General features: G+C 71.1%; 54 protein-coding genes and 1 pseudogene. 16 read left to right on the top strand and 39 right to left on the bottom strand.

Features of this window, described 5'->3' with window-relative positions:
- From RT323_RS07110 to RT323_RS07095, 4 genes are all read right to left on the bottom strand, one after another.
- Positions 1 to 427, bottom strand: a 427-nt coding sequence (locus RT323_RS07110) for an ATP-binding cassette domain-containing protein (protein WP_313406377.1), incomplete at its 3' end; no start/stop codon positions are given.
- The gene (locus tag RT323_RS07105; RefSeq protein WP_313406374.1) at positions 424 to 1209 is read right to left on the bottom strand and encodes an ABC transporter permease; all 786 of its coding nucleotides are present in this window, start codon (positions 1207 to 1209) and stop codon (positions 424 to 426) included. The genes RT323_RS07110 and RT323_RS07105, both read right to left, overlap by 4 nt.
- Positions 1206 to 1958 (bottom strand): molybdate ABC transporter substrate-binding protein, encoded by a 753-nt coding sequence (gene modA / locus RT323_RS07100; RefSeq protein ID WP_313406372.1) that lies wholly within the window; start codon positions 1956 to 1958, stop codon positions 1206 to 1208. Before modA ends, RT323_RS07105 begins: the two co-directional genes overlap by 4 nt.
- On the bottom strand, positions 1955 to 2359 hold the full coding sequence (locus RT323_RS07095) for a TOBE domain-containing protein (RefSeq protein ID WP_313406370.1): 405 nt from the start codon (positions 2357 to 2359) through the stop codon (positions 1955 to 1957). The genes modA and RT323_RS07095 overlap by 4 nt, the downstream gene beginning before the upstream one ends.
- A 46-nt stretch (positions 2360 to 2405) precedes the next feature.
- On the opposite strand from RT323_RS07095, the gene glp reads away from it, so the two are divergent.
- From glp to RT323_RS07080, 3 genes are read left to right on the top strand one after another with little or no spacing between them, the layout of a single operon-like run.
- Entirely contained in the window at positions 2406 to 3629 is a 1224-nt protein-coding gene (gene glp, locus RT323_RS07090) for a gephyrin-like molybdotransferase Glp (RefSeq protein ID WP_313406367.1), read from the top strand.
- On the top strand, positions 3614 to 4114 hold the full coding sequence (moaC, locus tag RT323_RS07085; RefSeq protein ID WP_313406364.1) for a cyclic pyranopterin monophosphate synthase MoaC: 501 nt from the start codon (positions 3614 to 3616) through the stop codon (positions 4112 to 4114). The genes glp and moaC overlap by 16 nt, the downstream gene beginning before the upstream one ends.
- Positions 4107 to 4616 carry a MogA/MoaB family molybdenum cofactor biosynthesis protein gene (locus RT323_RS07080; protein ID WP_313406363.1) on the top strand — a complete coding sequence of 170 codons (510 nt, stop codon included), beginning with the start codon at positions 4107 to 4109 and terminating at the stop codon, positions 4614 to 4616. Before moaC ends, RT323_RS07080 begins: the two co-directional genes overlap by 8 nt.
- 4 nt (positions 4617 to 4620) lie before the next feature.
- Here the strand turns inward: RT323_RS07080 and RT323_RS07075 are convergent, their stop codons facing one another.
- The 6 genes from RT323_RS07075 to RT323_RS07050 form a co-directional block, all read right to left on the bottom strand.
- Positions 4621 to 5265 (bottom strand): class I SAM-dependent methyltransferase, encoded by a 645-nt coding sequence (locus RT323_RS07075; RefSeq protein WP_313406360.1) that lies wholly within the window; start codon positions 5263 to 5265, stop codon positions 4621 to 4623.
- Between the two features lie 4 nt (positions 5266 to 5269).
- The gene (dprA, locus tag RT323_RS07070) at positions 5270 to 6385 is read right to left on the bottom strand and encodes a DNA-processing protein DprA (protein WP_313406357.1); all 1116 of its coding nucleotides are present in this window, start codon (positions 6383 to 6385) and stop codon (positions 5270 to 5272) included.
- The gene (locus tag RT323_RS07065) at positions 6385 to 7959 is read right to left on the bottom strand and encodes a YifB family Mg chelatase-like AAA ATPase (protein ID WP_313406354.1); all 1575 of its coding nucleotides are present in this window, start codon (positions 7957 to 7959) and stop codon (positions 6385 to 6387) included. Before RT323_RS07065 ends, dprA begins: the two co-directional genes overlap by 1 nt.
- A complete protein-coding gene (locus RT323_RS07060) occupies positions 7959 to 8321 on the bottom strand; it encodes a YraN family protein (RefSeq protein WP_313406351.1) in 363 nt (120 codons plus the stop codon). Before RT323_RS07060 ends, RT323_RS07065 begins: the two co-directional genes overlap by 1 nt.
- A 132-nt stretch (positions 8322 to 8453) precedes the next feature.
- Positions 8454 to 9551: a branched-chain amino acid aminotransferase gene (locus RT323_RS07055; RefSeq protein WP_313406349.1), complete on the bottom strand. Its 1098-nt coding sequence runs from the start codon at positions 9549 to 9551 to the stop codon at positions 8454 to 8456.
- Between the two features lie 41 nt (positions 9552 to 9592).
- On the bottom strand, positions 9593 to 10651 hold the full coding sequence (locus RT323_RS07050) for a 3-isopropylmalate dehydrogenase (RefSeq protein WP_313406347.1): 1059 nt from the start codon (positions 10649 to 10651) through the stop codon (positions 9593 to 9595).
- Between the two features lie 485 nt (positions 10652 to 11136).
- Between RT323_RS07050 and RT323_RS07045 the strand changes: the two genes are divergently transcribed.
- Together RT323_RS07045 and RT323_RS07040 are read left to right on the top strand one after the other, a co-directional pair.
- Positions 11137 to 11700, top strand: a complete 564-nt coding sequence (locus RT323_RS07045; RefSeq protein WP_313406345.1) for a class I SAM-dependent methyltransferase — start codon at positions 11137 to 11139, stop codon at positions 11698 to 11700.
- Between the two features lie 82 nt (positions 11701 to 11782).
- On the top strand, positions 11783 to 12211 hold the full coding sequence (locus tag RT323_RS07040; RefSeq protein WP_313406343.1) for an aromatic ring-opening dioxygenase LigA: 429 nt from the start codon (positions 11783 to 11785) through the stop codon (positions 12209 to 12211).
- A gap of 10 nt (positions 12212 to 12221) precedes the next feature.
- Here RT323_RS07040 and RT323_RS07035 read toward each other — a convergent pair whose 3' ends face one another.
- Complete coding sequence (locus RT323_RS07035; protein ID WP_313406341.1) at positions 12222 to 12824, bottom strand: hypothetical protein; 603 nt, start codon at positions 12822 to 12824, stop codon at positions 12222 to 12224.
- The gene (locus RT323_RS07030) at positions 12821 to 12949 is read right to left on the bottom strand and encodes a hypothetical protein (RefSeq protein WP_313406339.1); all 129 of its coding nucleotides are present in this window, start codon (positions 12947 to 12949) and stop codon (positions 12821 to 12823) included. Before RT323_RS07030 ends, RT323_RS07035 begins: the two co-directional genes overlap by 4 nt.
- A 61-nt stretch (positions 12950 to 13010) precedes the next feature.
- On the opposite strand from RT323_RS07030, the gene RT323_RS07025 reads away from it, so the two are divergent.
- The 3 genes from RT323_RS07025 (at position 13011) to RT323_RS07015 (ending at position 16967) form a co-directional block, all read left to right on the top strand.
- Positions 13011 to 14456: a PLP-dependent aminotransferase family protein gene (locus RT323_RS07025; RefSeq protein ID WP_313406337.1), complete on the top strand. Its 1446-nt coding sequence runs from the start codon at positions 13011 to 13013 to the stop codon at positions 14454 to 14456.
- A gap of 112 nt (positions 14457 to 14568) precedes the next feature.
- Complete coding sequence (locus RT323_RS07020; protein WP_313406335.1) at positions 14569 to 16053, top strand: amino acid permease; 1485 nt, start codon at positions 14569 to 14571, stop codon at positions 16051 to 16053.
- On the top strand, positions 16050 to 16967 hold the full coding sequence (locus RT323_RS07015) for a universal stress protein (protein ID WP_313406332.1): 918 nt from the start codon (positions 16050 to 16052) through the stop codon (positions 16965 to 16967). Before RT323_RS07020 ends, RT323_RS07015 begins: the two co-directional genes overlap by 4 nt.
- 66 nt (positions 16968 to 17033) lie before the next feature.
- On the opposite strand, the gene ilvC is transcribed toward RT323_RS07015, so the two are convergent.
- The 5 genes from ilvC to RT323_RS06990 all read right to left on the bottom strand — a co-directional run bounded on the left by ilvC (position 17034) and on the right by RT323_RS06990 (position 22664).
- The gene (ilvC, locus tag RT323_RS07010) at positions 17034 to 18059 is read right to left on the bottom strand and encodes a ketol-acid reductoisomerase (protein ID WP_313406329.1); all 1026 of its coding nucleotides are present in this window, start codon (positions 18057 to 18059) and stop codon (positions 17034 to 17036) included.
- A gap of 71 nt (positions 18060 to 18130) precedes the next feature.
- Positions 18131 to 18661, bottom strand: coding sequence for an acetolactate synthase small subunit (gene ilvN / locus RT323_RS07005; RefSeq protein WP_313406327.1), 531 nt, complete (start codon positions 18659 to 18661; stop codon positions 18131 to 18133).
- Positions 18661 to 20472 (bottom strand): acetolactate synthase large subunit, encoded by a 1812-nt coding sequence (locus tag RT323_RS07000; protein ID WP_313406324.1) that lies wholly within the window; start codon positions 20470 to 20472, stop codon positions 18661 to 18663. Before RT323_RS07000 ends, ilvN begins: the two co-directional genes overlap by 1 nt.
- A gap of 219 nt (positions 20473 to 20691) precedes the next feature.
- On the bottom strand, positions 20692 to 21234 hold the full coding sequence (locus RT323_RS06995) for a GNAT family protein (protein WP_313406380.1): 543 nt from the start codon (positions 21232 to 21234) through the stop codon (positions 20692 to 20694).
- 2 nt (positions 21235 to 21236) lie between these two features.
- On the bottom strand, positions 21237 to 22664 hold the full coding sequence (locus tag RT323_RS06990; protein WP_313406322.1) for an SDR family NAD(P)-dependent oxidoreductase: 1428 nt from the start codon (positions 22662 to 22664) through the stop codon (positions 21237 to 21239).
- A 58-nt stretch (positions 22665 to 22722) separates the two neighbouring features.
- Here RT323_RS06990 and RT323_RS06985 point away from each other — a divergent pair, with 58 nt between their 5' ends.
- Positions 22723 to 24804 carry an acyltransferase family protein gene (locus RT323_RS06985; protein ID WP_313406321.1) on the top strand — a complete coding sequence of 694 codons (2082 nt, stop codon included), beginning with the start codon at positions 22723 to 22725 and terminating at the stop codon, positions 24802 to 24804.
- A gap of 102 nt (positions 24805 to 24906) precedes the next feature.
- Here RT323_RS06985 and ilvD read toward each other — a convergent pair whose 3' ends face one another.
- From ilvD to RT323_RS06950, 7 genes and pseudogenes are all read right to left on the bottom strand, one after another.
- The gene (ilvD, locus tag RT323_RS06980; RefSeq protein WP_313406319.1) at positions 24907 to 26601 is read right to left on the bottom strand and encodes a dihydroxy-acid dehydratase; all 1695 of its coding nucleotides are present in this window, start codon (positions 26599 to 26601) and stop codon (positions 24907 to 24909) included.
- A gap of 42 nt (positions 26602 to 26643) precedes the next feature.
- Positions 26644 to 27327, bottom strand: a complete 684-nt coding sequence (locus tag RT323_RS06975; RefSeq protein ID WP_313406318.1) for a hypothetical protein — start codon at positions 27325 to 27327, stop codon at positions 26644 to 26646.
- On the bottom strand, positions 27327 to 27953 hold the full coding sequence (locus RT323_RS06970; protein WP_313406316.1) for a SatD family protein: 627 nt from the start codon (positions 27951 to 27953) through the stop codon (positions 27327 to 27329). The genes RT323_RS06975 and RT323_RS06970 overlap by 1 nt, the downstream gene beginning before the upstream one ends.
- Before the next feature lie 46 nt (positions 27954 to 27999).
- Positions 28000 to 28995 (bottom strand): patatin-like phospholipase family protein, encoded by a 996-nt coding sequence (locus RT323_RS06965; protein ID WP_313406313.1) that lies wholly within the window; start codon positions 28993 to 28995, stop codon positions 28000 to 28002.
- Positions 28996 to 29057: 62 nt separating this feature from the next.
- Positions 29058 to 29660, bottom strand: a complete 603-nt coding sequence (locus RT323_RS06960) for a hypothetical protein (RefSeq protein ID WP_313406310.1) — start codon at positions 29658 to 29660, stop codon at positions 29058 to 29060.
- A gap of 86 nt (positions 29661 to 29746) precedes the next feature.
- A complete protein-coding gene (locus RT323_RS06955; RefSeq protein WP_313406308.1) occupies positions 29747 to 31207 on the bottom strand; it encodes a protein adenylyltransferase SelO family protein in 1461 nt (486 codons plus the stop codon).
- 114 nt (positions 31208 to 31321) lie between these two features.
- Positions 31322 to 31465: pseudogene (locus RT323_RS06950) on the bottom strand (DapH/DapD/GlmU-related protein); the annotation flags it as partial.
- A gap of 78 nt (positions 31466 to 31543) precedes the next feature.
- Between RT323_RS06950 and RT323_RS06945 the strand changes: the two are divergent.
- Entirely contained in the window at positions 31544 to 31900 is a 357-nt protein-coding gene (locus RT323_RS06945) for a hypothetical protein (RefSeq protein WP_313406302.1), read from the top strand.
- Between the two features lie 121 nt (positions 31901 to 32021).
- On the opposite strand, the gene RT323_RS06935 is transcribed toward RT323_RS06945, so the two are convergent.
- Both RT323_RS06935 and RT323_RS06930 read right to left on the bottom strand, forming a co-directional pair.
- Positions 32022 to 32501, bottom strand: a complete 480-nt coding sequence (locus RT323_RS06935) for a pyridoxamine 5'-phosphate oxidase family protein (RefSeq protein ID WP_313406299.1) — start codon at positions 32499 to 32501, stop codon at positions 32022 to 32024.
- Between the two features lie 59 nt (positions 32502 to 32560).
- Positions 32561 to 33085, bottom strand: coding sequence for a DUF6281 family protein (locus RT323_RS06930; protein WP_313406296.1), 525 nt, complete (start codon positions 33083 to 33085; stop codon positions 32561 to 32563).
- Positions 33086 to 33216: 131 nt separating this feature from the next.
- Here RT323_RS06930 and RT323_RS06925 point away from each other — a divergent pair, with 131 nt between their 5' ends.
- Positions 33217 to 34419 (top strand): DUF222 domain-containing protein, encoded by a 1203-nt coding sequence (locus tag RT323_RS06925; protein ID WP_313406294.1) that lies wholly within the window; start codon positions 33217 to 33219, stop codon positions 34417 to 34419.
- A 3-nt stretch (positions 34420 to 34422) separates the two neighbouring features.
- Here the strand turns inward: RT323_RS06925 and gatB are convergent, their stop codons facing one another.
- Genes gatB through ligA form a run of 6 tightly spaced genes read right to left on the bottom strand, consistent with a single transcriptional unit; the run spans position 34423 to position 41448 of the window.
- Positions 34423 to 35925, bottom strand: a complete 1503-nt coding sequence (gene gatB, locus RT323_RS06920) for an Asp-tRNA(Asn)/Glu-tRNA(Gln) amidotransferase subunit GatB (RefSeq protein WP_313406291.1) — start codon at positions 35923 to 35925, stop codon at positions 34423 to 34425.
- A complete protein-coding gene (gene gatA / locus RT323_RS06915; RefSeq protein WP_313406290.1) occupies positions 35922 to 37427 on the bottom strand; it encodes an Asp-tRNA(Asn)/Glu-tRNA(Gln) amidotransferase subunit GatA in 1506 nt (501 codons plus the stop codon). Before gatA ends, gatB begins: the two co-directional genes overlap by 4 nt.
- Positions 37424 to 37726 (bottom strand): Asp-tRNA(Asn)/Glu-tRNA(Gln) amidotransferase subunit GatC, encoded by a 303-nt coding sequence (gene gatC / locus RT323_RS06910; protein WP_313406288.1) that lies wholly within the window; start codon positions 37724 to 37726, stop codon positions 37424 to 37426. Before gatC ends, gatA begins: the two co-directional genes overlap by 4 nt.
- Positions 37727 to 37764: 38 nt before the next feature.
- Positions 37765 to 38319 (bottom strand): DUF6318 family protein, encoded by a 555-nt coding sequence (locus RT323_RS06905; RefSeq protein ID WP_313406286.1) that lies wholly within the window; start codon positions 38317 to 38319, stop codon positions 37765 to 37767.
- A complete protein-coding gene (locus RT323_RS06900; protein ID WP_313406283.1) occupies positions 38316 to 39122 on the bottom strand; it encodes a hypothetical protein in 807 nt (268 codons plus the stop codon). The genes RT323_RS06905 and RT323_RS06900 overlap by 4 nt, the downstream gene beginning before the upstream one ends.
- Before the next feature lie 49 nt (positions 39123 to 39171).
- Positions 39172 to 41448, bottom strand: coding sequence for an NAD-dependent DNA ligase LigA (gene ligA, locus RT323_RS06895; RefSeq protein WP_313406280.1), 2277 nt, complete (start codon positions 41446 to 41448; stop codon positions 39172 to 39174).
- A gap of 94 nt (positions 41449 to 41542) precedes the next feature.
- On the opposite strand from ligA, the gene RT323_RS06890 reads away from it, so the two are divergent.
- Positions 41543 to 42547 (top strand): DNA topoisomerase IB, encoded by a 1005-nt coding sequence (locus tag RT323_RS06890; RefSeq protein ID WP_313406277.1) that lies wholly within the window; start codon positions 41543 to 41545, stop codon positions 42545 to 42547.
- 6 nt (positions 42548 to 42553) lie between these two features.
- Here the strand turns inward: RT323_RS06890 and RT323_RS06885 are convergent, their stop codons facing one another.
- A complete protein-coding gene (locus tag RT323_RS06885) occupies positions 42554 to 43486 on the bottom strand; it encodes a methionine synthase (protein ID WP_313406274.1) in 933 nt (310 codons plus the stop codon).
- A gap of 41 nt (positions 43487 to 43527) precedes the next feature.
- Between RT323_RS06885 and RT323_RS06880 the strand changes: the two genes are divergently transcribed.
- The gene (locus tag RT323_RS06880) at positions 43528 to 44055 is read left to right on the top strand and encodes a GNAT family N-acetyltransferase (RefSeq protein ID WP_313406271.1); all 528 of its coding nucleotides are present in this window, start codon (positions 43528 to 43530) and stop codon (positions 44053 to 44055) included.
- Here RT323_RS06880 and RT323_RS06875 read toward each other — a convergent pair whose 3' ends face one another.
- Genes RT323_RS06875 through RT323_RS06855 form a run of 5 tightly spaced genes read right to left on the bottom strand, consistent with a single transcriptional unit; the run spans position 44056 to position 48427 of the window.
- Entirely contained in the window at positions 44056 to 44448 is a 393-nt protein-coding gene (locus tag RT323_RS06875; RefSeq protein ID WP_313406268.1) for a hypothetical protein, read from the bottom strand.
- Positions 44442 to 44978 carry a hypothetical protein gene (locus RT323_RS06870; protein ID WP_313406265.1) on the bottom strand — a complete coding sequence of 179 codons (537 nt, stop codon included), beginning with the start codon at positions 44976 to 44978 and terminating at the stop codon, positions 44442 to 44444. Before RT323_RS06870 ends, RT323_RS06875 begins: the two co-directional genes overlap by 7 nt.
- A 38-nt stretch (positions 44979 to 45016) precedes the next feature.
- Positions 45017 to 46102, bottom strand: a complete 1086-nt coding sequence (locus RT323_RS06865; protein WP_313406262.1) for an NAD(P)-binding domain-containing protein — start codon at positions 46100 to 46102, stop codon at positions 45017 to 45019.
- A 7-nt stretch (positions 46103 to 46109) separates the two neighbouring features.
- Positions 46110 to 47222: a tRNA 2-thiouridine(34) synthase MnmA gene (mnmA, locus tag RT323_RS06860; RefSeq protein WP_313406259.1), complete on the bottom strand. Its 1113-nt coding sequence runs from the start codon at positions 47220 to 47222 to the stop codon at positions 46110 to 46112.
- The gene (locus RT323_RS06855; RefSeq protein WP_313406256.1) at positions 47219 to 48427 is read right to left on the bottom strand and encodes a cysteine desulfurase family protein; all 1209 of its coding nucleotides are present in this window, start codon (positions 48425 to 48427) and stop codon (positions 47219 to 47221) included. Before RT323_RS06855 ends, mnmA begins: the two co-directional genes overlap by 4 nt.
- A gap of 109 nt (positions 48428 to 48536) precedes the next feature.
- Between RT323_RS06855 and RT323_RS06850 the strand changes: the two genes are divergently transcribed.
- The 3 genes from RT323_RS06850 to RT323_RS06840 all read left to right on the top strand — a co-directional run bounded on the left by RT323_RS06850 (position 48537) and on the right by RT323_RS06840 (position 52129).
- The gene (locus tag RT323_RS06850; protein ID WP_313406253.1) at positions 48537 to 50246 is read left to right on the top strand and encodes an alpha/beta hydrolase; all 1710 of its coding nucleotides are present in this window, start codon (positions 48537 to 48539) and stop codon (positions 50244 to 50246) included.
- A complete protein-coding gene (locus tag RT323_RS06845) occupies positions 50243 to 50692 on the top strand; it encodes a hypothetical protein (RefSeq protein ID WP_313406250.1) in 450 nt (149 codons plus the stop codon). The genes RT323_RS06850 and RT323_RS06845 overlap by 4 nt, the downstream gene beginning before the upstream one ends.
- Before the next feature lie 198 nt (positions 50693 to 50890).
- Positions 50891 to 52129, top strand: a complete 1239-nt coding sequence (locus RT323_RS06840) for a DUF222 domain-containing protein (RefSeq protein ID WP_313406247.1) — start codon at positions 50891 to 50893, stop codon at positions 52127 to 52129.
- 34 nt (positions 52130 to 52163) lie between these two features.
- On the opposite strand, the gene RT323_RS06835 is transcribed toward RT323_RS06840, so the two are convergent.
- The coding region (locus tag RT323_RS06835; RefSeq protein WP_313406245.1) for a BTAD domain-containing putative transcriptional regulator at positions 52164 to 53886 on the bottom strand (1723 nt) is incomplete at its 5' end.

Here is a 53886-nt window from a genome sequence, read left to right as displayed (position 1 = left end):
CCCGGGCGATCGCCACGCGCTGCGCCTGGCCGCCCGAGAGCGACCGCGGTCGCCGATCAGCCAAGTCGCCCATTCCGACGCGGTGCAGCCAGTCAACCGCCACGCGGTCCGCGTCCGCGAGCCCGAGGCTGCGTGGGCCGAAGGCGACGTTGTCAAGGACGCTCAGGTGCGGGAACAGCCGCGGCTCCTGGGCGAGCAGGGCGACCGACCGCCGGTGCGGCGGGACCCACGTCCGCTCCCCGGAAAGCACGCGCTCACCCACCCGCACCTCGGTCCGCGCCGGCCGCAGCAGACCGGCGATCGCGCCCAGCAGGGTGGACTTGCCCGCCCCGTTGGGACCGAGCACCGCCAGCACCTCCCCCGCGGCGAGGTCGACGGACACGTCGACACCGCGGCCGGGGTCGACGACCCGGGCGCTGAGCGTCACCACGGCGACCTCCCCGGCCGGTGGACCAGCGCGATCACGACGACCGCGACGGCGATCAGCAGGAAGGCGAGCGCCACCGCGACATCCGGGTCGACCTCGCGCTGCAGGTAGATCTCGGTCGGCAGCGCACGGGTGACACCCTGCAGGCTCCCGGCGAACGTCACCGTCGCCCCGAACTCGCCCAGCGCACGGGCGAAGCACAGCACCGTCCCCGCCACGAGTCCCGGTCCGACCATCGGCAGGGTGACCCGACGCAGCACGCGCCCCGGGGCGGCCCCCAGGGTCGCGGCCACGTCCGCGTATCCCGCGTCGGCGGCGCGCAGCGAACCCTCGAGGCTGATCACGAGGAACGGCAGGGACACGAAGCTCTGCGCCAGCACGACCGCGATGGTCGTGAAGGCGATCTCGACGCCGACGGCCTCGAGGTGCTCACCGAGCAGGCCGCGACGCCCGAACGTCGCCAGCAGGGCGATACCGCCCACGACGGGCGGCAGGACCAGCGGCACGAGGACCACCGCGCGCACCGCCGAGGCCCACCGCGCGCGGGACCGCGCCAGCACCAGCGCGAGCGGCACCCCCAGCACGAGGCACAGCACCGTGCTGGCGGCCGCCGTGCGCAGGCTCAGCCACAGGGCCGCACGCGACGCGTCGGTCGTCACCAGCGAGACGAAGTCGGTCCAGTCGACCCGCGCGACCAGGCCGAGGATCGGCAGCGCAACGAGACCGAGGCCGACGACGGCCGGGATCGCGACCCACCGCGGCACGTCCGCGCGTGTGCTCATGGGGTCCCGAATCCTGCAGCCGCCAGCGCCTCGCGTCCGGCGCTGCCCTTCACGAAGTCGATGAACTCGCCGGCCAGTGCGGACTGCTCGGCGTCGCGCAGCGCCACGATCGGGTAGCGGTTGACGACCGTCGAGGCATCGGGGACCTCCACGCCCGTGACCGCGTCCCCCGCTCCCTCCACATCCGTCACGTAGACGAGGCCCGCGTCGGCCTCGCCGCTGGCGACCTTGCCCAGCACGTCGGCGACCGACTGCTCCTCGCTCCTCGGTGAGACCTCGACGCCGGCCTCGCCCAGCAGGATCGTCGTCGCGGACCCGCACGGCACCTGGGGCGCGCAGAGGACGACCTTCACGTCGGGATCAGCCAGGTCGGCGAGCGACTCGACCCGCGCCGGGTTTCCCGGCGGGGTGACGATCTGCAGCGTGTTCGTGGCGAACACGACCGGGTCACCCTGCGCCGCGTCGGCCTCGGTGACGGTGCCCATCGTCCGTTCGTCAGCGGCCGCGAACACGTCGGCCGGCGCCCCCTCGAGGATCTGGGCGGCCAGGTCGGACGAGCCGCCGAACGACAGCGTGACCTCGACTCCTTCGTGCTGCTGCTCGAACTGCTCGGCGAGGTCGGTGAACGTGCTCGTGAGCGAGGCGGCCGCGAAGACGGTGAGCCGGCGACCGTCCTCATCGCTCCCGGACGAGCATCCAGCCAGTGCGAGGGCCAACGCCAGGGACGCGGCCCCCAGGGAGCGCCTCACGAGTCCGTCCCGGGCGTCTCGAGCACGACGTTCGTGGCCTTCACGACCGCGACGGCCACGACTCCCGGCTCGAGGCCGAGCTCGCGGACCGACTCCGTGCTGATCAGGGAGACGATCCGGTGCGGCCCGGCCTGCATCTCGACCTGGGACATGACGCGGTCGCTGGTCACCTCGGTCACGATCCCGACGAACCGGTTGCGGGCGGACCGCGACACGCCGGTCGGGTCGGCGACCGACCGACCCTCGATCCGCACGTACTCGGCCAGGCTTCGACCGTCGACCGCGGTACGACCCGACGCGTCGGGTCCCGCGGCGAGCCGTCCCGACGCGACGAGGCGTCGTACGGTGTCGGTACTGACACCGAGGAAGTCGGCCGCGTCAGAGATTCGCACTTGCGCCATGAACAGCATGGTATCGACGCACCTGCGTCACCAAACAGGAGGGCTGATGGGCAGATCCGTCAACGAGCATGCCGAAGCGGTCGCCGCGGCGATCCACCGCGCCCACGAACGGCGTGCGGCGGATGCGTCCGTCCCCCGGTCCGTGGCACCGGGCCTCTCGGGGAGACTGGCCCGTCCAGCGCTGTCGAGCCGTGACATTCCCGGATTCGACAACAGCCAGATGGACGGGTTCGCGGTCCACTCGGCCGATCTCGTGACCGCAGGCGCCGACCCGGTCGCGCTTCCCACGGTGGCGCACATCGTCGCGGGCGGTGGCACTCCGCCGCCGCTGCGACCAGGCACGGTGGCGCCGATCATGACCGGCGCTCCGATTCCGGACGGCGCCGATGCCGTGGTTCCCGTCGAGCGAACGCGACCAGGGGGCTTCGGGCCGGTCGACGGGGGCGAGTCGATCGAGTTCCGTCAGCCGGTCCCGCCGGGGACCTTCATCCGCGAGCTCGGCTCCGACATCCGCGCGGGCGAGCCCCTGCTCGATGCCGGGGCACCCCTGAACGCCGCGGCCGTCGGCGCACTGTTCGCGGCGGGTGTCGAGACCGTGGACGTGGTGGCCCCGCTGCGAGTCGCGATCGTGGGCACCGGCACCGAGCTGGTCACCGGCGACGTCCCCGACTCGAACTCGCAAGCCCTGCTGGCGCACGCTCTCGAACTGGGCCTGCCGGCCACGGGCCATGTCGTGGCCGACGATCCGGAGGCGCTCCGCCGGGAGCTCTCCGCGCTGGCTGCGGAGCACGACGTCGTCATCACGACGGGAGGGGTCAGTGCCGGCACCCGCGAGGTCGTCCGCCAGGTTCTCTCCGGGACGCCCGGCGCCTGGTTCGACCACGTCGACGTCCAACCCGGTGGACCGCAGGGCCTGGCCTGCGTGCACAGCGAAGGACGCGAGGTCCCGGTCGTGTGCCTGCCCGGCAACCCGGTCAGCGTCATGGTGTCCTTCGAGCTCTTCCTGAGGCGGCCGCTCGCCCGGGCCGCCGGTCGGATCCCGTCGCGTCCGGCGGGCACCGCAGCGCTGGCCGAGCCGCTCGAGTCTCCCGCGGGTCGCCTGCAGGTGCGCCGCGGGCGGTTCGACGACGCAGGGCGGATCCGTCTCGTCGGCGAGGCTGGATCGCACCTGGTCGCGTCCTACGCCCGGGCCGAGCTGCTGGTGTTCATCCCCGAACAGGTCACCGCGCTCTCCCCCGGCGATAGCGTGGAGTGGTGGACGATCGCATGACCGGCCAGACCGGTGACCAGGACCTCTCGCACTACCGCTCGGACGGGAGCGCCCACATGGTCGACGTGACGGCGAAGTCGCCGACGCGCCGGCGTGCGACCGCCTCGGGGCGACTGCGCACGCGGGCCGACGTCGTCGAGCGGATCATGTCCGGCGACCTGCCCAAGGGCGAGGCGCTCGCAACGGCCCGGATCGCGGGCATCCTCGCGGCGAAGCAGACCCCGACTTTGGTCCCGCTGTGCCATCCCCTGCCACTGAGCTCGATCACGGTGGACTTCCGCGCGCTCGAGGACGCGGTCGCCATCGAGGCCACCGTCTCGACCACCGCGCCGACCGGGGTGGAGATGGAGGCGCTGACGGCCGTGAGCGTGGCGGCCCTGACCCTGTTCGACATGGTGAAGGCGGTCGACGCCACCGCCGTCATCGACGCCGTCCGCGTCGAGGCGAAGTCCGGCGGCACCCACGACTGGAGTCGCGATGACTGAGCCGGCAGCACCACGTCGGCTCGGGGTCGTCGTCTCGTCGACCCGCGCGGCCCAGGGTCGCCGTGAGGACCTGACCGGACCGCGGATCGCCGAGTGGGGCCGAGACCACGGCTTCGACGTCTCAGGACCGCACGTGGTGAGCGACGGTCCCGAGGTCGGCGTGATCCTGCGCCGCCTGGTCGACGGCGGCTGCGCGCTGGTCATCACGACCGGGGGCACGGGGTTCACCGAGGACGACCACACTCCCGAGCAGACCTCCGCCCTGATCGACCGGCCCGCCCCCGGCATCGCGGAGGCGATCCGGGCCAAGGGACTCTCGTCGACTCCGCACGCCGCCCTGTCCCGGGGTGTCGCCGGCGTCAGCGGGCAGACGCTGCTGGTGAACCTCGCGGGATCCACCGGGGCCGTGCGCGAGGGCTTGGAGGTCCTGGCCGGGATCGTCGACCACGCCCTCGAGCAGCTGGGTCACCCGACGTATCCGGAGCGCCCGTTGCACACCTGAGCCGTCAGGCGACGCGGCGCACGAGCAGCAGCCCGTCGCGCAGGACGACCTCGGACCCGTCGGGTGCGAAGGCCTGACGGTCGCGCAGCTCGCAGGTCTCGACCTGCCACCCTTCCTCGGGCAGCGCGAGCGACGCCAGATCGTCCTCGGGCTTGGGGAACTCCATCGTCCGGCGCCGGTCGTCCTCGTGGTCGTGCGTCCACGGCGGCGGCTCCGCATGGGCGACGACCAGCAGGTGCCCGCCCTGGGTGACCCGTTCGGCCGCCGCGCGCAGGATCCGCTCGCGGTCGAGCGCCACGGGCGAGTGCAGGAACGAGGCCGTGACGAGGTCGAACTGCTCGTCGGACGTCCACGTGTCGAGGTCGGCCGCCACCCAGGTGACCCGCCCGGTCAGGCCCGCGCGGTCCGCCGCGACCTCGGCCCGCGCCAGTGCGGTCGGCGAGACGTCGACGCCGGTCACCGTCCATCCACGCTCGGCGAGCCAGAGGGCGTCCCCGCCCTCGCCGGACCCCAGGTCGAGCGCCGTGCCCGCCTCGAGTCCTTCGGCGACCTCGGCCAGCGCCGCGTTCACGCGTCCCGACCAGACACCGTCACGCGTGCCGTACTTGGTCTCCCAGTACTCGAACACCTCGCCCGTCACGTCGCTCACGCGGTCAACCTACCTCGTCCTGCCCAGCGGCAGCCGGGGTCCGCCGGCGCCACCGGGACTCCTCCTGGACCACGACGCCGTGGCGCTCGAGCTCGCGCAGAGCACGATGGACCGCGACCGTCCCGAGGCGCAGGACCGCGGCGATCCGCTCGACCGGCTCGGGGTCCGCGCCGAGCCGGACCCAGACCCGCCGGGCGGCCGGCCCGACTGGAGGGGCGTCATCATCGACGAACCCGAACGTGTCCGCGAGGACGTCTCGTCCGCAGGTCACCAGCACCGCCTTGCCGTCGCGCACGGCCCGATGCGTGCCGCCGGACGCCTGCGACGTGACCGGACCGGGAACGACCATCGTCGTGCGACCGAGCTGGTCGGCCCAGTTCAGGGTGTTGAGCGATCCGCTGCGCTCGGCCGCCTCGACCACGACGACCCCCACGCTGAGCGCGGCGATGATCCGATTGCGCACGAGGAAGCGGTGCTTCTGCGGCTCGGAGCCCGGGGGGAACTCACTGATCACCAGCCCTTCCTCGGCGATCCGGCGCAGCAGGGCCGCGTGCGGCTTGGGGTAGTCGACGTCGACCCCGCACGCCATCACCGCCACAGTGGGTCCGCCACCCATCAGCGCACCGCGGTGGGCGCAGGCATCGATGCCGAACGCCGCGCCGCTGACGACGGCGTGACCCTGGTCGGCGCAGTCGGCGGCGATGTCACTCGCGCACTCGGCCCCATACGTCGTGTTGGTCCGAGCCCCGACCACGGCGACGGGCGCGGCGGCGATCGTCGTGAGGTCCCCTCCCCCACGCACCCACAACCCGAGCGGCGATCCAGCCATCTGGCCCACCCCGTCGAGATGGTCGAGGTCGTCGAGCGCCACGGGCCACGCCGGCGTCCCCGGCACGATCCAGCGAGCGCCCACGGACTCGGCCCGTCGCACCAACGCGTCGATGCTGCGCTCGGCGTCCGCCGCGCAGGCGTGCCAACGGTCGGGCACCTCGGCGCCACCGCGGACGACCGCGCGCCACAGCTCCTGCGGATCGCACCGCTCACGCCACGTGACGAGACGCGGGTCGCCCGCCTCGGCGACGAGGGACAGTGCCAGGAGCGCCCTGGCGCGCCGGGTCATCACCCCGCCTCCAGCAGCCGGACCACGTCGCCACCGATGGGACTGCCGCGACGCAGGTCGAGGGCGGTCTGGACGTCGTCGATCGTCGGGCGGTCGCGCTCGCACAGGTCGGCCACGCTCCACGCCAGGCGCAGCACGCGGTCGGCGGACCGTGGCGTGATCTTGTGTCCGCGGACCTGACGCTCGAGCAGGCGGGTCCCGGCCTCGTGCGCGGGCCACGCCTTGCGCAGCTCGACCCCCGGCACCGAGGCATTGACCCGCCAGGGCGTGCCCGCGAGACGAGCCCGCTGGCGGGCGCGGGCACCAGCGACCCTCGCCACCAGGTCCGTCATCGACGGCCGCGACTCGAGTCCCTCGGCCACGTCGCGCCGCGATGGCTCGACGAGGGTGCGGTGGATGTCGATGCGATCACGGATCGGCCCGGACAGCCGGTCGGCGTAGCGGCGACGCATCGGCGCCGAGCACTCACACCGCTGCATGACCGAGCCGGAGTGCCCGCACGGGCACGGGTTGGTGGCGAGGACCAGCTGGAACCGAGCCGGGAACGTCGCGGTCTGCATGGCTCGCGAGACGACGACCTGGCCGCTCTCGAGCGGCTGGCGCAACGCCTCGAGCACGTTGATCGCGAACTCGGGCGCCTCGTCGAGGAAGAGGACGCCGTGGTGGGCCAGCGACATCGCTCCCGGCCGGACGATCCGGCTGCCGCCGCCGACGACCGCGACCGCACTCGCGGTGTGGTGCGGTTCGAGGAACGGCGGCCGGACGAGCATCGGCAGGTCGGAGGGCAGCACGCCCGCGAGCGAGTGCAGGGCGCTGACCTCGAGGGAGTCCTGCGGATCGAGGTCGGGCAGGAGCGCCGGCAGGCGTTGGGCCAGCATCGTCTTTCCCACGCCCGGTGGGCCGGTCAGCAGCAGGTGGTGCCCGCCGCTGGCCGCGATGAGCGTGGCGAGGCTGGCGTCCTCCTGGCCCACCACGTCGGCCAGGTCCAGGTCCGACGGCCCCAGTGCCGTCCACCCGCTGTCCGCGCCCTCGTTCAACGGCGGCACCGGAGGGTCGTCGGGCTCCTCCTCGCCGCGCAGCATCGCGACGACCTGGCGCAGCGAGCGCACGCCCACCACGTCGACGGCGGGGACGAGCGCGGCCTCGGCGACGTTGGACTCGGGCACGAAGACCCGCTCGAAGCCGGCCTCGGACGCCGCGAGCGTGGCAGGCAGCACCCCGCGCACGGCGCGCAACCGCCCGTCGAGGGCGAGCTCGCCGAGGAACACCGACTTCGCCAGGAGGTCGGCAGGGACCACGGCCTTCGCGGCGAAGACCCCCAGCCCCATCGCGAGGTCGTAGTGCGAGCCGCTCTTGGGCAGGCTGGAGGGTGCCAGGCTGATCGTCACGCGGGTGTCCGGCCACGAGGTGCCGGAGTTCACCACGGCCGACCGCACCCGGTTGCGCGCCTCGCTCACGGTCGTGTCCGCCAGGCCGACGACGACGGTCGCCGACAGGCCGGACGCGATGTCGACCTCGACCTCGACCGGACGCCCGGCCAGGCCGTCCAGGGCGATCGAGTGGACGGCCGCCATCACGCCACTCCGGCGATGCGCTCGACGCGGGGACCGCCCGTACGAGGGACGAAAACCGTCACGACGTCGATCCGCACACCGGCCGGCGACACCTCGTTGACCTCGAGCCACGCGGCCAGTGCGCGCCGGAGTCGCTGCACCTTGAGCCCCGAGACCGCCTCGAGCGCCGTCCCGTGCGTCGCGCTGGTGCGGGTCTTGACCTCGCACACGACGAGCGTGTCCCCGTCGCGCGCCACGATGTCGATCTCGCCGAACCGGCAGGTCCAGTTGCGAGCCAGGATCGCCATCCCCAGCGACCGGAGGTGGTCGGCGGCCAGGCGTTCGCCGTAGTCGCCGATGGCTTGGTTGCGCGCGTAGGTCATGCCCCGAGCCTCGCGGCTGTGACTGCCCGCGAGAAGGCCCCGGCGGGCCCCTGTGGACGGACGCACGAACGCCGCCGGACCTGTGGACGAGCCACGGTCCGACGGCGTCGGCGCAGTGAAGGAGGACCCCGGTCAGACGGCCTTCGTCATCCAGCCGTGACGGTCGTCGGCGCGGCCGTACTGGATGTCGACGAGCGCCGCGCGGATGTCCGTGGTGACCTTGCCGGACTCGCCGTCTGCGGCGCTGTCCACCTCGCCACCGTCCCACTTGAGCTTGCCGACCGGCGTCACGACCGCGGCGGTGCCACACGCGAAGACCTCGGTGATGGTGCCGTTCGCGACACCCTCGCGCCATTCGTCGATGGACACCCTGCGCTCGATGACGTCGTGACCGAGGTCGCGAGCGAGCGTGAGGATCGAGTCCCGCGTGATCCCCTCGAGGATCGACCCGGTCAGCTCGGGCGTGACGATCGAGCCGTCGGCGTGCACGAAGTACAGATTCATCCCGCCGAGCTCCTCGATCCAGCGGTGCTCGACCGAGTCCAGGAACGCGACCTGCGCACAGCCGTGGGCGAACGCCTCCTGCTGCGGCAGCAGGCTGGCGGCGTAGTTGCCGCCGCACTTGGCGGCACCGGTGCCACCGGTGCCGGCGCGGCTGAACTCCGACGAGAGCCAGATGTCGACCGGCTTCACGCCCTCGGCGAAGTACGCGCCCGCGGGCGACGCGATGACCGAATACGTGACGTGCTGGCTGGGCCGCACCCCCAGGAAGACCTCGGAGGCGAACATGAAGGGGCGCAGGTACAGGCTGCGCTCCTCGCCCGTGGGGACCCAGTCGCGGTCTGCCTCGATGAGCGCGCGGACCGAGCCGAGGAACCACTCGACGGGCAGCTCGGGCAGGGCCAGGCGATGGGCCGAGCGCTGCAGGCGCGCGGCGTTGGCCTCGGGGCGGAACAGCCACACCGAGCCGTCGGCGTGGGCGTAGGCCTTGAGGCCCTCGAAGATCTCCTGCGCGTAGTGCAGCACCGCCGTCGCCGGATCGAGGGACAGCGGCCCGTACGGCACGACACGTGCGTTGTGCCAGCCGGCCTCCGGGGTCCACTCGGTGAGGAACATGTGGTCGGTGAAGTGATTGCCGAAGCCGGGATCGACAAGGATCCCCGCCCGGTCGTCAGCACTGCGCGCGTTCGGATTGCGCTCGGTGCGCGGGGTGAACGCGGGGGTGGTCATGGCGGACACGATAGTCCTTTCGGCCGTGGGGGTGGTGGTCGTCAGACGACCGGTACCGCCCCGGCCACGCGCGTCGCGATGGCCTCCCCCACCTCCTGCGTCGAGCGCGGCTGACCCGCCCGCGCGGCGATGTCGGCCTCGACGGCCTCGGTGATGCGCGCCGCCTCTGCGGCGTGGCCGAGGTGCTCGAGCAGCAGCCCCGCCGAGAGGATAGCCGCGGTCGGGTCCGCCTTGGACTGGCCCGCGATGTCAGGAGCCGACCCGTGCACGGGCTCGAACATGCTCGGCGCCGTGCGATCGGGGTTGACGTTGCCGCTGGCGGCCAGGCCGATGCCGCCGGTGATGGCGGCGGCCAGGTCGGTCAGGATGTCGCCGAACAGGTTGTCGGTGACGATGACGTCGAAACGGCCCGGATCGGTCGCGAGGAAGATCGTCGCGGCGTCGACGTGCAGGTAGTCGACCGTGACCTCGGGGAACTCGGCGGCGACGGCATCGACCGTGCGGCTCCACAGGTGTCCGGCGTGGACGAGCACGTTGTTCTTGTGCACGAGCGTCAGCTTGCGGCGCGGACGCGCCTGGGCGCGGGCGAACGCGTCGCGGACGACCCGCTCGACACCGAACGCGGTGTTGAGGCTGACCTCGGTGGCGACCTCCTGGGGCGTGCCCACGCGGATCGCGCCGCCGTTGCCGACGTACGGGCCCTCGGTGCCCTCACGCACGACCACGAAGTCGATCTCACCGGGGTCGGCCAGCGGCGTCGGAACGCCGGCGAACAGCTTGCTCGGACGCAGGTTGACGTAGTGGTCCAGCTCGAAGCGCAGGCGCAGCAGCAGTCCGCGCTCGAGCACTCCTGACGGCACCGACGGGTCGCCGACGGCACCGAGCAGGATCGCGTCGTGCCCACGGATCTCCTCGAGGACCGAGTCGGGCAGCGTCTCGCCGGTGGCGTGCCAGCGGCGCGCCCCCAGGTCGTAGGCCGTCCGTTCGAACGTCAACCCCGCGTCGGCGGCGACGACGTCGAGAACCTTCAGGGCCTGGTCGGTGACCTCGGGGCCGATGCCGTCACCGGCAACGACCGCGAGCGAGTAAGAGCTGGTCATGCGTCCATCCTAGAACTGGTCATCTCAGATGCTGAAACTCGGGTCTCGCACTCTGGTCAGTTGTCCTCGGGAACGACGTCCAGCTCGTCGTGGTCCTCGCGCAGGTGCGCCGGTCCCCATTCGATGGTGAGAGTCGGTTCGTACATGAGTGCTCCTCTGGGTGGCGGTGAAAGGGGTGTGCGGGATCCGACGGGTCCGGCGACACTGCGGGGCCACGCGCTGCGACGGGTGAGTCGATCAGCGATTCAGAGGAGGAGAACCAGGTCCTGGTCCAGAACATCTGCTGCAGAGTCGTCGAGCCAACGCCGAAACTCCGCGGCAGGTGTGGCCCTAGGAGGTCCTGCCGCGGCAAGCGATGATTACGAGCTGCTTCCGCATGGACGTGAGCGTACACGAGGCCCGGGTCCATCTGCGGGCACCCGCGCCACACGTCTCATCCCATGAGCCACGCGACCCCCGGGCACCCGTCGTGAAACACTGGCGTGATGAGCGCACCGGCCGAGGTTCCCGAACTGGTCGCCCGCGCGCTGGACCTGTCCCGGCGCCGCGGGTTCATCACGTCGACCCGCAGCGAGACCGGCCGCCTCCTGGCCACCCTCGCCGCGTCGCGCACCGGCACGCTCGCCGAGCTGGGCACCGGTTGCGGTGTCGGCTCGGCCTGGCTCTCCAGCGGTGCCCCCAAGGGCGCGCACATCGTCACCGCCGAGCTCGATCCGGGCCTGACCAAGGACGTGCAGGAGATCTTCCACGACGCCGAGAACGTCGAGGTGACGTGCGGCGACTGGACCGTGCTCGAGCAGTACGCGCCGTTCTCGCTGCTGTTCGTGGACGTCCGCGACGTGATGGCCAGCATCGACGTGCTGGCCGACCTCCTCGAACCGGGCGGCATCGCGGTGCTCGACGACTTCAGCCCCTCGCAGTTCTGGCCGCCCATCGTCGACGGCCAGGTCGACTCGATCCGCGAGCAGTGGCTCACCGACGAGCGCTTCGTCGCGGTCGAGATGCTGATCGACCCGGACGCCAGCCTGATCATCGCCACGCGGCGCTGATCGTCGGCCCGGCGATCGACCCACTTCCTCACCTACTGTCGGATCACGGGGATCAATCCCGTGTCGACGGAAGGAAGCTGTCATGTCCGATCCGAGCGTCACCCACTCACCCAAGGGAGTCCGCACCGTCGGGCTCCTGTCGATCATCGCCGGCATCGTGCTCGTCGTCGCCGGCGCCGCGACCTGGTACGTCGTCACCGACCAGCTCACCGCCCAGAACATCACCGTCTCCGACGACGCCGACATGTTCGCCGGCAAGAAGGTCAACGGACCCTTGGACGCGTACGCCCAGGCCCAGGTGATCGACAAGCATGCGCTGGAGGCCACCGGCGGCAAGACCTACGCCGAGCTCGAGCAGGACGACCCGTTGCGCGAGGTGGCCATGAACGCGTCGTTCCTGCGCGCGTCGCTGTTCACGTCGGTCGTCGCCTACGGCGTCGCACTGTTCGCGATGGGCATGGGCCTGTTGTGGATCATGCTCGGCTGGTCGCTGCGCCGACTGGCGCCCTGAGCGACCGGAATCAGCGGGCGACCGACTCGGCGGTCGCTCGCGGCCTGACCTCGAACCACGGCAGGGAGAACTGCACGATCGGCCCGATCATCAGGGCGTAGAGCACGGTCCCGAGGCCGACCGTGCCGCCGAGCGCGAACCCGGCCACCACGACCGTGACCTCGAGCGCCGTGCGCACGAGGCGCACGCTGGCGCCGGTGCGGGCGACGATCCCGGTCCACAACCCGTCGCGAGGACCGGGCCCCAGCCCCGCCCCGACGTACATCGCACCCGCGACGCCGTTGCCGACGATGCCGCCGACCAGCAGCAGCACCGCGACGGCCAGGTGTCCGGCGTCGGGAAGCACGTCGAGCGTGGCGTCCGCGGCCAGGCCGATGACGATGACGTTGGCGATCGTCCCGAAGCCCGGACGCTGACGCAGGGGGATCCACAGCAGCAGCACGGCCGCGCCGACCGCGATGACCACCTGGCCGAAGGTCAGCGGGACGTGGAGCGCGAGACCCTCGTGGAAGACGTCCCAGGGGTCCAGGCCCAGTCCGGAGCGGACCAGCATCGCCATCGTGGCGCCGTAGAGCCACAGCCCGACGAAGAGCTGGACGAGCCGGCGCGTCATCCGCGACCCTGCTGGCGGACGATGGGGGCGTTCGGCACGCGTCGCAGGCCGTCGACGCGGACGGCCCGCACCGTGGCGATCATGCCCCAGACGGCGAGGGCGGCGAGAAGGATCCACCAGAACATGATGCCAGCATGCGCTCAAGTGGACTTGGTTTCCATAGCCAGTCGTGCCACAGTGGCCCCCATGGAGCGTCCCTCTCCCCTGTCAGCGCGTCGACTGGCCTCGATCATCGATGCGTGGGACGCCGGCGCCGGGCCCGCCTACCAGCGCCTTTCCGACCGGATCCGCACCGCGGTGATGGACGGCCGGATCCCCACCGGCACCCGACTGCCCAGCGAGCGGGCCCTGGCCGACGCCACCGGCCTCAGCCGCACGACCACCACCCGCGCCTACGAGGCGCTGCGGTCGACGGGTCTCGCCCGCACCCGCCACGGGTCGGGAACGGTCATCGAGGTCCCCCTGGGCGCGGCAGGCTCGACCAGCATGCTGGGGCGACCCTCGCGACCGGACGGGGTCGCACTCACCGCGGCCGCGACCGAGGCGCCCGACGGGTTCACGTCGCTCGTGGAGCAGGCCATGCGCAGCCTGCCGGCCGTCCTGGCGACCGACGGCTACCTGCCGGACGGACTGCCCGTCCTGCGCGAGCGACTGGCCCGGCGCTTCACCTCGCAGGGACTCCCGACCGATCCGGAGCAGATCGTCGTCACCACGGGCGCCCAGAGCGCCCTCTCGCTGCTGATCTCGGTGCTCGTGCGGCCGGGCGACCGGGTGATGGTCGAGGGATGCGGCTACCCGCACGCGTTCGACATGCTCGGCCGCGCCGGAGCGCGTCTGGTGCCGCTCCCCGTCGGGCCGACGCCGTGGTCCCTCGACGACGCGGCGCGGATCGCGCCAGCCGTCCAGACCGCTCTACTGGTGGCCGACTTCCACAACCCGACCGGCGCGCTGATGTCGTCGGACGACCGCCGCACGATCGCGGGGATGCTCACGTCCGCGGGGGTCACCACCATCGTGGACGAGACACTGCGCGACCTGAACGTGAGCGGCGTGCCGATGCCCGAGCCCTACGCCGTGCACGATGCACGTGCCATCATCGTGGGCTCGGCCGCGAAGTCGCTGTGGGGTGGCCTGCGGATCGGCTGGATCCGGGCGCCGCGGTCGCTCGTGCCCAAGCTCGTGCAGGAGCGCATGGTCCGCGACCTGGGCACGGCCGCCCTCGACCAGCTCGTCGTCGCGACGGCCCTCGAGGACGGCGAGATCATGCCCGCGGGACGAGCCGCCGAGCTGCGCCTGCGGCGGGATGCGCTCATCGACGCGGTCGGCCGGCAGCTGCCGGACTGGCGCCTGAACCGTCCGGACGGAGGACTGTCCGTCTGGGCCACCCTGCCCGACCCCGTCAGCTCGGCCCTGACCCTCGCGGCCGAGGACGAGGGACTGACGCTCACCCCCGGCCCACGATTCTTCCCGACGCACCCCGCACTGGGCGAGCGCCACCTGCGACTGCCCTTCGTGCTGCCGCTCCCCCGCCTCGAGGACGCCGTCTCGCGCCTCGCCCGGGCGTGGCACCGGGTCGGTGCCGGACAGGCCTCCGCTCCCCGCGACCCGGACACGGTCGACCTGATCGCCTGAATGGCGTCCGTCACCCTCGCGGTGCTCGTGTTGCGGTGAGTCCAGCGACGCCTCAAAGTCCTGTACAGGCCGCCCGACCGGGGTCCCGGCCGCCGGACGGTCGAGGAGCGTCATGGACCTGCTGCGCAAGAAGAACGTGGACGACGTCATCCACCAGAACGACGACACCGAGGAGGCGTCGGGGCACGGCAAGCTCAGGCAGCACCTGTCGGCACTGGATCTTGTGGGCTTCGGGATCGGCATCGTCATCGGCACCGGCATCTTCACGCTGACGGGCCTGCAGGCGCGTGACAACGCCGGTCCGAGCGTGACGATCTCGTTCCTCATCGCCGGAGCCGTCGCCCTGCTCGCGGCCCTGTGCTACGCCGAGCTCGCGTCCGCCGTGCCCACCGCCGGCAGCTCGTACACGTACAGCTACACGACGATCGGCGAGATCTTCGCGTGGATCATCGCGTGGGACCTGATCCTCGAGTTCGCCCTCGGCTCCGCCGTGGTCGCCCGAGGGTGGTCGGGCTACCTGGCCGGTGTCTTCGACCTGCCGGAGAAGTGGTTCGCCGAGGACGGCTCCGTCGTGAACGTCGGCGCCATCGCCATCGTGCTGGTGCTGGGCCTGGTCGCGATGCGCGGTATCCGCGAGTCCGCCTGGGTCACCAACGGACTCGTCGTCGTCAAGGTGGTGGTGTGCGTCTTCGTCATCGCGGTCGGCGCCTTCTACGTCAAGACCGGCAACCTGGTGCCGTTCATCCCGGACTCGAGGCCGCCGGAGGGCGCCGGCTCCGAAGGTGGGCTGCACGCTCCGCTGTGGCAGTTCGTGACCGGGATCGAACCGGCGACGTTCGGCATCACGGGCATCTTCGTCGCAGCCGCCGTCGTGTTCTTCGCCTACTCCGGGTTCGAGGCCGTCGCCAACCTGGGCGAGGAGACACGCAAGCCCGAGCGGGACATGCCCCTCGGACTGCTGGGCACGCTCGGCGTCTGCACCGCGCTCTACGTCGGCGTGTGCCTCGTGATCACCGGCATGGTGCACTACTCGGAGCTGTCGAGGGGCGACGCCGTGGCGGACGTGTTCGACCAGGTCGGGCTGGAGTGGGCGGGCATCCTCATCGGCATCGCGGCCGTCGCGGGCCTGACCTCGGTCATCCTGGTCGACCTCGTGGCGATGCCGCGCATCGGCTTCGCACTCGCCCGGGACGGCTTGTTGCCCGACGCGTTCCGCCGCATCCACCCCACGTGGGGCACGCCCGTGCTGATGACCGGCCTGACGGTCGTCGCCGTCGCGTTGCTCGCCGGGTTCATCCCGATCTCGGTCCTGGCCGAGATGGTCAGCATCGGCACCCTGTTCGCCTTCGTCGTGGTCGCGATCGCCGTCATCGTGCTGCGCAGGACCCAGCCGGACATGAACCGTCCCTTCCGCACCCCGTGGGTCCCGTTCCTGCCGATCGTCACGGTCTTCGCGTGCGTCGGCCTGATGGCGAGCCTCAAGGTCGACACGTGGCTGCGCTTCATCGTGTGGCTGGTGCTGGGCTTCATCGTGTACTTCGCCTACGGCTACCGGCATTCGCACCTGAACAAGGCCGCGAGGAAGGAGGCGGCGTGAGCATCGTCGTCGGGTTCGGCAGCGACACCCGCAGCACCGCACCGCTGGACCTGGCCGCCGACATCGCGCGCACGACCGGCGAGCAGATCGTCCTGGTCAGCGTGGTCCAGGACAGCTGGGGAACCCTGCACGACCACGCCGGTGTCGACGACGACTGGCACCGCCAGGTGCGTGCGCAGGCCACCGAGGCGCTGGCCGGAGCACGCGACCACCTCGGCGAGCACGACGTGACGACGCGAGCCCGAACGGCCCGGTCGGTCCCGCAGTCGCTGCTCGAGGAGACGCGCGAGGCCGGGGCACGGTTGCTCGTCACCGGCTCGGCGACCCACGGAGCGCTGGGACGGATCGCCTTCGGCAGCACCAACGACCGGCTGGCACACAGCGCCGAGACGCCCGTCGCCATCGCTCCGCGCGGCTACGTGGCGCATCCAGGCGGGATCGAGCGGCTCGTCGTCGCCGTCGACCCGACGGTGTCCGACGAGGCCCTCGCCAAGCCTGTCGCCGACCTGGCGGGTTGGCTGGGCGTCCCGGTCGAGATCGTCACGTTCGCGGTGCGCAGCGGCTCGCGCAGCGCCTTCGCCACGTTCGCCAGCCTCGAGATCGCGCGGGCCTGGTCCGACATGGTCCGCGACCACCAGCTGCGCTTGGCCGGCCGGATCCGCGAGCTGGCACCCGGCACGACCGTCAGCACCGTGCAGGTCAGCACGGGCGAGCGCTGGTCGCTGGCGCTGGAGTCCTACGGCTGGCGAGCGGGCGACCTCCTCGCCGTGGGGTCGAGCCAGCACGGGCCGGTGGCGCGCGTCTTCGTCGGCTCGACCGCGACGCGCATCGTCAACCACAGTCCCGTGCCGGTCGTGCTGCTCCCCCGCCCCGCTCCCGCACGGTCCGCCGTCGGGCGGCCCCGCAAGCACTGAGCGCGGCGCCCCACGTCGACCCGGAGGTCGACGGGGACGCCGCGCTCGGCGTGAGGATGCGCCGCGTCAGCGAGCGGCAGTGCCCTCGGTGTAGTCGTCGTCGGCCTGCTTCCACGAGAAGTGGGCGCGCAGCGTCTTGCCGGTGGCCTCGATCGGGTGACCGGCCTCCTTCTCGCGCAGCTCGAGGAACTCCTTGCCACCGTTGTCCTGGTCGGAGATGAAGCGCTCGGCGAAGGCACCGGACTGGATGTCCGACAGGACCTCCTGCATGCGCTGCTTCACGCCGGCGTCGATGACGCGCGGGCCCGAGACGTAGTCGCCGTACTCGGCCGTGTCCGAGACGCTCCAGCGCTGCTTCGCGATGCCGCCCTCGAACATGAGGTCGACGATGAGCTTCAGCTCGTGCAGCACCTCGAAGTAGGCGATCTCGGGCTGGTAGCCAGCCTCGGTCAGCACCTCGAAACCGGCCTGGACGAGGTGGGAGACGCCACCGCACAGGACGGCCTGCTCGCCGAACAGGTCGGTCTCGGTCTCCTCGGTGAACGTCGTCTTGATCACGCCGGCACGCGTGCCGCCGATGCCCTTGGCGTACGAGAGGGCAAGCTGCCACGCCTGACCGGAGGCGTCCTGCTCGACTCCGATGATGTCCGGGATGCCGCGACCCGCGACGAACTCGCGGCGCACCGTGTGGCCGGGCGCCTTGGGCGCGACCATGATCACGTCGATGCCCTCGGCCGGCTTGATGTAGCCGAAGCGGATGTTGAAGCCGTGACCGAACACGAGGGTGTCACCGGTCGTCAGGTTCGGCTCGATCGACTCGGCGTAGATGTGACGCTGGACCTGGTCGGGCGCGAGGATGACGATGACGTCGGACTCCTCGACCGCCTCGGCGACGGACAGGACGCGCAGGCCCTCGGCCTCGGCCTTGGCCTTGCTCTTGCTTCCCTCCGCCAGGCCGACGCGGACGTCGACGCCGGAGTCCCGCAGGTTGAGCGCGTGGGCGTGACCCTGGCTGCCGTAGCCGATCACGGCCACGTTCTTGCCCTGGATCAGTGCCAGGTCGGCGTCGTCGTCATAGAACAGTTCAGCCACGGTTATCGGTTCTCCTTGGTTGGGGTGGAGGGCGCAGTGCGTGCGCCCGCGCAGGGTTGGGAGTCGGTGGATCAGCCCGCTGCCGTGCCGGGCACGGAACGCATCGTGCGGTCGGTGATCGACCGCGAGCCGCGACCGATCGCGACGCGCCCGGACTGCGCGATCTCGCGGATGCCGAAGGGCTCGAGCACGTTGAGCATCGCAGTGAGCTTGCCGGCATCGCCGGTGGCCTCGATCGTGACCGAGTCCTGCGCGACGTCGACGACCTTCGCGCGGAACAGCTGGACGGTCTCGAGGACCTGGCCACGCGAGTGCTGGTCGGTGCGGACCTTGATCAGCATGAGCTCGCGCTCGACGGCGCTGCCCGAGTCGAGCTCGACGATCTTGAGCACGTTCACCAGCTTGTTGAGCTGCTTGGTGACCTGCTCCAGCGGGAGCTCCTCGACGTTGACGACGATCGTCATGCGCGAGATCTCGGGGATCTCGGTGGGACCGACGGCCAGCGAGTCGATGTTGAAGCCGCGGCGCATGAACAGGCTCGAGACACGGGCCAGGACGCCCGGCGTGTTCTCGACCAGGACGCTCAGGGTGTGTTGGGGCATCAGAGGTCCTCGTCTTCCCACTCGGGAGCCAGATCGCGGGCGATCTTGATGTCGTCGTTGCTGGTGCCGGCGGCGACCATCGGCCAGACCATCGCGTCGCGCTCGACGACGAAGTCGATGACGACCGGGACGTCGTTGATGCTCATGGCCTTGGCGATGACGTCGTCCAGCTCGTCCTCGCTCTCGCAGCGCAGGCCGACGCAGCCGTAGGCCTCGGCGAGCTTGACGAAGTCGGGAATGCGGCGCGCGCCGATGGACTCGGGACCCGTGTTGAGGTCGGTGTTGGAGTAGCGGCCCTCGTAGAACAGGGTCTGCCACTGGCGCACCATGCCCAGGGACGAGTTGTTGATGACCGCGACCTTGATCGGGATGCCCTCGATCGCGCAGGTGGCCAGCTCCTGGTTGGTCATCTGGAAGCAGCCGTCGCCGTCGATGGCCCACACGACCCGGTCGGGCTGGCCGACCTTGGCACCCATGGCGGCGGGGACGCCGTAGCCCATCGTGCCGGCGCCACCGGAGTTGAGCCACTGGCGCGGGCGCTCGTACTGGACGAAGTGCGCGGCCCACATCTGGTGCTGGCCCACGCCCGACGTGTAGACGGCCTCCGGCCCGGCGGCCGCGTTGATGCGCTCGATCACCGTCTGGGGCGCGAGGCCCTCGGCCGGCTTGTCGTAGGCGACCGGGAACTTCGCCTTGACGCCCAGGATGTACTGGCGCCATTCGCCGTACTCGCCGGTGAGCTGGTCCTCGTCGGACTGCTTCTGCAGCGCGCGGACCAGGTCGGCGATGACCTCGCGGGCGTCGCCCACGATCGGCACGTCGGCCGTGCGGTTCTTGCTGATCTCGGCCGGGTCGATGTCGGCGTGGATGACCTTCGCCCCGGGTGCGAACGTGGGCAGGTCGCCCGTGACGCGGTCGTCGAAGCGCGCGCCCAGGGTGATGAGCAGGTCGGACTTCTGCAGGCCCGCGACCGCCGCGACCGAGCCGTGCATGCCGGGCATGCCCAGGTGCAGCTCGTGCGAGTCGGGGAACGCGCCGCGCGCCATCAGCGTGGTCACGACGGGGATCTGGGTGAGCTCGGCGAGGATCTTGAGCTCGGCGGCCGCATCGGCCTTGATGACGCCGCCACCGACGTACAGCACCGGGCGCTCGGCCTCGGCGATCAGGCGGGCGGCCTCGCGGACCTGCTTGTTGTGCGGACGCGTGGTGGGGCGGTAGCCCGGCAGCGCCAGCTCGTGCGGCCACTGGAACGTGGTCATCGCCTGGAGGGCGTCCTTGGCCACGTCGACCAGGACGGGACCCGGGCGGCCGGTGATGGCGATGTGGAACGCCTCGGCCACGACGCGCGGGATCTCCTCGGGGTCGGTGACCAGGAAGCTGTGCTTGGTGATCGGCATCGTGATGCCGCGGATGTCCGCCTCCTGGAAGGCGTCCGAGCCGATGACGGTGCTGGCGACCTGGCCGGTCACCGCGACGATCGGCACCGAGTCGAGATAGGCGTCGGCGATCGCGGTGACGAGGTTGGTGGCGCCGGGACCGGAGGTGGCCATGCAGACGCCGACCTTGCCGGTGACCATCGCGTAGCCCTGCGCCGCGTGGCCGGCTCCCTGCTCGTGGCGGACCAGCACGTGGCGGATCGAGGAGTCGAACAGCGGGTCGTACGCCGGCAGGATCGCTCCGCCGGGGATGCCGAAGATGACTTCCACCCCGGCCTGTTCCAGTGATCGGACGAGGCTCTGGGCCCCGGTCATCGGCTCTGGTGCCGTCTCGGTCATCTCCGTACCCGTCTCGTAGGCCGGCCTCGCCGTCATGGCCGGTGCTCGGTTCCCCATCGTATTCCCTGCCTCTCGTCGTGGATTCATCGCATGAAAAAACCCCCGGCCCTGAGGCGACGAGGGTTTGACGCGCGGCGCGAGCCGGCGCGTCAGCGAAGTACGAGAAGCAGTCGGTGCATGTGACCAGTGTGCTTCGCCGGTGCGATGTGGTCAAGTTGTGAGATTCCGTGTCCACGATGCGGACGGGATGGTTCGTCAGGTCGCTGCCAGGAGCTGCTCGGCCGCGAGGGGACGGTCCGCCATCACGACCCTCGTGCCGCCGGGGACGAGACGGTCGGGTCCGCGCCAGACCTCGCTCAGCCCACACCGCTCGGCCGTCCGCCGGGACGCCGAGTTGTGGTCGAGCAGGTAGGCCACCACGGGCGCCTCGGGCCGGACCTCGGCGGCCGCCGCGATGGCCGCTCGCGCGATCTCGGTCGCGTAGCCGTGCCCGTGGTGCTCGGCCGCGACCCGGTAGTAGAGGTTCCACAGTCCGCCCGGCCGCAGCCGCACGCCGCCGATGCCGACGAAGCCGCCGTCCGCACGCCGTCGGACGGCCCAGTAGCCGAGCCCGTCCCGAGCCCACTCCTGCACGTACTGCGTGAGGTCGTCGACGGTGCGCTGCTCGTCCGTGGACACGCCCTCGGGCCAATGCGTCCACAGTCGCGGATCGGCGTTCACCGCATGGACCTCGCGCAGGTCGTCGAGGGACGCCGCGCGCAGGTCCAGCCGCTCGGTCACCACGTGCGCAAGGTCCATGCTCACCAAGGGAACGGTTCGTAGTCCTTGAGGAAGACGCCGTGCAGGTCGACGCCGGCCTCGCCCTGGACGATCGGGTCGTAGACGCGGGCCGCGCCGTCGACGAGGTCGAGCGGGGCCTTGAAGCCCTCCTCGGCGAGACGCTTCTTCGTGACGTGGGGGCGCTCATCGGTGATCCAGCCGGTGTCGACGGCGGTCATCAGGATGCCGTCGCTCTCGAGCATCTCGCGGGCGCTGGTGCGGGTGAGCATGTTGAGCGCGGCCTTGGCCATGTTCGTGTGCGGGTGGCCGGGGCCCTTGTACCCGCGCGAGAACTGGCCCTCCATCGCCGAGACGTTGACGACGTACTTGCGGCGCGCGGGCGACGCGGCCATGGCGGGTCGCAGGCGGCTGACCAGGATGAACGGCGCGACGCTGTTGCACAGCTGGACCTCGAGCAGCTCGAGCGCATCGACCTGCCCGACGTGCTGGACCCAGCTGTTGGTGTCGACGAGGTCGGGCAGCAGTCCCCCGGCGTCGATCCGCTCGAGGTCGGCGGACCCGGCCTCGAGCGCGATGGACGTGAGCTCCTCGGCCGTGACGGCGTCACCGGCGAGCGCCGGGTGCGAGGCGACGGAGCCGACGAGAGCCGCGGGGTGGGCGTCGCTGGTGTGGCCGAACGTGACCAGCTCGGGAGTGAAGCCCTCGGGCAGCGGCTGGGCCTCGGCATCCGCGATCGCCTGGTAGGCGCCGGGCTGGCGCTTGACGGTCTGGGCGGCGTTGTTGACCAGGATGTCGAGCGGGCCCGCGGCGGCGACGTTGTCCGCGAGTCCGATCACCTGGGCCGGGTCGCGCAGGTCGATGCCGACGACCTTGAGCCGGTCGAGCCACTGGTCGCTGTCGGGCTGGGCGCTGAAGCGGCGGACCGCGTCGCGCGGGAAGCGGGTGGTGATCGTGAGGTGGGCGCCGTCGCGCAGCAGGCGCAGCGCGATGTACATGCCGATCTTGGCGCGGCCGCCCGTGAGCAGGGCGCGCTTGCCCGTGAGGTCGGTGCGGGCGTCGCGCTTGGCGTGGCTCATCGCGGCGCACTCGGGGCACAGCTGGTGGTAGAACGCGTCGACGACGGTGTACTTGGTCTTGCAGATGTAGCAGGCGCGCGCGACGGACAGGACCCCCGCCGAGGCGCCCTTCGTGCTGGAGACCAGCGTGATCCCGGCCGTCTCGTCGTCGATGCGGCGCGGCGAGCCGGTGGCGGTCAGGGCCACGACCTGCTGGTCGGCCTCGTTGACGGCGTCGCGCTTGGCCTTGCGGCGCTGCTTCTTGACGTCCTTGTAGAACTTCCCGCACGCCCGCCGCAGCGCCACGTACGCCTCGTCCTCGTCGCCGAGGTGCTGGGCCTCACCCAGGACCTTGAGGGCGGTCGCGAGTTCGTCGTCGGTGAAGTTCGGCACCCCGGAATCCTAACGACCGGAGCCGAGACGAGGTTGGCCCGCATGGGAGAATCGGCCAGTGACCACGCGCCTCGCCACCGCTGCGCCCGGCGCCGTCGTCCCCTCCCGCGACCATCGCCTCGAGATCCAGGGGCTGCGCGCGCTCGCGGCGCTGCTCGTCGTGGTCTACCACCTGTGGCCGGGGCGCGTGCCCGGCGGCTATGTCGGCGTGGACATCTTCTTCGTCATCTCGGGCTTCCTGATCACCAGCCACCTGTTGCGCGAGATCGACCGCGACGGACGCATCTCGTTCGCGCAGTTCTGGGCCCGGCGCGCGCGACGCCTGCTGCCCGCCGCGCTCTCGGTGATCGCGGTGTCCGGCGTGGCGACGTGGCTGTGGGTTCCGCAGCAGTACTGGTCGCAGTTCTACCGCGAGATGATCGCCTCGGCGGCGTACGTCGAGAACTGGCTGCTGGCCGGCGACTCGGTGGACTACCTCGCCCAGGAGAACATCGCGTCGCCCGTCCAGCACTACTGGACCTTGTCGGTGGAGGAGCAGTTCTACGTCTTCTGGCCGCTGCTGGTGGCGCTGGGCCTGTGGCTCGCGGTCCGGCTGGGTCGCGATCGCCGCCACATGATCGCCGCGGTGCTCGGCGTGGTCGTCGCCGCGAGTCTCGTGCACAGCCTGTATCTCGTGGCGCAGGGCGTCCCCCAGGCGTACTTCGCGACCACGACCCGCGCGTGGGAGTTCGGCGCGGGAGCCCTGTTGGCCTTCGCCCCCGGCGTCCTCAACCGCCTGTCGGACGTGGCGCGCTCGGTCGTCTCCTGGGGCGCGCTCGCCTTCATGGTCGGCGCGGGACTGTTCTTCGACCACGCCACCCCCGTCCCGGGACTGCCGATCGTGGCGCTCGTCCTGGCCGTCGTGCTGTTCATCGCGGCGGGCTCGCCGGGTTCGGTCCTCTCCCCCATGCCGCTGCTGCGCCGGCGATCCGTGCAGTGGACCGGCGACGTCTCCTACGCCCTGTACCTGTGGCACTGGCCTCTCATCGTGCTGATGCCGTTCGTGCGCGGTCGCGAGAACGGGCCGTACGCGCTGGTGGGGATCCTGGTCCTGACCTTCGTGCTGTCCGGGCTGTCCACCCGGCTCATCGAGGACCCGGTGCGCACCTCCACGTTCCTGAGGCGACGCCGGCCGCGGCTGACGTACGGGCTCACGGTCGCTGCGATGGCGGCCGTGATCGTTCCCTCCCTGATGGCGATCAGCTCCAGCGAGCAAGCACTGGAGCGCGACCAGCAGATCGCCGAGACGATCGCCAGCGAGGCTCCGAAGTGCTTCGGCGCAGCCTCGCACGATCCCGAGAAGCCGTGCGAGAACCCCGAGCTGGACCGGCTGCAGATCCCCGAGCCGAGGTCCGCCAACGGTGACCGTCCGCCCGAGGGCTGGTGCTCACAGCGTCCCGTCGGCGAGCCGATCAAGCCGTGCACCGGGGGCGACTGGACCGACCCCGACACCCTCAAGGTCGCCATCGTCGGTGACTCGCACGCCCGCATGATGAGCTCGGTGCTGCGCGAGTGGGCCGACGAGGGCAAGGTCGCGTGGGACGGCTACTTCCAGAGCGGCTGCGTGTGGACCACGGCCGAACCGTGGCGCGTGAGGTACGTCGACGAATGCGTCGACTTCAAGCAGCAGATGGCCACGATCATGGCCGACGACGCCGACCGCTACGACCTCGTCATCACGACGGCGCGGGCCGACCGGATCCCCGGCGACGCGCAGGAGCGCACCGACGGACTGCTGGAGGCGTGGTCCTCGGCGACCGACCGCGGCGTCCCGGTCGTCGCCCTCTCGGACGTCCCGTTGCAGGAGCGCAACGAGGTCAACGCGTGCCTCGAGCAGACGACGCAGGAGCGGCAGTCCGACTGTGCGCTCGACCGGGCCGCGACGCTCGTCGAGCCCGACCCGTTCCTCGCCGCCGCCGAGGCGGGTGAGCGCACGCACGGGATCGACCTGCACGACGTCCTGTGCGACGAGAGGAAGTGCCCCGCCGTCATCGGCGGCGTCACCGTCTACGCCGACTCGAACCACCTCACCGACACGTTCGTGCGCACCATGGCGCCGATCGTGTGGCGCGAGCTCAAGCGCACCGGGCTCACTGGCTGACCGGGCGGCCCGCCCGGTGGGCGAGATGTGTAGAGCCGCGTACCTTTCTGGGCTCCAGAAGGTACGCGGCTCTACAGATCTCGGTCCCGCGGGCGGGACGCGTCAGCCGGTGACCGCTCCGTGCGCGGCCGAGCTGACCAGCTTGCGGTACTTCGCGAGCACACCGGAGGTGTACTTCGGCGGGTTGGGCTCCCAGCCGACCTTGCGCTGCTCGAGATCCGCCTCGTCGATCTCGACGTCGAGCGTCTTGTTCGCCACGTCGAGCGTGATCGGGTCGCCGTCGCGGACGAAGGCGATCGGTCCGCCGTCGACGGCCTCGGGGGCGACGTGGCCGACGCACAGGCCGGTCGTGCCGCCGGAGAAGCGCCCGTCGGTCAGCAGCAGGACGTCCTTGCCCAGGCCGGCGCCCTTGATGGCACCGGTGATGGCCAGCATCTCGCGCATGCCGGGTCCACCCTTGGGGCCCTCGTAGCGGATGACGACCACGTCTCCGGCGACGACGGTGCCGTCCTCCAGCGCGTCCATCGCGGCGCGCTCGCCGTCGAACACGCGGGCGGTGCCGCGGAACACCGACTCGTCGAAGCCGGCGCTCTTGACGACCGCGCCCTCGGGAGCCAGCGAGCCGTGCAGGATCGTGAGGCCGCCGGTCTGGTGGATCGGCTGGTCGAGCGGGCGGATGACGTCGCCGTCCAGGCCCAGGTCGATGTGCGCGAGGTTCTCGGCCATCGTCTTGCCGGTCACCGTCATGACGTCGCCGTGCATGAGGCCCGCGTCGAGCAGCGCCTTCATGATCACGGGGATGCCGCCGACCTTGTCGACATCGTTCATGACGTAGCGACCGAAGGGCTTGAGGTCGCCCAGGTGCGGGACCTTGTCGCCGACGCGGCTGAAGTCGTCGAGGGTCAGCGGGACACCGGCCTCGCGGGCGATCGCCAGCAGGTGCAGGACGGCGTTGGTCGAGCCGCCGAGCGCCATGACCACGGTGATCGCGTTCTCGAAGGCCTCGAGCGTCATGATGTCGCGGGCGGTGATGCCCTTGCGCAGCAGCTCGACGACGGCCTCGCCGGACTTGCGGGCGTACTCGTCGCGGCGGCGGTCGGGAGCCGGCGGCGCGGCCGAGCCGGGCAGGCTCATGCCGAGCGCCTCGGCGGCCGAGGCCATGGTGTTGGCGGTGTACATGCCGCCGCAGGCGCCCTCGCCGGGGCAGATCGCGCGCTCGATGCGGTCGACCTCGTCGCGGGTGATCAGACCCTTCATGCAGGCGCCGACGGCCTCGAAGGCGTCGATGATCGTGACGTCCTTGCCGTCGACGTTGCCCGGCAGGGTCGAGCCGGCGTAGAGGAAGACGCTGGACAGGTCGAGGCGCGCGGCAGCCATGAGCATGCCGGGAAGGGACTTGTCGCAGCCGGCCAGCAGGACCGAGCCGTCAAGGCGCTCGGCCGACATGACGACCTCGACCGAGTCCGCGATGACCTCACGGCTGACGAGCGAGAAGTGCATGCCCTCGTGGCCCATGCTGATGCCGTCGGAGACGCTGATGGTGCCGAACTCGAGCGGGTAGCCGCCACCGGTGTGCACGCCCTCCTTGACGGCCTTCGCGAGGCGGTCGAGCGAGAGGTTGCAGGGGGTGATCTCGTTCCAGCTGGACGCGACGCCGATCTGGGGCTTCACCCAGTCGTCGTCCCCCATGCCCACCGCGCGGAGCATGCCGCGGGCGGCGGTCTTCTCCAGACCGTCGGTGACGTCGCGACTGCGCGGCTTGATGTCGATGTCGGGGGTCTCGGGGGTCTCGGCCATGAACGCATCGTACGACCGGCCGGGTGTCGCTCCGCCGCCCGGTCAGAACAGCGGGACGAGCGCCAGCGCCATGAACCAGCTGACGAAGCTGCCGACCAGGACGTACTCGGCGCGCGAGCCGTCGCCCTCGTCCTTGGAGATCTCGGGGAACCGCAGGATGCCCTTGGCGGCCAGGATCGCCGCCACTCCCCCGTAGTTGCCGCCGACGGCGAACGCGAACACCATGACTCGCTCGAGGGGGCCGATGACGCGACCGCCCTTGAGCCGGCGCTCCTCCCCCAGCAGGCCGCGTCCGACGTGGTCGAGCACCTCGCGCACGACGGCGTTGGCCGGACCGATCAGCGCGATGGCGGTGACCAGGGCCAGGACGAACTCGTCGAGGCCGACGCCGAGCAGGCCGGGGATCCCGAGGCCCTCGAACCAGTCGAGCATCGGCGGGCGGTCGCGGTCGATGAACGGCGAGGCGACGAGAGCGAGCACGCCGGCGATGCCGGACGCGATCATCCCGGGCACGCGCCACGACGAGAGGGTGCGCGCGCTGGCCCACCACAGGCCGACGACCGCGGGCAGCCAGCCGGCGCCGGGCCCGTAGCCGAGGCCGTGGGCGACCAGGACGACGATCGCGATCATCGCGATGGCTTCGAGGGCGACGATCCAGACGGTGTCGACGTGGCGCAGGTACTCGGCGAGGCAGATCGCGAGCAGGACCAGGGCGAGCAGAGCCATCAGCGCACCACCTCCAGGCCGTCGATGACGGCGAGGGCCCCACTGCGGCGCAGCGACTGCGACACGGCCGACGCCGAGATGCCCTCGCTCTCGGCGAGCTGGCGCTGGGTGCGACCCTGCAGCAGACCCAGTACGAGCCGTCGCTGGCGGCCGTCGAAGCCACTGACGACATGGTCACGAGCCATCACGTACGCGTTCACCGTTCCCCCTTCGTGCACCCACGTGCGCAGGCCGGTCTGGCGTGCGACGCGACGCTCGACCTCACCGATCGCTTCGCGCGCGTTCCACCAGGCCGGGCCGTCCTGCGTGAGACCGTACTCGGACCGACCGACGACTTCGATCGCGCCGCGGCCGATGCCGACGCGGGCGTCCATCGTCTCGGGAAGGGCGAGCCGGACCACGAGCGCCGCCAGCAGGGCGTCGGCGACCGTCTCGTGGGTCGACTGGAACTCGTCGCCGATCGTGGGCGCAGGCGCCTGCCGGGACGGAGCGATCTCGGCCGCGAGCGCCAGGGCTGAGATGAGCGCCTCCTGGGCGGCGGCACGCGAGGGAACGTCACGCGAGGCCACGAGGTCGCCGATGACGGCCACGCTCTCGATCGGTTCAGCCGAGGGCTTCATTTCCATGAAATGAAGTCTATGCCTTTATTCAGCCGAAGTGAAGTTTTCCGCTTCACACTGCACGCAGGTCCGACATGGCGGGACCGGCCGGGTGCTTCTGCACCCACCGAGTGGCTGCGTCGTGCCCGGCCTCGAACAGGCTCGTGCGCTGCTCGGGGGTCAGGTCGAAGTCGGTCCAGCGCACTCCCCTCGGCTTGGCGAAGATGCTGCGATCGATCGAGGTCGGGTCGCTCACGTGCCGGACCTGCGTCGAGTCGACGGTGGTCTTGATCAGGTTCGTCAGCAGGTCGATCGGCGAGGTCACGGGCTTGGCCTTGGCCCGCTGGCCGGCGGGCGAGCTCAGCCGCACCCCGAGCGTGGGCCAGCGACTGGGCCGGCCGTCCGTGCGGTCGAAGATCTCGATCGGGTAACTGCGCAGCAGGGAGCCGTCGACGAGCGTGAGCGTGCCGAACGGGGACGTCATCCGCTTCGGCTCGAACAGGAACGGGATGCCGGCCGACGCTCGGACGGCGCGCGCCACCGAGAACTCGTCGGGATCCACGTCGTGGGCGCGCAGGTCCCACGGTAGGAACATCGCCCGCTGGCGGGACAAATCGCTGGCGGTGACGACGAGCCGGTAGGACTCCCCCGGCGGCAGCGAGCTGCCCGGATCGGGGAACGCCAGGTCACCGAACGTCCGCACGCCCAGGTCGGCCAGCACGCCGCGGACCCACTGCTCCATATAGCGGCCCGGGTGCGCCCCCAGGTGGAACAGCACGCCCCACGCGTCGGCGGCACGCGGCCACCAGTTCAGCGCCCTGCTGCCGGGCCGGCGATCCAGGAACGCCTCGTAGTCGATCGTGCGCATGATGTCGTCGACCCGGCTGAACGGCTCGTTCGCGTGCTGCATCGCGGCCATGATCGCGCCGACCATCGCCCCGGCGGAGGATCCGCCGATCCGGGCGAACGCGTAGCCGTTCTCGACGAGCGCTGTCGCGGCGCCGACCAGCGCGATGCCCTTGACTCCCCCGCCCTCGAGGATCAGGTCGACCGTGCGCTTCTCGTCCACGGTTCGACTCTAGGACGTGGACGTGTCCCCGCCTCGCCGAGACGTCCCAGCACTGGGTTCTGTCACATGTCGGGATCGTCCGCGTCGGTGGCGAGCTCTTCCGCGTCGGGCGTCGGGTCGTCTGCGGTGAACCTCGCCAGCACCGCGAAGGCTTCGTCCGCGCGGACCACCGCGCGTTCCATCGCCTTGCTCATCCGCTCGCTCAGCTCGGCCGGCGAACGGCTGGGATCGCGCGACCGGGCGACGCTGGCCCCGGCATCGAAGCTGGCGACTGATCGAAAGAAGCGACTCACGACAGCCCACTCCTCGGCTGTGAGGTGCCGGGCGATCTTCTCGCGGTACTGGAGCCAGGAGTCCTGCGGCAGCGTGTAGGCACTCGACCAGTAGTGACCGTTCCGCACGGCCATGCTCATCCGTGCTCGCGCCTGCTCGACGTCGACGCGGACGATGCGTGCCGCGATCTTTGACTCGTCGCGTGAGGACGCCTCGGCCAGCCGTCGCGACTCGGCACGCTCCTGACGCCGCCGCTCCGCTTCGTCCTCACGACGCTGACGTTCGGTGGCCGCGTCGCGTCGTTGCTGCAGGAGAGAGACCCCAGCCGCCAGGGCGGCGCCGAAGATGGCGGCCGAGAAGGCCAGGCCCGCTGCCGCCCACTCGACGTCCATGCGGCCATTGACCCATCACGTCCGATGTCACACAACCCCTCAAGGTGACCGGTCCGCTGGAGTGAGACGGTGGCGACGTGGAGTCCTCAGGTGCCGCAGTAGGTCGTGTACCGCCCGAAGTCCTCCGGCGCTGGTGCGGCATACCTCTCGAGGCCCGGACGCTCCTCGAACGGGCGCTGGACGATCTCCAACAACTGCTCGAAGGGCGCGAGGTCGCCGGCCGTCGCGGCGTCGAGCGCCTCCTCCACCAGATGGTTGCGCGGGATGTGGACGGGATTGGCGCGGTCCATCGCGGTCGGGTCCGGCCCCACCGACTGCCAGCGCGACAGCCACTCGTCGATGGCTTTCAGGTCGACGAACAGTCCACGGAAGGGCTCGGCATCACCGCGGGCCGCCGACCCCAGCGCGCGGAAGCCGCTGGTCCAGTCGACGTGGTTGCTGTGCAGGAGATCGAGCAGCTCCTCCCCCAGCTTCGCCGCGATCGAGTCCTCCAGGCCGATGGGAAGGCCGAGCTTGGCTCGAAGACCCGCCGAATGGGTGACCGCGTATCTCGAGGCGAACGTGCCGAGCGACTCCATCGCGAGCTCGACCGCGGTGTCCTGGTCCTGCGCGAACAACGGGAGGAGCGCCTCCGCGAACCGCGCGAGGTTCCACTGGGCGACCGCCGCCTGGTTGCCGTAGGCGTAGCGGCCGCCGACGTCGATCGAGCTGAAGACCGCGCCCGGGTCGTACGCCTCGATGAACGCGCATGGCCCGTAGTCGATCGTCTCGCCGGAGATCGTCATGTTGTCGGTGTTCATCACACCGTGGACGAACCCGACGAGCATCCACCGTGCGATGAGATCGGCCTGCGCCTCGACCACGGCCTCGAACAGCGCCCGGTAAGGGTTGTCCGCAGACGCGGCTGCCGGGTGATGACGCTCGATCGCGTGGTCAGCCAGGCGTCGTAGCAACTCCACATCGCCGGTCGACGCGGCGTACTGGAACGTGCCGACGCGAAGGTGGCTGCTCGCCACCCGGGCCAGCACGGCGCCGGGCAGGATCGTCTCGCGACGCACGTCGCGTCCGGTGGCGACCACCGCCAGCGAGCGCGTCGTGGGCACGCCGAGGGCATGCATCGCCTCACTGATGACGTACTCGCGCAGCATGGGGCCGACGGCCGCGAACCCGTCGGCGCCACGGGAGAACGGTGTGCGCCCGGAGCCCTTCAGGTGCAGATCGCGGAGCCGCCCCTCACGGTCGACCAGCTCGCCCATCAGGAGCGCGCGGCCATCCCCGAGTCGCGCCGAGTAGCCGCCGAACTGGTGACCGGCGTAGGCCTGGGCGACCGGCGTGGCATCCGGCGGCACCGAGGTTCCGGTCAGGAGTCCGACACCGTCAGGGGTGCGCAGTACGTCTGCGTCCAGGCCGAGATCGGCGGCCAGCAGGTCGTTGAGCGCCAGCACCTTCGGGTCCGGCGTCTGCTCGGCTCGCCACGGCACGGCCAACTCAGGGAGCACCGTGGCGAATCGGTTCGACAGCGGCGCCGTCACGGGAGTTGTCGTCACCCCGTCCAGCGTACTGACCTCACGAGGCTCGATCAGGGCCAAACGGTCCCGCCGCAGGTAGGGCGGGACGAAGGCGGGGCTGCCGGTTCACCGTGACTCGTAGCCCGTCTCACGGATGAGTCGCGCGGGCACACCGGCGACGATGCCGTTGGCGGGCACGTCCTTCGTGACCACCGAGCCGGCTCCGACGATGGCCCCGTCCCCGATGGTGACACCCGGAACGACCGTCACGGAGGCACCGAGCCAGACCTTCGCGCCGATGACGATCGGCGCCGGCAGCATGTCCGCGCGTCGGTCGGGATCGACCGCGTGGTTGAGCGTGGTCAGCGTGGTGCCGTGACCGATGAGCGTGCCGTCGCCGATGGTGATGCCACCCGTGTCCTGGAACCGGCAGCCGAGTTGATGAAGACATCCTTGCCCAAGGTGAGGTTCTTGCCGAACTCACTGTGGAACGGCGGGAAGACCGCAACGGACTCGTCGATCTCCTTCCCGGTCAGCTCGGACAGCAAGGCTCGGACCTCGTCGGGTGAGCGGTCACCGGCGTTCAGCTTCCGTGATGCGGAAGGCTTCCTGGGCGGCGCCGTGCATGAATGCGTGCTGCTGCGATCCGCCCTCGATCAACGCACCACTGTTCACGTGGTCGAGAAAGTCCTGCAGGTCCATGTCGATGCTCCTCACGACGAGCCCCGGTAGGGCCCGAGGTCGCTCCCGCGGATGCAGGTCGCGGTGACCCGGATGATCGAGTCCGTCGGCTCGGTGATTCTGGGTCCTCGCGGTCCTCAGCCCGGACGTCTCCGGGCCTGTGCATGACCGCCTAGAGACCGATCGTGTCGTTCTCGCCGAGGTCGGGCTGCTTGTCGGTCACGAGGCCCTTCACCAGCTGGACCGCCGCGCTGATCTTGCCCGGCGACTCCCAGTACTCGGCGGAGGTCGCGTCGATGCGCAGGGCGATGTTGTCGGGGTCCTCCGGTCCGCCGGACATGAACGCGCCCGACGAGGCGTCCCACAGGTCCTTGACCTTGCCCTGATTGCGCTCGACGTGAGCAGTGCCGCTGAGTGAGACCCAGCCGGCGTCGCTCGAGTAGGCCACGTTCACCCGCGGGTCCGCCTGGAGCGCCTGCGCCTTCTCGCTGCTCGCCTCCGTGAGGAACCACGTGGTCCCGGGATGCTCGAAATCCTGCACGCCCATCGGCGTGGACACGAGCAAGCCCTCCTTCGACACGTAGGTCAGGACGGCGATCCTGGCGTCGCGCATGATCTTGGTGACGGTCTCGAGCTGGTCGTTGGTGGTCATGCATCGAGCCTCACATCATGGCCACGGTCTCGCCTCCCGAAGGACTCCGGGGTCGTAGGTCAGCCAGCCGTCCGGAGCTTCTCGGCAAGTCGGTCGCGATCCTCGGGCGAGACGGAGTCGGCGACGAAGACGCTCATCGTGTCCTGGCCAAGGCGGACGCCCAGGACCTCATCGGTCGGGTATTCGGCGAACTGCCAGGTGTCGACCCATCGCGGATCCTCCGGGAAGACCGACCCTCGGGCATCGACGCCTACGTCATCACAGTCAGCCATCTCCGCGCTCGCGAACTCCTTGGCCCGGTGGTCGGTGTCCATGGCGACCTGCGTGTAGACGATGCCACCGGAACGCACCTGGAGGTAGCAGTCGTTCGCCGTTCCGGACTCGCCGGCAAGCCCGCATCCCGCGACCGCGACCGTGAGGACGCACGTTATCGCGAGGAAGGAATGTCGCAGGGTTCGTGTGCTCACAGGACTCCTCGGACTCGAGTCCAGTATCACTCGGCGGCCTCCCGTCCACGACGTTTCGTCGCCGATGAGTTCTGTCGCGTGGCTCGTCGGCCCACCGTCGGAGGCGCCGATGGGCACGGCATCGACGGGACCGGGAAGCTGGCCGCTGAGGACGTCTGGTCCACAGGAACCTGGGCCTATCTCGCTGGCTGACGGAGTACTCGCTGCGGCCCGTGAGGCTTGTCAGTGGGGCACACTACGTTGGTTTCATGAGTTCGGGGATCGCGGGGGCGTGCGAAGTCGTGCGTCGGCGTCGCGCCATCGCGGAGTACGAGCAGTGGACCGTCGTCGTGTCCCACCACGACCGCCGCACTGCCGAGATCGACCGAACCGACGACATCGTGCTGTCCAAGGAGCTCGCGCGCCGCGAGGTCGTGCTCGAGCTGGCGCAGGCGCTGCACATCACCGAGCGCGCGGTCTGGGCGATCATCTTCCAGTCGCGGACGGTCCGCGAGCGCACTCCCTCGGTGTGGGCCGCCTTCCGCGCGGGCGACCTCGATGCCGCTCGCGTGAGTGCGATCGCCGACACTGCCGAACGACTCCAGACCCGCGATGCCTGGGCACGGCTCGAGCACTCCGGTCCCGAGTACGCCGCGACGCACACGATCGCCGAGCTGCGCGCCTGGCTTCGACGGTTGCGGGCCAAACTCGAGCCGGAGGCCACGAAGATCGAGGCCGCGAAGGCGGTCGACGAACGACGCGTGACCATCACCCACCTCGCCGATGGCACCAGCTGGCTGAATGCACTGCTGCCCACCGGCGTGGCCATCGCCGTCGGCGACCGCCTGCGCAAGGCGGCCAGGGCACTGCCCAGGGTCGATCCCGAGACCGACGAGACGGACCGCCGCACCCGCGACCAGAAGATGGCCGACCTGCTCACACACTGGCTCACGTGCTCCGAGGGCACCCGGACGGACATCCGCGCCGAGATCGCCATCAGCATCGCCGCGACCGACCTGATCGGACTCACCGACGGCCCCGGCCTCACGCTGGACGGCGAACCGGTCGGCAGCGACTGGGTCCGCGAGCTGGCCCAGTCCGAGCACAGCATCCTGCGACGACTCGTCCTCGACCCCATGGGCGAAGTGCTCGACACCACGGTCCTGAGCTATCGACCACCCGAGTCGCTCAGACAGGCACTCCGATGGCGGGACGGAAGCTGCCGCGTCGCCGGATGTCGAGCCCCGGTTCACGAGACCGACCAGGACCATGCGATCGACTACGACTCAGGTGGCGAGACGTCGGGGCGGAATCTCCGGTGCCTCTGCCGCAAGCACCACAACATGAAGTCACACGGTCACCTCGACGACCGCTACCTCGACACGCCTCTGCGCCACATCGAGCGCTACCTGCCGTGCCCGCCGATGCTGGTCGAGGTCGACCTCATCGACCCCGGACGTCTGGTGGGCTGAGGCTCAGGACAACTTCTCGAGGATCAGTTCGCGCACACGTCCCGCGTCAGCCTGGCCACGCATCTCCTTCATCACGAAGCCGATGAGCGCACCTGCCGCCGCCTGCTTGCCGTCGCGGATCTTCTGCGCCGCGTCGGGATCGTTCGCGATGGCGCGGTCGACCGCGTCGCCGAGGGCACCGTCGTCGGACACGACCTCGAGCCCGCGGGCGGCGACGACCGCCTCGGGCTCACCCTCGCCGGCCAGCACCCCCTCGAAGACCTGGCGGGCCAGCTTGTCGTTGATCCGCTTGGCATCGATGAGGCCCTGGATCTGCGCCACCTGGGTGGGCGTGATCGCGAGTGCCTGCAGGTCGGTGCCCCGCTCGTTGGCGGTGCGGGCCAACTCGCCCAGCCACCACTTCTTGGCGGCCTGCGGCGAGGCGCCGGCGGCGATCGTCTCGACCACGAGGTCGAGAGCACCCGCGCCGACGGTGTCGCGCATGTCGAGGTCGCTGAAGCCCCACTCGGACTGCAGTCGCTTGCGACGCTCGGACGGCGGCTCGGGCAGCGTGCCGCGCAACTCCTCGACCCACTCGCGCGACGGCGCGACCGGCGCGAGGTCGGGCTCGGGGAAGTAGCGGTAGTCGTCGGCGTCGGACTTCGGGCGACCGGCGGACGTGCTGCCGTCGGCCTCGTGGAAGTGACGCGTCTCCTGCAGGATCGAGCCGCCGCCGTCGAGGATCGCCGCGTGGCGACCGATCTCGTAGCGGACCGCGCGCTCGACCGAGCGGAACGAGTTGACGTTCTTCGTCTCCGTGCGCGTGCCCAGCTGGTCAGAGCCGAGCGGCTTGAGCGACAGGTTGACGTCGGCGCGCATCGAGCCCTGGTCCATGCGGGCGTCCGAGACGCCCAGCGCGACCATCAGGTCACGGATCTGGTTGACGAACGCACGCGCCACCAGGGGCGCCTTGTCACCCGGGACCTCGATCGTGCGGGTGACGATCTCGATCAGCGGGATGCCGGCGCGGTTGTAGTCGAGCAGCGAGTGCTCGGCTCCGTGGATGCGACCCGTGCTGCCGCCGACGTGCAGCGACTTGCCCGTGTCCTCCTCCATGTGCGCGCGCTCGATCTCGATCCGGTACGTCTCGCCCTCCACGTCAACGTCGATGAAGCCGTCGAACGCGATCGGCTCGTCGTACTGCGACGTCTGGAAGTTCTTCGGCATGTCCGGGTAGAAGTAGTTCTTCCGCGCGAATCGGCACCACTCGGCGATCTGGCAGTTGAGCGCGAGGCCCATGCGGATCGCGGACTCGACGGCCTTGGCGTTGACCACCGGCAGCGCGCCGGGCAGGCCCAGGCACACGGGACAGATCTGCGTGTTCGGCTCGGCGCCGAAAGTGGTCGAGCAGCCGCAGAACATCTTCGTCGTGCTGTTGAGCTCGACGTGGATCTCCAGGCCCATGACCGGCTGGTACCGGCTGAGCGCCTCGTCGAACGGGACGAGCTTCGTGGCGGTGGTGCTCATCGGGCGACCTCCAACTCGGGTGCCTGGGCGGCGAAGGGACTACCGTCGCGGTCGGCGACGAGACGCTCGACGGCGGCGGCGGCGTTGTACAGGCGGTCATCGGCCATGGCCGGAGCCAGGAACTGCAGGCCCACCGGCAGGCCGTCCGAGAGGCCGATCGGCAGCGAGATGCCGGGGACGCCCGCCAGGTTCGCCGGGATGGTGGCGATGTCCTGCGCGTACATGGCCAGCGGGTCGTCGAGCTTCTCGCCCAGCGGCCACGCGACGGTGGGAGACGTGGGCGACGCCAGGACGTCGACCTTCTCGAAGGCGGCCTCGAAGTCGCGCGCGATGAGCGTGCGGACCTTCTGCGCCGAGCCGTAGTAGGCGTCGTAGTACCCGCTGGACAGCGCGTAGGTGCCCAGGATGATGCGGCGCTTGACCTCGTCGCCGAAGCCCGCGTCGCGCGAGGCGGCCATGACCTGCTCGGCGCTCGGGTCGGCGATGCCGTCGGGCATGACCCGCAGGCCGTAACGCATCGCGTCGAACTTGGCCAGGTTGCTGCTGGCCTCGCTCGGCATCACGAGGTAGTAGGCCGCCAGGCCGTGGGCGAAGCTGGGGCACGAGACCTCGACGATCTCGGCGCCGGCCTTCGCCAGCATCTCGATCGACTCCTCGAAGCGCTGGCGGACACCGGGCTGGAAGCCCTCGCCGCCGAGTTCGGTCACGACGCCGACGCGCAGGCCAGCGACGTCGCCGCGGCGAGCGGCCTCGACCACCGGCGGGACCGGCATGTCGAGGCTGGTGGAGTCACGGGGGTCGTGACCGGCCATGACCTCGTGCAGCAGGGCCGCGTCGAGGACGGTGCGGGTGACGGGACCGGCCTGGTCGAGGCTGCTGGCCATCGCGACGAGGCCGTAGCGCGAGACGCCACCGTAGGTGGGCTTGACGCCGACGGTGCCGGTGACGGCGCCGGGCTGGCGGATCGAGCCGCCCGTGTCGGTGCCGACCGCGAGCGGGGCCTCGAACGCCGCGACCGCCGCGGCGGAGCCGCCGCCCGAGCCGCCCGGGATGCGGTCGGTGTCCCACGGGTTGCGGGTGGGGCCGTACGCCGAGTGCTCGGTGGAGGAGCCCATCGCGAACTCGTCCATGTTGGTCTTGCCCAGGATCGGCATACCGGCGGCCTTGAGCCTCGACACGACGGTGGAGTCGTACGGCGGCACCCAGCCCTCGAGCATCCTCGAGCCGCAGGTCGTGGGCATGCCCGTGGTCGTCAGGACGTCCTTGACCGCGATCGGGACGCCGGCGAGCGCGTGCAGAGACTCACCCGCGTCACGGCGCCGGTCGACGTCGGCCGCCGTGGCGAGAGCGCCTTCGGCGTCCACGTGAAGGTAGGCGTGGATGCGGCCGTCGACGGCCGCGATCCGGTCGAGGTGCTGCTGCGTGACCTCGACCGACGTGGTGGAGCCGTCGGCCAGCGCCGCGGCGATGTCGGCTGCGGTCGAACGGGTCTGGTCGCTCATTCTTCTCCCAGGATCTTCGGCACGAGGAAGCGCTGCTCCTCGCTGGCGGGGGCACCGGCCAGCGCCGCGTCGGGCGTCAGGCTCGGGGTGGCCTCGTCGGGCCGGAACACGTTCGTGACCGGGACGGGGTGACTCATGGCGGGGACGTCGTCGCCGGCCGCCTCCTGGACCACCTGGACGTACTCGACGATGGCGGGCAGCTCGGCGCCCAGCCGGTCGAGTTCTGAGTCGGACAGGTCGATCCGCGCGAGGCTCGCCAGATGGGCGACGTCGTCGCGGGAGATCTCGGGTGACGACATGGTCGCCATCCTAGTGAGCGGCGCCCGAGCGCCGGCACTCAGGACTGCGACGCGTAGTTGATCAGTTCCCAGCGTCCGCTGGCCCACATGACGTCGTAGGTGACCGCGACGCTCTCGGCCGGTGACTTGGACTGCGCCTCGCCACTGGTCTTGTCGACGCGCTGGGACGCCGGAAGGTCGATCTGGGCCTTGACGACCCACTTGTCACCGGCCGGATCCTTCGTGGCAGCCACGTCGCGCACCGACGGCCGCTGCTCGTACAGGACGATCTCGTTGCCGTAGGACTCGCCGATCTCACCCGCGCGGGCGCACGGCACGCAGGTCGTCGGATCACCCAGGTTCGCGAGGACGGCCGAGTCGTGGGTCGCCAGCGTGTAGGGGGTCACCAGGGCCAGGTAGTCGATGTACGCGCGCAGGCCCTCCTCGGTCTTGACGTCCTCGGGACGCTCCGGCTTGGCCTTCTGGTCCCACTGGGCGCTCGCCGACGCCTCGGGCGTGGCGGAGAACTCGGGCAGGCCCGCGTCGTCGTCCTGCCCGCCACAGCCCGCCAGTGCCACCAGCGCGAGGACGAGGGAGGCGGCCAACCGCCTCATCGGGTGCCCGTCACGAGGGACTGGATCTCGCCCACGGCCAGGGCGTACGGAGCGCTCGTGGCGACGATCGGCTCATCGAGCGTGATCGTGCCGGCACCGGGAACCTGCGCCGACACGGCGAACGAGCGCGCCGCCGTGACCGAGACCGAGCCGCCCCGTCGGTACAGGTGCTCGACCGCGTCGGCCTGGCCGACGGACGCGCCGGCGACACCGTTGCCGGTGCCCGTGCTGCCGTCGCCGAAGTTCCAGGTGGTCGAGGTCTCGGTGAACGTGATGGTGACCGAGCGGCCGAGGATCTCGACCGTGCGCGTGGCCCCGCCGCCGGGCGCGGAGAAGTTCGTCGGGATGTTGACGAACGTCCGGGTGGCCGGCTCGATCGAGACGACCGGCACGGGCGCCAGGGCGCGGGCCTGGTCGCGGATCATCTCGGGCGTGATCTCGGGCAGCTCCTCCTCGGGCGCTTCCTCCGGCTCGATGCAGCCGGTGGTCTGCCCGGTCGATTCCCACTCGCCCCACGCGCCGCCCGTGCGGTCACGGCGCTCCTGGTGGTACCAGACCCGCGGTGCCGCACACGGGGACGGATGCAGGACCCATCGGTACTGCACGTTCGGGTCGGCCGGGGGGCCGCTGGGGTCGCCGGGGCCGGGTCCGGATCCGGGCCCGCCGGGGATCTCCTCCTCGCCGCCCAGGTCCACTCCGGGGACCTCGGGGTTGGGGGTGAGATCCCAGTCGTTCGCCTGGACCGGCGCTGCCGCCCACAACATCATGACGGCCACCAGACCCACGATCCATCGCCAGCGCATCAGCACGTTCCTCCCCGAACCGCAGTCGACAACACCCCGAGCATATACGTCAGGACGACTGGGGACCTTCCGCGAGCAGCTTCTTGAACCCAGCCTCGTCGAGGATCGGGACGCCGAGCTCCTCGGCCTTGTCCGCCTTCGAGCCGGCGTTCTCGCCGACGACGACGTAGTCGGTCTTCTTGCTGACCGATCCGGCCGCCTTGCCGCCCGCGGCGATGATCGCCTCCTTCACCGAGTCGCGGGTGAAGTCCTCGAGTCCGCCGGTGACGACGATCGTCAGGCCGTCGAGCACTCCCCCACCCAGCGCCGCGGCCCCCGGGCCGGGGTGGTCGGGGATCGCGAACCGGACACCGGCCGCCTGCCACTGGTCGACGATGTCGCGGTGCCAGTCGACCTCGAACCAGTCGATGACGGAGTCGGCGATGATCCCGCCCACGCCCTCGACCGCCGCGAGCTCGTCGCGGGTGGCGGCGCGGATGGCGTCGATCGAGCCGAAGTACTGCGCCAGAGCTCGGGCGGCGACCGGGCCGACGTGACGGATGTTGAGGGAGACGAGCTGGCGCCAGAAGTCCTTGGTCTTGGCCTTCTCGAGCTCGTCGAGCAGCACCTGCGCCTGCTTGGACGGGTCGCCCGTCTTCACTCGGAACGGAGTGCGGACCACCGCCAGGCCCGACTTCTCGTCGAGCTTCTCCTCGCCCGTCTCGGCATCGCGGACGACCACCTCGATCGGCACGAGCTGGTCGACGGTGAGGTCGAACAGGCCGGCCTCGGAGTCCAGCGGGGCACCCTTGCCCTGGGTGAGGGCCGCAGCCGTGACCTCGCCGAGCGCCTCGATGTCGAGGGCGCCGCGCGAGCCGACGTGCTCGACGCGGCCGCGCACCTGGGCCGGGCACGTGCGCGCGTTGGGACAGCGCAGGTCCTTGTCGCCCTCCTTCATGGCGCGCAAGGGCGTACCGCACTCGGGGCAGCCCTCGGGCATGACGAACGCCCGCTCGCTGCCGTCGCGGCGCTCGACCACGGGACCCAGCACCTCGGGGATCACGTCGCCGGCCTTGCGCAGGACGACGGTGTCGCCGATCAGCACGCCCTTGGCCTTGACGACGTCCTGGTTGTGCAGGGTCGCCTGGCGCACGACGCTGCCGGCCACGCGAACCGGCTCCATCTGCGCGTACGGGGTGGCCCGGCCCGTGCGGCCGACGGAGACGACGATGTCGAGCAGCGTCGTCTGGACCTCCTCGGGCGGGTACTTGTAGGCGATCGCCCAGCGCGGCGCGCGACTGGTCTCGCCCAGCTCGGGGTGCAGGGCCAGCTCGTCGACCTTGACGACGAGGCCGTCGATCTCGTGCTGGAGGGAGTGACGCTGGCCGCCCAGCTGGGCGACACGCTCGAGGACGTCGTCGACCTCGTCGAACACGCGCGTGTTGGGGCTGGTGGGCAGGCCCCACTCCTGCAGCAGCTGGTAGACCTCGCTCTGCGCAGCCACCGGCGGGCGCTCCCACGCACCGATGCCGTGGACGTAGAGGTTGAGGACCGCGATGCGCTCGTGCCCGGCCTCGAGCTCGAGGCCCGACTTCTTGTCGAGCTGCTGGCGCAGTCCACCACTGGCGGCGTTGCGGGGGTTGGCGAAGGCCGGGAAGCGCCGCGCCGCGCTGGCCGTCGCGCGCTCCTCGGTGACGCCGCGACCGGTGGCCTCGGCCACGGCACGCTCGCGCAGCTGTGCCTGGAAGGCGTTGAGGCGCTCGAACTCGGCGATGCCGATGAAGACCTCGCCGCGCACCTCGACCAGGGGCGGGTGGCCCTCGCCCGCGAGCCGCTCGGGGATGCCGGCGACCTTGAGCGCGTTGACCGTGACGTCCTCGCCGACCCGACCGTCACCGCGCGTGGCGGCCGTGACGAGGACGCCGTCCTCGTACCGCAGGTTGATCGCGAGGCCGTCGATCTTGGCCTCGGTCAGCCAGCGGACCTTGCGTCCCGCGGCCCGCGTGGTCTTGGCGCACCAGTCGCGCAGGTCCTCGGGCGAGAACACGTTGTCGAGGCTGAGCATCCGCTCGGCGTGCTGGATCGGCGGCAGCGCCGTGGTGCCGGTGGCGGCACCCACGTTGAGGGTGGGCGAGTCCTGGCCCTGCAGCTCGGGGTGGAGCCGCTCGAGCTCCTCGAGCCGGTGCATCCAGGCGTCGTACGTGGCGTCGTCGACGAGCGACGTGTCGCGCCCGTAGTACGCGTCGCGAGCCTGCTCGATCTGCTCGACCAGATGGGTCGCCTCGTCGCGTGCCGCCTCGGGGCCGGGCTCGTCCTGGGGCAGTCCCCGATCGCGTTCTTCCGCCATGGCGCCGAGCCTAGTGCCGCTCACCGACAGGGTCATGACGACGCATCGGGCGGTCGAGTTGCCGCCACCGTCGATCTGCTTAGGGTTGCCGATCATGAGACTGCGCCGCGTGACGACCCGCACCCGGGGATGGACCCGGAGGCGTGCCGGGCGCGGCTGGACGTACCTCGACGAGGACGGTCGCGTCATCACCGGCGAGGACCGCGAGCGCATCGAGGGACTCGTCATCCCGCCGGCGTGGCAGGACGTGTGGATCTGCCCGTGGCCCAACGGGCACCTGCAGGCGACGGGCGTCGACGAGGCCGGGCGGACGCAGTACCTGTACCACCCGGACTGGGTGCACCAGCGCAACCTGCAGAAGTTCGACCGGGTGAGCGAGATCGCCGCGGAGCTGCCGAAGCTGCGTGCCCTCGTGGCCGAGCACATCAACGACCGCCGGGGCACGCTCGAGCACGCCGCGGCGGTCGCGGTCCGCATGCTCGACTCGGGTTCCTTCCGGGTCGGCAACGACGTCTACGCCAAGCAGGGCAGCTTCGGCCTCACGACCCTCGAGCGCCGGCACGTCCGCGCCAAGGGCGACATCCTCGTGTTCTCGTTCGTGGGCAAGTCGGGGGTCGAGCACCGCGTCGACCTCGACGACATGGAGGTCGTCGAGGCGCTGAACCGGATGCGCCGGCGCCGCAACGGAGGACCGCGCCTGCTGGAGTACCGAGCGGGACGCTCCTCGATCGCGCCGCTGGCCTCGTCGGACGTGAACGCCTTCCTGCAGCAGCAGACCGGGCTCGAGATCAGCGCGAAGGACCTGCGCACCTGGGCGGCCACCGTGCTGGCCGCCGAGCTGCTGGCCCTCTCGGACGAGCCGGGTGACACGAAAGCGTCCCGTGCCCGGGCGGTGCGCGCCACCATGACCGAGGTCGCGCTCGCCCTGGGCAACACGCCCACCGTCGTGCGCAGCTCGTACGTGGACCCGCGGCTGGTCAGCCTCTACGAGTCCGGCACCGTGATCCCGCGGCAGTCGTTCGAGGACGTCATCGACGCGTTCGAGCGGCGTCACGCCATCGAGCGCGAGACGCTCAAGCTGCTGCGCAAGGCGGAGTGAGCAGGCTTACGTCAGCGAGGCGGCGGCCTTCGCGGCCGACTCGAGCGCGTGACGCGACTCGGCCGGCGTGCGTCCGGCCAGTCCGCACGCGGGCGTGACCGCTCCACGTGCCGAGAACGACTCCGGCGCGAAGCCGAGGCGGCCCATGAAGTCCTCGACGCGCGCGGCGTCCGCCCCGCCGAACCACAGGTCCGTGCCGCGCTCGAAGGCCTCGGCCCACGCGTCGCCGGGCTGGGCCAGGGTGACGTCGAACGCGATCGCGGCGAAGCCCACTCCGGCCAGCAGCGCCACCGGCACGTCGGGCGCGCAGCTGTGGACGACCGGGGTCGCGCCGGCGGAGGTGATGGCGTCGACGACAGGCCTCAGCAACGCGTCGGCCAACGGCACGTCGACACTGCGGTGCCGGCCGAAGCCGCTGGCGGTCGGGACGCGGCCACCGAGGACGGCGGTGATGGCGGGCTCGTCCACCTGGACCACGACCTCGCCGGCGAAGCAGCGGCGCAGCTCGGCCACGTGCTCGACGAGGGCCTCGGCGAGCGCCTCGGACAGCTCGCGCCGGGCGCCGTGGTCCGACAGCACCTTGTCGCCACGGGGTCGCTCGATGGTCGCGGCCAGGGTGAGCGGGCCGGTGACCTGCTGCTTGACGCGTACGTCCTGACCGGCGAGCAGCTCCTCGAGGATGTCGAGGTCCGTCCGGAGCGCGGAGCGTGCGCGCCGCTGGTCCATCCCCTCTCCCGGCGCCAGCCGCCACCCGGCGGGCTGCAGGTCGATCGGCAGCGGCAGCAGTCCCGCGGTCCGGCCGATCATCGCCGACGGCGCACCACGATCCGGCAGCTCGGGGACGAAGACGATGCCCGCGTCGCCGAACGTGTCGATCACGAATCGCGCGATGGCGGAGAGGTCCTCGCCCGGCATCGAGCCGATTCCCGTTGCGCGCATGCCGCCGATTGTCCCCCACGCCCGCCTGTGAGAATCATCCGGTGACCGTCCGTACCGCGACCGAGACCGACGTGGACGCGCTCGTCGAGCTCGCCGCCCTGACGTTTCCCCTCGCCTGCCCGCCGGACATGCCCGAGGCGGACATGGCCGCCTTCGTCGCCGAGCATCTCTCGGCCGGCCGGTTCAGGGCCCACCTCGCGAACGACGACGCGGAGGTCCTGGTCGTCGACGACGGCGTCGGTCTCGCGGGCTACACCCTCACGTTCGACGGGGAGCCGTACGACCTCGTGATCGCGGACCTCGTCCGCTCGCGCCCAACCGTGGAACTGAGCAAGTGCTACGCCGACCCGCGCGCCCACGGCACGGGGGTCTCCTCGCGACTGATGGAGGCCGTCCTCGACCGGGCGGCTTCGCGCGGCGCGGCGAGCGTGTGGCTCGGCGTCAACGGGCGCAACGAGAGAGCCCAGCGCTTCTATGCCAAGCACGGGTTCGCCGTCGTGGGCGAGCGCCGCTTCGTGGTGGGCGGGCGCACCGAGGACGACCTCGTGCTCGAGCGCACGCTGCCGTGATCAATCGGTGGCGGACCCGCGGCCCGAGCTCCAGTACCAGCGCGACCACTGGTCCCCGGACGCCGTCACGCACGACCTGAACGCCACGTGGTCGCCGCGTCGCGGCCGCGGGACGCCGGCGAGCCGCCTGGGGTCCTGGACCGCGGCCGGGTCGTTGACCCAGCAGGCGCTCGCGCCCACGCAGGAGTCGTCGTAGGGAGCGTGCAGGTCGCACTCCTGGTCGGTGCGATGCGGGGCGGCGAGGGCGATGGTCTCGGCGCCGGTACCGCCCAGGAACTCGTAGTCGGCGGCGGACCCGGCGCCGGGTCGGTCCCCGTGCGCGGCGTGGGCCGCGGCGGCCAGGAGCAGGAACGTGATGACCGTGACCAGCGTGGCCGGGAGCAGTCTCAGCACGTCTTGCCCATGTCGGCGATGTCCCTGGTCGCCATCTCGTCGACCACGAGCCACGCTCCCTCGACCTGCTTCATGACGCTTCCCGTCAGCTCCCATCCGTACTTCTGCGCCGACCACGGCTCACCGTCGACGCGCGCCGTCCACTCATCGGCGTTGACGCAGGCCAGAACCATCGCGGAGCCGTCCATCCGACGGACCTCGACGTCGCGGAACTCCGGCGCGCCGACGCGCACGAGTCCGTGGCGTCCGTAGTTGCGCAACCGTCGCGTCTGCGTCTCCAGTGCCTTCCCGGTGGCGGTCCGGGCGAACGTCCCGCGATCCAGCTCGCCCGTGTTCTCCGAGTCGATCCGCGCCTGCCAGTAGGTGCTCCAGCGGTCCTCCACCTCGGCGGAGGCCTGGTCGGCGCCGGCGGCCTCGGCGACCAGCGGACGGTCGTCGGACGAGTCGTCCGAGCCGCCGCACGCGGCCGAGACCAGCATCACCGACAGCGCTGCGACGACGGAGAATCGCGTCTTCCGGGGTCCGAGCACGGGCTCAAGTGTAAGGAGGCACTTCGTTGAGCCTTCACTCAGGTTGCGGCGGCCGCGTTCTCGTGCAGCCGGCGCTGGACGGCGCGTGCGGCGACCCGCCCGGCCCGATTGGCGCCGATCGTCGAGGCCGACGGCCCGTACCCGACCAACTGCACGCGTGGGTCGACGACGGACGTCGTGGCGGACGAGGCAGTGGCGCCCAGCTGGATCCCGCCGTGCGGCGACCGCAGTCGCAGCGGTGCCAGGTGGTCGACGTCGGGACGGAAGCCCGTGGCCCAGATGATGACGTCGATGGGCTCGAACGAGCCGTCGGCCCAGCGCACGCCGTCCGACTCGATCCGCTCGAACATCGGGCGACGCTCGTAGGCGCCGAGCCGGGCGGCCTCCTGCTCCTGGGGGCGCAGCATCAGCCCCGTGACGCTGACGACGCTGCGCGGCGGCAGTCCGCGCCTGACCCGCTCCTCGACCTGCGCGACCGCCTCGCGCCCCTCGACCTCGCCGAACCCATCGGTGCGCCAGACGGGCTCGCGCCGGGTGACCCACAGTGTGTCCGTGACCGGTCGCAGGGCGCCGAGGAACTGCACCGCCGAGGCACCGCCGCCGACCACCAGGACACGCTGGCCCCGGAAAGCCTCGGGGCCCGGGTAGTCGACGGTGTGCAGCTGCCGTCCCGCGAAGACGTCCTGGCCCGGGTAGTGCGGCACGAAGGGCCGGCGCCAGGTGCCGGTGGCGTTGATGATCGTGCGGGCGAGCCAGGTGCGGCCATCGGCCACCTCGATACGCAGGAGCCCGTCCTCGTCTCGGACGGCGCGCACCTCGGCGTCACGCACGACCGGCAGGTCGTGGCGATCCTCGTAGTCCGCGAAGTAGTCCGGCACGAAGGCGTTCGCGCGTTCGGGACCGACGGCGTCGGGCACCGCCTGGCCGGGCAGGTCGGCGACGCGGTGGACGTCATTCATCGTCAGCGCGTCCCAGCGGTGCTGCCACGCGCCGCCGGGACGGCGGTTGGCGTCCAGGACCAGGTGGTCGACGCCCAACCGCGTCAGGTGGAAGGACGACGACAGACCCGCCTGACCGGCGCCGATCACGACGCTGTCGACGACCTCCGGACGCTCTACCCGCACGCCCGGGTCAACGAGCGGGAGCGACCGTTGATTCCACCCGCGAGGTGCGGGCGATCGTGGCGGACCCGACGACGCGGGTGCCCTCGTAGATCACGCAGGCCTGACCGGGCGCGATGCCGGTCGCGGGGTCCAGCAGCCGGACGCGAACCACGTCCCCGTCGACCAGGACCGTCGCGCGGTGCTCGTCACCATGGGCGCGCAGCTGGACCGTGCACTCGAGCTCGCCGACGGGCGGCTCGTCGCACCACAGCGGACGGATCCCCTCGATCGCGTCGATGGCCAGGTGCTCGCGCGGGCCGACGGTGACCGTTCCCGAGACGGGCTCGATGTCGAGGACGAAGCGCGGCTTGCCGTCCGGCGCCGGGACGCCCAGCCGCAGACCCTTGCGCTGGCCGATCGTGAAGGCGTAGGCGCCGTCGTGGCTGCCGACGGACGCGCCGGACTCGTCGACGATCGGCCCGGGCTGGGGGCCCAGCTTGTCCGCGAGCCAGCCCGCGTTGTCGCCGTCGGCGATGAAGCAGATGTCGTGGCTGTCGGGCTTGTTGGCGACCTGCAGGTCGCGACGAGCCGCCTCCTCGCGCACGAGCGACTTGGGGTCGTCGCCGAGCGGGAAGACCGAGCGTCGCAACTGGTCCTGGGTCAGCACGCCCAGCACGTAGGACTGGTCCTTGCCGTGGTCGACGGCGCGGTGCAGCTCGACGACCTCGCCGGCCTCACCGTCGCGGATGACGAGACGCGCGTAGTGGCCCGTGACGACACCGTCGAACCCCAGCGCGACAGCACGCTCGAGGACGGCCGCGAACTTGATCTTCTCATTGCAGCGCAGGCACGGGTTGGGCGTGCGGCCGGCGGTGTACTCGGCGATGAAGTCCTCGACGACCTCGTCGGCGAACTCGTCGCTCATGTCCCACACGAAGAACGGGATGCCGATCACGTCGGCGGCGCGACGCGCGTCGCCCGCGTCCTCGATCGAGCAGCAGCCACGCGCGCCGGACCGGTACGAGCGCGGGTTGCGGCTGAGCGCGAGGTGGACCCCGGTGACGTCGTGGCCCGCGTCGACCGCCCTCGCCGCGGCGACGGCCGAGTCGACGCCGCCGGACATCGCGGCGATGAGCCTCATGCCGTCCGGCTCCGGACGAGGCCCGCGGCGCGAGCGCGCTCGTGGACGGCGGGCAGCACCTCGAGCAGGCGGTCGATGTCGGCCTCGGTCGAGGTGTGGCCGAGGCTGAACCGCAGCGACCCGCGGGCGGCCGCGTCGTCGAAGCCCATCGCGAGCAGGACGTGGCTGGGCTGGGGAACGCCGGCCTGGCAGGCCGAGCCCGTCGAGACCTCGACGCCCTGCGCGTCCAGCAGCATGAGCAGCGCGTCGCCCTCGCAACCCGGGAAGGTCACGTGCGCGATGTTCGGCAGTCGGTGCTCGGGCCCCGAGGCGGGATCGCCGTTGACGACGGCGTCGGGGACGAGGCGCGTGACGCCTTCCACGAGGCGGGCGCGCAGGCGCTCGATCCGCCCGACGGCCTCGGCCTGGCGCTGGACGGTGACGTCGAGCGCGGTCGCGAACCCCGCGATCATCGCGACGCTGACGGTGCCCGAGCGCAGGTCGCGCTCCTGTCCCCCACCGTGCAGCAGCGGCGTGGCCTCGAGCTCACGACGGATCACGAGGGCGCCCACGCCCACGGGGCCGCCCAGCTTGTGTGCCGTGACCGTCATCGCGTCGAGGTCCACCGCCGCGAAGTCCAGTGGCAGGTAGCCGGCCGCCTGGACGGCGTCCGAGTGCACCGGGATGCCGTGCTCGTGCGCGATCTCGACGACCTCGCGGACGGGCTGGATCGTGCCCATCTCGTTGTTGGCCCACATCGTCGTGATGGCGGTGACGTCGTCGGGGGCGGCCTCGATGGTGGCGCGCAGCGCGTCGAGACGGATGCGGCCCTGGCGGTCGACGGGCGTGACGTCGATCCGGGCGCCCTCATGAGCGGCCAGCCAGGTCACGGGGTCGAGCAGGGCGTGGTGCTCGATCGAGCTGAAGACCACCCGGTCACGGTGTGAATCGGCTGAACGGCGGGCCCAGTACAGACCCTTGATCGCGAGGTTGTTGGCCTCGGTGCCGCCCGAGCAGAAGACGACCTCGCTGGGCCGGGCGCCGAGCCGCTCGGCGATCAGCTCACGCGACTCCTCCACGACCCGGCGGGCACGTCGACCGGACTCGTGCAGGCTGGAGGGGTTGCCCGTGCGGAGCATCTCCTCGTGCATGACCTGGATGGCCTCGGGCCACATCGTGGTCGTGGCCGCGTGGTCGAGGTAGACGCGAGCGGGGGTCGTGGACATCACCTCCAGCGTAATGGGCAACCCAGAACCCGCCGCCGGGCCGTTCGTGACTCGCAGTTGCAGCGCCGGTGCACGCGCCCTACATTGACGGGCAACGTGAGGGGGACGCGTGCGGGTCGAGTTGAACCACGCCCAGCTGTCGAGGGCACGAGCCGAGGTCAAGCGTCTCTTCGAAGCCGTCACGGCCGGTGTCCCCCAGGCCACCTCGGCCTCCCCCATCTCCCTGCCGAGCCTCAGCGCCCTGGGCGCCAAGGCCGAGTGGCTGCGCGAGCAGCTGCCTCTGCTCGCCGACCTGACCGCGGTGGCGATGCTCCTGGACGCCGACGGCGACGGACACGCGACGGTCACCGTTCCCGGCGACACCTGGGACCGCGCCGCGATGGTCCGCGAGGTCGGCGACCAGCGCTTCGGTCCCGGGTTCGTGGAGGCCACCGGGCTCGCGGGCGAGGAGCTCGCCGACCTGCTGCTGACGCTGGGCTCGGTGGGCCACGATTCCCCGCCCGGCTCGGTGATGACGCCCGAGGAGCTGCGGCAGTTCATCATCGACCACCCGAAGGTCGCCGAGGCGCTGCAGGACACGCTGCCGCTCGGCGAGGGCCCGGCCGGCACCCTTCGCTCGCTCACGGGCTCGTTCGTCACGTCGGTCGACGGCGTGGCCGAGGCCTACGAGCAGCGGCGGCTGGCGGGGCGTGACCTCTTCGCGAACCTCTCCCCCGCCGACGCCGCCATCCTCGCGATGACGTACCCCTCGATCGTCGGCAACCTGTCGGGCGTCCCGTTCGAGAATCGCGCGGACGCCAACACGGTCAACGTGGTCGCGGCCCTGGCGAGGGAGCGCCGCACACTGGCCGACCAGCGCGACCAGCACGCGCGGAACCAGGACGACTGGGACTTCCTGGGACGCAACAACGACGACCTCGAGGGGCCGATCAAGGACCTCGAGAAGCGCATCGAGCTCTACGAATCGATCCTCGAGGGCAACCGCACGATCATCCACTTCGACCCGGCCGGCGACGGAGCGATCGCCGAGTTGCACGGCACGATCGACCAGCACACCAGGAACGTCGGCGTCCTCGTCCCGGGCACCGGGACCAGGTTGTCGAACTTCGAGAGGGGCGTCGCGCTGCGTTCACGCGAGTTCGTGGCACAGCGCGCCAGCGGTGACCTGGCGATGATCTCGTGGATGGGCGGCGACCTGCCCGACAGCGTGGCCACGGACGCACCGTTCGCGAACTACGCCAGGGACCTCGGCCCGGGCCTGGCCGACTTCTCGCGCGACCTGCAGCTGGAGAACCAGCGCGCCGGCGGCACCAACCCGCCGAGGGTCACGGTCGCCGGGCATTCGTACGGCGGAGCGGTCGTCGGCCGATCGGAGTTGCACGGGCTGGTCGCCGACCGCGTCCTGCACATCGAATCAGCCGGCATGGGGCACGACGTCCATGACCGCGACGACCTGCCGTCGTCCCAGTCGGCGGTCAGGCGCTACTCGATGACCGCGCCGGACGACCCGATCTCGCTCAGCCAAGGTGTGCAGGTCGGCGACAACATCGGGCACGGCGCGGATCCCGACACCTTCGACGGCACGACCCGGCTCCACACCGGCAACCGCGTCGACGGCGAGCCCAACACCGGAATCGACTCCCACACGCAGGTCTTCGAGAAGAACAGCGACGCCTGGAGGAACATGGTCGAGGTGTTCAACGGTGGCGAGGTGCAGACGTACCGGTCGCCCCACTACGAACATGTCTACACCGGCCGTGGCACCGTCACGTACCAGGACGGCTGGAACGACGACGGCGAGAGGATCGACATCCCATGAGACCCACGCTCGTCGCCCTGGCGATCTGCGGGGCGCTCCTGTCAGGTTGCGGCAAGGAAGAGGACGGCATGGAACAGCAAGAACGCGCCGAGGCACGGGCCGCGCAGACTCGCGCGCACATCGACGACCTCGCGGCCCGCGTCGGCACGGCCCCACAGGTGGTGCAGGACGAGATCGGCGACTGTGTCCCCGGGCAGGAGGACAGCGGCCTCAACCCGACGTACACGGTGCACGTCACGACCGATGACACGTCGGTCGCCCGGCTGACTGGCGAGGTGGCCGACCACTTCGCCGCCGAGGGTTGGACGGTCAAGCGCGACCCCGTGGATCCCGAGGACGGCGAGGTCAGCGTCCGGTTCGCCAAGGAAGAGTTCAACATGGGCGCCCAGATCAGCGAGAAGGCCGGCCGGGCCGCCGTCGGCGGCTCCGGTGGCTGCGTCAAGTGAGCCTGCGTTGACCGGACTGCTCGCGCTCGACCAGCGGTGCCCGTGATCACGATGTGGACTTCTTATTGTGCTTCGCAGTCTCACCCAATACGATGGGAACATCAGTTCGAGTGAATCGGGGGATTCGTGGACGTCATCGGTGGGCTCAGGTCGGGGCAGCGGTTCCTGGCGTCTGCGCGTGCCCGTGACCTCGAGTCCTTGACCCCGGATCAGGTGGCGGCTGAGGCGGCTGCGGTGCAGTCGCTGGAGCGTGAGGCGGCGGCGTTGAAGATGGCGTTGTTCGCGGTCGCCGAGCAGAAGAAGGCCCATCAGGGCACCGGCGCGGTCGACATGACGGCGTTGGTCGCGAACGGGTCGGGGATCACGCGGCGTGAGGCGACCAAGCAGATCAAGCTCGCCACGCGGATTGAGACCGCGCCGCAGGTGAAGAAGGCGCTCGCGAAGCCGGGGATGTCGACGGCGAAGGCCGCGATCGTCACCGGCGCGCTGGACGAGTTGCCGGCGGATCTGACGGCCGCGCAGCGTGACCAGGTCGAGTTCGAGTTGGTGGAAGCCGCTCAGGAGATGACGGCCGATCAGCTGACCCGCAAGGCCAAGCGCGCGATCGAGACGCTCGACATCAAGCGCGCGGATGACATCGAGAACAAGCGCCTCCAACGTGAGGAACACGCGCAACGACAGCTGTCGGAGTTCTGGATCGGACGTCCCGACGAGAGCACCGGGCTGGTCAAGTTCGGTGGCAGAACCGACGCGCTGACTGCGGACATGCTGCGTGCGGTGATCGAGTCGAAGACCAGCCCCCGCAAGCGCGCGATGGCGGTTGCAGACAAGACCGGTGTCGAGCTGTCTCCGGTCGAGGATCGCTGTGACATGACGCCGGCTGAGAAGGCGGGCGAGGCGTTCGCGGAGATCGTCCGGCACCTGCCGAGCGAGTCGTTCGGCAACCATGGCGGCGTCAACGCGGCACTGGTCGTCACGATCGACGAGAAGGCCCTGCGGGGCGAGACCGACCGCGCTGGGGTCACCGAGTTCGGCACCAGCATCAGCGCCGGCGAACTCCGCATGATCGCCTGCGGCGCCGGCATCCTGCCCGCTGTCCTCGACGGAAGCTCAGTCCCGTTGGACGTCGGACGGACCAAGCGGTTCCACACCCAGAAGCAACGCATCGCGCTCGGCCAACGAGACCAGGGCTGTGCCTACCCCGGTTGCGATCGACCACCAGGCTGGTGCGAATCACACCACGCCACCCGATGGTCCGACGGCGGACACACCACCATCGACGACGGCGTCCTGCTCTGCGCACACCACCACCGACACGTCCACCAAACCGACATCCCGATCCGCTTCACCGACCGGCACCCCGAGTTCCAGATCCGCGGCACCTGGCAACACAACCACCGCTACCGACCCCGCCAACGAGAACTCATCCCCGCATGAACCCGATGATCGTGCCCGCCGGCGGCGTGGTCGCCTACGAGATCTGTGATCCCGCCTGCGGCCAGAGCTCGTCGATGAGCGTGGCCGTGGTCGGGTCCATCGGCTCGCCGGCCAGCGCGGTCTCGAGCTGCTCGACCGCGGCCGCGACGCCGCCGGCGCCGCCGCTCGCGTGCCGGGAGCGGATCACGATGCGCCACGCCTCGTCGTGCGTCGGATAGATCCGCAGCACCGCACCCGCGGCTGCCGCGGCACCGGCGGGGTCGCGGCCGTCCTGCTGCAGGGACGCGAGGCGCATGGCAGCGTCGACCACCAGCTCACCGACCAAGCGCGGCAGGTCGAGGGTGGCGACCCACGCGTACCGGCCGCGAGGCGTGTCCTCGAAGGCCGGGCCACGGACCAGCTTGAGGGCTCGTCGCAGCAGGTCGATCTCGTCGCGCGGGAACTCGGCCCGGCGGCTGGCGATCACCAGCTGGCGGAACGCGTCCCAGTCGCAGACGACGTCCGGGCCCAAGGACAGGCGCCCGTCGAGGCTCTCGCGCAGGCGGTGGCCACCCTCGCGGTCCGAGCCCAGCCACGCACGAGCGCGGTCGATGTTGGCGTCGCGGACCTCGGGCGTGACGCCGAGCGGCCAGACGGCTCCGGCGAGGACCGTCGGGTGGACACCCTCGGGATGCATGGCCAGGAAGGCCACGATCTCGGTCAGGACCGAAGCGCGACGCTCATCGGGCTCACCCGGACCCTCGACCGTGACGGGACCGAGCACGCCCACGCGGGCGGTGGCGGTGAGCCACGCGGCATCGTCGGCGTCGCGGCGCGGCAGCGCGATGGCCACCCGGTCCGCGTCGTCACCCGTGCGGGTGGACATGCCGGCCGAGGCGAACAGCGCAGCGACGGCCTCGGCATGGTGCGCACCGATGCGGTTGGCAGTGACGGCCAGTCCCAGCTGGGGCACGTGCAGCGTGCCGTTCTCGTCGACGTGCAGGCGCCAGCGGGCGGCCTCGTGCTCGCCGATGGCGATCGCGGCCGTGCCGGGACGGCTGGTGGCCACCGTGGCCAGGCGCTGCATCGCGAAGCCCGGGATGGTGGATCCGACTGCCAGCACCGTGACCTCGTCGTCACTCTGGCGGCCCGTCAGGACGTCGGAGTCGCGCCCGGACTCCACCTCGGACGCAGCGGACTCGACGTCCGGGACGAGCGTGATCCGCTCGGCGACCTCGGACACCGCCGGCGGCAGCCCCGTCGCCAGGACGCGCACGGAGCGCGACCACGGGCTGACGGCGGCCTGCAGGGCCAGCGACGTGACGATCTCGCTGCTGACGTGCAGGTCGCCACCGATCGTGATCAGGCCTCCGGACGACGCGAGGTCGACCAGCACGTCGCGACCGTTGCCATCGACGCCCAGGCTCACGAGCGAGGGGTAGGCCGGCTCGGCGTCGGGCGACTCGATCGTGGCCGGGTCCTCGGTGAAGCGCCAGATCGCGCCGTCGTCGACGGCCTCCCAGCCCGCGACCGCCTCGGGCACGGCCGGGGCCAGGTGCAGCTCGACGGTGTCGTGGCCGACGACGGCCGCGTAGGCGGACGGCACCTCGACACCGGCATGGGCGCAGGCGAAGGACAGCTGGCGCAGGACGGCCTCGAGTCCCCGTGCGCGCTCGGGATCGGCGGCCAGGCGCAGATCGGCCTCGGTCTCGCGCGCCGACTCGTCGGGCTCGCGCCCGGGACGGCGGCGACGGGACACGGCCAGGGCGGCGATGAGT

The sequence above is a fragment of the Aeromicrobium sp. genome (assembly GCF_032084975.1).
Taxonomy (GTDB): Bacteria; Actinomycetota; Actinomycetes; order Propionibacteriales; family Nocardioidaceae; genus Aeromicrobium.
Note: the sequence above shows the minus strand (reverse complement) of the source record. Positions and strands in the feature narration are given on the sequence as shown.

What these genes read in the sequence shown, in the direction of transcription:
- RT323_RS06890 (WP_313406277.1), top strand. Translation starts at nt 41,543, where the DNA reads ATGAGACTGCGCCGCGTGACGACCCGCACCCGGGGATGGACCCGGAGG.
- dprA (WP_313406357.1), bottom strand. Translation starts at nt 6,385, where the DNA reads ATGACCCGGCGCGCCAGGGCGCTCCTGGCACTGTCCCTCGTCGCCGAG.
- RT323_RS06925 (WP_313406294.1), top strand. Translation starts at nt 33,217, where the DNA reads ATGAGTTCGGGGATCGCGGGGGCGTGCGAAGTCGTGCGTCGGCGTCGC.
- RT323_RS06900 (WP_313406283.1), bottom strand. Translation starts at nt 39,122, where the DNA reads ATGCGCTGGCGATGGATCGTGGGTCTGGTGGCCGTCATGATGTTGTGG.
- RT323_RS07060 (WP_313406351.1), bottom strand. Translation starts at nt 8,321, where the DNA reads ATGACCTACGCGCGCAACCAAGCCATCGGCGACTACGGCGAACGCCTG.
- RT323_RS07105 (WP_313406374.1), bottom strand. Translation starts at nt 1,209, where the DNA reads ATGAGCACACGCGCGGACGTGCCGCGGTGGGTCGCGATCCCGGCCGTC.
- RT323_RS07050 (WP_313406347.1), bottom strand. Translation starts at nt 10,651, where the DNA reads ATGACCAGCTCTTACTCGCTCGCGGTCGTTGCCGGTGACGGCATCGGC.
- RT323_RS07040 (WP_313406343.1), top strand. Translation starts at nt 11,783, where the DNA reads ATGTCCGATCCGAGCGTCACCCACTCACCCAAGGGAGTCCGCACCGTC.
- RT323_RS07000 (WP_313406324.1), bottom strand. Translation starts at nt 20,472, where the DNA reads ATGACGGCGAGGCCGGCCTACGAGACGGGTACGGAGATGACCGAGACG.
- glp (WP_313406367.1), top strand. Translation starts at nt 2,406, where the DNA reads ATGGGCAGATCCGTCAACGAGCATGCCGAAGCGGTCGCCGCGGCGATC.
- RT323_RS06970 (WP_313406316.1), bottom strand. Translation starts at nt 27,953, where the DNA reads ATGGAAATGAAGCCCTCGGCTGAACCGATCGAGAGCGTGGCCGTCATC.
- ilvN (WP_313406327.1), bottom strand. Translation starts at nt 18,661, where the DNA reads ATGCCCCAACACACCCTGAGCGTCCTGGTCGAGAACACGCCGGGCGTC.
- RT323_RS06995 (WP_313406380.1), bottom strand. Translation starts at nt 21,234, where the DNA reads ATGGACCTTGCGCACGTGGTGACCGAGCGGCTGGACCTGCGCGCGGCG.
- RT323_RS06960 (WP_313406310.1), bottom strand. Translation starts at nt 29,660, where the DNA reads ATGGACGTCGAGTGGGCGGCAGCGGGCCTGGCCTTCTCGGCCGCCATC.
- RT323_RS07020 (WP_313406335.1), top strand. Translation starts at nt 14,569, where the DNA reads ATGGACCTGCTGCGCAAGAAGAACGTGGACGACGTCATCCACCAGAAC.
- RT323_RS07065 (WP_313406354.1), bottom strand. Translation starts at nt 7,959, where the DNA reads ATGGCGGCCGTCCACTCGATCGCCCTGGACGGCCTGGCCGGGCGTCCG.
- RT323_RS06905 (WP_313406286.1), bottom strand. Translation starts at nt 38,319, where the DNA reads ATGAGGCGGTTGGCCGCCTCCCTCGTCCTCGCGCTGGTGGCACTGGCG.
- RT323_RS07055 (WP_313406349.1), bottom strand. Translation starts at nt 9,551, where the DNA reads ATGACCACCCCCGCGTTCACCCCGCGCACCGAGCGCAATCCGAACGCG.
- RT323_RS06935 (WP_313406299.1), bottom strand. Translation starts at nt 32,501, where the DNA reads ATGACCACCAACGACCAGCTCGAGACCGTCACCAAGATCATGCGCGAC.
- RT323_RS07080 (WP_313406363.1), top strand. Translation starts at nt 4,107, where the DNA reads ATGACTGAGCCGGCAGCACCACGTCGGCTCGGGGTCGTCGTCTCGTCG.
- RT323_RS06845 (WP_313406250.1), top strand. Translation starts at nt 50,243, where the DNA reads ATGAGACCCACGCTCGTCGCCCTGGCGATCTGCGGGGCGCTCCTGTCA.
- RT323_RS07035 (WP_313406341.1), bottom strand. Translation starts at nt 12,824, where the DNA reads ATGACGCGCCGGCTCGTCCAGCTCTTCGTCGGGCTGTGGCTCTACGGC.
- mnmA (WP_313406259.1), bottom strand. Translation starts at nt 47,222, where the DNA reads ATGAGGCTCATCGCCGCGATGTCCGGCGGCGTCGACTCGGCCGTCGCC.
- RT323_RS07045 (WP_313406345.1), top strand. Translation starts at nt 11,137, where the DNA reads ATGAGCGCACCGGCCGAGGTTCCCGAACTGGTCGCCCGCGCGCTGGAC.
- RT323_RS06885 (WP_313406274.1), bottom strand. Translation starts at nt 43,486, where the DNA reads ATGCGCGCAACGGGAATCGGCTCGATGCCGGGCGAGGACCTCTCCGCC.
- gatB (WP_313406291.1), bottom strand. Translation starts at nt 35,925, where the DNA reads ATGAGCACCACCGCCACGAAGCTCGTCCCGTTCGACGAGGCGCTCAGC.
- RT323_RS07095 (WP_313406370.1), bottom strand. Translation starts at nt 2,359, where the DNA reads ATGGCGCAAGTGCGAATCTCTGACGCGGCCGACTTCCTCGGTGTCAGT.
- gatC (WP_313406288.1), bottom strand. Translation starts at nt 37,726, where the DNA reads ATGTCGTCACCCGAGATCTCCCGCGACGACGTCGCCCATCTGGCGAGC.
- ligA (WP_313406280.1), bottom strand. Translation starts at nt 41,448, where the DNA reads ATGGCGGAAGAACGCGATCGGGGACTGCCCCAGGACGAGCCCGGCCCC.
- RT323_RS07025 (WP_313406337.1), top strand. Translation starts at nt 13,011, where the DNA reads ATGGAGCGTCCCTCTCCCCTGTCAGCGCGTCGACTGGCCTCGATCATC.
- ilvD (WP_313406319.1), bottom strand. Translation starts at nt 26,601, where the DNA reads ATGGCCGAGACCCCCGAGACCCCCGACATCGACATCAAGCCGCGCAGT.
- gatA (WP_313406290.1), bottom strand. Translation starts at nt 37,427, where the DNA reads ATGAGCGACCAGACCCGTTCGACCGCAGCCGACATCGCCGCGGCGCTG.
- RT323_RS07030 (WP_313406339.1), bottom strand. Translation starts at nt 12,949, where the DNA reads ATGTTCTGGTGGATCCTTCTCGCCGCCCTCGCCGTCTGGGGCATGATC.
- RT323_RS06975 (WP_313406318.1), bottom strand. Translation starts at nt 27,327, where the DNA reads ATGGCTCTGCTCGCCCTGGTCCTGCTCGCGATCTGCCTCGCCGAGTAC.
- RT323_RS06855 (WP_313406256.1), bottom strand. Translation starts at nt 48,427, where the DNA reads ATGTCCACGACCCCCGCTCGCGTCTACCTCGACCACGCGGCCACGACC.